This is a genomic window from Sphingomonas sp. JC676 (genome assembly GCF_014489075.1).
In the GTDB taxonomy this organism is placed as follows: Bacteria; Pseudomonadota; Alphaproteobacteria; order Sphingomonadales; family Sphingomonadaceae; genus Sphingomonas.
Genome location: NZ_JACTGR010000001.1, coordinates 1 through 56354, shown reverse-complemented (window position 1 = coordinate 56354; position 56354 = coordinate 1). Strand labels below are relative to the sequence as shown.

The window sequence follows — 56354 nt, the reverse complement described above, 5'->3', positions numbered from 1 at the left end:
CCGTTCAATTTGCCGATGCCGATATGAAGGCCCACGCCGCCCGGCGAGATCCCTACATCGATGCCCGTACCGTTGCCGATATCGACGCCAATGCTCACGCCCGTTGAGCTTCCGCCAGGATGGCCGTTGCCGTTCGAACCGCTGTTACCGTTGCTGCCGGAATTGCCGTCGCCATTGTCGGCACCGTTGGCGTTCCCGTTCCCGCTCGAGCCGCCGTTCCCGTTGCCCGAGCCGTTACCGTTGCTGCCGGAATTGCCGTTGCCATCATCGACACCGTTGGCGTTGCCGTTCCCGCCCGATCCGCCGTTCCCGTTGCCCGAGCCGTTACCGTTCCCGGAATTGCCGTTGCCATTGTCGGCACCGTTGGCGTTCCCGTTCCCGCTCGAGCCGCCGTTCCCGTTGCCCGAGCCGTTACCGTTGCCGGAATTGCCGTTGCCATTGTCAGCGCCGTTGGCGTTGCCGTTCCCGCTCGAGCCGCCGTTCCCGTTGCCCGAGCCGTTACCGTTGCCGGAATTGCCGTTGCCATTGTCAGCGCCGTTGGCGTTGCCGTTCCCGCCCGATCCGCCGTTCCCGTTGCCCGAGCCGTTACCGTTGCTGCCGGAATTGCCGTTGCCATTGTCGGCGCCGTTGGCGTTGCCGTTCCCGTCCGATCCGCCGTTCCCGTTGCCCGAGCCGTTACCGTTGCCGGAATTGCCGTTGCCATTGTCGGCACCGTTGGCGTTGCCGTTCCCGCCCGATCCGCCGTTCCCGTTGCCCGAGCCGTTACCGTTCCCGGAATTGCCGTTGCCATTGTCAGCACCGTTGGCGTTGCCGTTCCCGCCCGATCCGCCGTTACCGTTGCCCGAGCCGTTACCGTTGCCATTGTCGGCGCCGTTGGCGGTGCCATTCCCGTTGGAGCCGCCGTTACCGGTGCTCGCGCCGTTCCCATTACCGTTGCTGCCGGAGTTACCGCTGCCATTGTCGGCACCGTTGGCGTTGCCGTTCCCGCCCGATCCGCCGTTACCATTGCCCGAGCCGTTCTCATTGCCGCCGGAGTTGCCGGTGTCAGCACCGTTGGCGTTGCCCGCCCCGTTCGAGCCACCGCTACTTGCACCGCTTCCGCTGTCGCTGGTGCCGGAGTTGCCATTCCCGTTGCCATTGCCATGCCCCCTCGAGCTGCCGCTGCCAGTATCGACCCCGCTGCCACTGCTACCGGCATTGTTGCTCGACGTGCCACTTCCGCTAGCGGAGCCCCCATTGCCGGATCCGGAAGAATTGTCGCCTGGAACGCCATTCGAATTCGCGACCTCGGCGCGCACCGCCGCAATATCAACACTTGCGAGTTGCGCGCCGCTATTGCCGCCCACCAGCCCATCGGTCGCTCGCCCAAGATCGATGGGCTTCGCCGAGATCGTCTCGGCGATCATTTGAGCACCCAAAGCGGCGTCGTCTGCTGCTTCGGATGCCGATGGTGTTGGCTGCGCGTCGGCGTCCGGCACGGGCGTAGCCGGCGCCTGGATTGCCGGCGGTGCAGCCGGTGAAGATGGCCGCTCCGGAGAGTCGATGTTGCGCGTGTCCTGGCCCTGAACGGTCAAGCGATAGCGATCGGCCGCCGTGACGGTCGCGACGATGCCGGGACGAATGATCTCGGCAGCACCGCCGTCGAACGTCGAAGTTTGAACCGCGCCTTCCACGACCTGCAGCGAAGCGCCCTCGGTCGTAACGGTGATGGAGAAGGTCGTCCCTTTCACCACGGCCGCGAGATACGGGGTCCGCACCCCGAAATGCGGGATGGGCTTCTTTTCGATCTGGAAGACGGCATTTCCCCATTCCTGGAGGACGTCGAACTTCCCTTGCTTCTGATCCGGTGTCGGAATTCGAATGCGGCTCGAGGCAGCAACCGTGACAAAGTCCTTGCCCCGAACCACCACAGCTCGCGAACCGGGACCGGTGGAGAGTGTGGCGCCGGCCGGGACCACCGTACCGCGCCGCGCAGGATGCGGCCCGCTTGTATCCTGGACAATGACCTTGCCTGCGGCTTCACTTACCGACCAGTTCGCCGTCTGCGCGACAGCAGCGTTCGCGAACAATAACAGCAGCGCCGCGACGGCCAGTTCGTAGACACGATTCATGCGGATTTCCCCGAATTGAATGGCCGGCGATAAGCTTCAGTCATTTCGGCAGTGTTCGTGGAACTGGTTAATTCCTTGAAGAACTTACGATTTCGTAATGGCTTGGTCGCAAGAAGCGGGTTCCTTGTTCAGGTGCCACTATGCGTCCAGCCGTGTTCCTCGTTACTCGAATCCTCCTTGTCGCGGTACTGCTGGCAGGGCAGCCCGCTGTGGCGCAGAACGTGCTGGACAGGGTGGAACCCAGCGCAGCATCTCGCGATCGAGTTCCCGATGAAACGAAAGACACCGAGCCGGCTGCACGCATCGAGGTCGACGCGCCGAGCGGTGCATCGGAATCCAGGGCCACGGTTCTGGCGGGCGCTATTGCCCTCGACGGGTTAAAGAGTCTGGGGCCGGCCGATTTCGCAGACATCGTCGCGGAGCGAGTTGGGGAGAGATTGGGGCCCGCGGATCTTGCGACGCTAGCGACGGCAATAGCGGATCGCATGCGCGCGCGCGGATTTGTCTTCGGGTCGGCCTGGATCCCGGTGCAGCGCATTCAAAATGGAGTCCTTCACGTCAGCATCGATGAAGGCCGAATTGACGAAATTCGGTTCGACGGGGAAAGCAACGCCGCAGTTCGAGCTGCGCTCGATCCGTTGGTCAACGGCAAGGCCGCGCGCCTTGACGATGTCGAACGCAGGCTGTTGATCGCCGGGGACATTGACGGAGTAGTGGTGCGCAGCACGCGATACGTGCGCGAACGCGAACGCGGCATCCTAGTCGTTCGTGTCACCACCGACCAGATTGCCGCGACGGCCACGTTTTCGAACGAGGGCACCAGGCCAATCGGCCCCGAACAGATTCGCTTCGACGTAGACCTGAACAGAGTCCTCTTCTCGAACGATGCCCTAATCCTCACCTATTCCGGGACCCCTGTGGAACCGCGCGAGCTCCAGTTTGGTCGGGCCCGCTACGGCAAGCGTATCGCTGACGATGGTACGGAATTGGCCCTTACCGCCTCCGGCTCGATCGCGCGGCCAGGCGCCTATCTCGACCGGCTTAACCTGGAAAGCCGAAGCTGGTTTGTCGGAGCGAGCGTGCTGCGACCACTCTGGCGCCGCCGCACCGCTAGCCTTTGGCTCGAAAGCGAGCTCGGACTGCGCAATCTCGACCAGTGGCGGGATCAGACTAGGGTCCGCCACGACAGAATCGCAACCGCGCGCGCGACGCTCTACGGCTATGGTAATATTGGCGGCGGCAGGCTTCGCGTCAGCACCACTCTCTCTCAGGGCCTCGGCATCCTGGGCGCGACCCGGGCAAGGGATCCGATGGCGTCGCGCTTCGATGCGGACGGGTCTTTCACCTCTTTCAACGCCTGGGCAGACTGGACGAAGGGTCTAGGGCGCGACTTCAGTTTCCGCGTCGCGGTGCAGAGCCAGCTGGCTACGCGCCCGCTTCTCATTGCCGAGGAAACAGGCCTGGGGGGCACGAGTTTTCTACGCGGATACGATTGGAGCGAGCGAACGGGGGACCAAGGCGCAATGGGCATGGTCGAGATCCGTTACCTCTGGAAAAACCCTCCCGCGATAATCAAGCGAGCGCAGATCTACGCTTTCGCCGACGCGGGCAGTGTGAGCAATCTGAGATCCGGGTTTGGCGGCGGCAGCTTAAGCTCCGCCGGTGCTGGGCAGCGGGCCGATATAGCCAAAAACCTTGGGGTGACGCTGGAAGTGGCAGTCCCGCTCTCGGGTCCGCGCTACGACACAGGCAACAGGTCGCCCAAGCTGAGTTTCCGATTGGTGCGATCGTTCTGAACGCAGCGCTCACCGTCAATTTGAGGAACCCATGACCAACGATTCTGGTTCTGCAGGTGCAAAAAGTCAGAAACAGGGGTCGATTTCGCTGATGGTTACCTTTGCCCTCGGCGATAACGCGTTGAAACCGCGGGGCGCCCCACGGCGCAAGGCGTTTCAGTGCATCACGATCGGAACCGCCGAAGGGGACACCCGGGCGCACATCTTGGATCTTTCTCGGTCCGGGGCGCGCATGCACGCCAGCGCACGACTGGAAGTGGGCGCCTCCGTGATGCTTTCTTCGGAGGTATTCCTGATAAAAGGCCGCATAGTTTGGACGAAAAAGCATATATTTGGCGTGCATTTTGAGCAGTCAATCTCAGATAGTGATGTAGGTCGACTGGCCGGCTAGATTCTCCGGGGGAACGCTTGCGGTGGCAAGCCGTTCGTCGTCTCATGAAACGCGTCGCGAAAGGCTGGAAAGCCTCCGCATTGACTGCAGGGTTGCTAGGCCTCGCCGTTCTTAGCGGGGTCGGGCTTGCGAACTATGCCGATTCAGGCGCCTTCTCGTTCTACAAGCAGCAGAAACGGCCCGAGCGGTCTGCGGATCTGCATTCCGAGGCGGCGACAACCCCCGTCGCTGTGTACTCGAGCACGAGCGCCTCCGGATATTCGGTTTGGATGGCACCGCCTCCTGCCCCCATTGAGGATGCATCTATCTCCAACGGCGTGATCGAGGGTGTCGATGCCAATTTGCCTGAAGATGGCCTTGATCAAAACCTGGTTATTCAGCCAATCGCGACAGAAGCGCGGACGGAAGCGCTCGAACCCACGCTAAGCCAGACGCGAGTTGAGACCCCATCTTCGCCCAATGCCTTTGACACGGGCCAGGGCCCAACATCCGCGTTGCCAGTTGATGGATCGGAGTTTGTCCCCTCGACCGGGGACGAGCCAACCCGTCCTGGCGAACCACTCAACTAGATCGCGTCGCCCCCCGAAACGGGATCGCCTCGTTGCCCACAATATTCACCAGCGCACGTCTCCGACCTAGATTTGGATTTCGCACGACGCGCGCCGGATCGGTATCGGGTGCGGGCACCCTTTGCCGAACATTTTCAAATTTGGACGGCGGCGCGGTCGCAAGACACGCAAGCGCATCGCCAAGAAACGTCCCGCCAATAATATGACCATTCCGCGAGGGTTCGAAACGCGGCACGCTGCCCCCCTCACGACCCTGCATTCGCGTCTCTGAACGAAGTCGATACGCAGGAACTCCCCGCGTCACAACACGTTGCGCCTACAACCGGGAAGTCACCGGCAACTCGAGGAGAGATTATGGGAAAAGGTGTTCTGCTGTGGCTATTGGGCATTCCGTTGCCCATCATCATCCTTCTCCTCTTGTTCTGGCATTGATCATGGCAATCCATCCCCAAAGTTCCGTTGATCCCGTCCTTTATCCGATCGGCGCTCCCGAAAACGCGGGCGGCTCGGCACTTTCCTGGTCGGCCATTGCGGCGGGCACCGTTGGCGCGATCGCTCTAACCCTGGCTCTGATGGCGCTCGGCTCGGCATTCGGCCTTGCATCGGTTTCTCCCTGGCCCGGCGTAGGTGCGCGCGCGACCACCTTTACCATCGAAGCTGGAATCTGGCTTATCGCCACGCAGTGGTTTTCCGCAGCTCTGGGCGGGTATCTTGCCGGCAGGCTCCGTGTCCGCTGGCACGGTCTATACAGTGACGAGATACTGTTTCGCGATACAGCCCATGGGTTCCTGACCTGGGCAACTGCGACTGTGCTGATGGCGGCGGTCGCCGTCGCAGCGACAGCATTGTCGAGCCTCGCCGCGAACCCGGTCGACGCGACCGTAACCGCGGAAACTGTCGATGCGGCAAGAAAGGCCGCTGCCGCATTCGCCGGCTTCGGCGGTCTCTCGCTGATCATCGGCGCTTTCGTGGGTAGCGTCGGCGGCGCGATTGGCGGAAGGCTGCGAGACCTGCATCCCTAAGGCCTACAGATCCGACAGCCCGAAAGGCGGTGAGAAAACCTCTCACCGCCTTTCGCACTTTGGAATGACGGTAATGCCCTTCGGGCCGAGTTCGCGCGAAATCTTCCGGCCATTCGCGCAGACGATCGAGCAGACGGCAGCTAACGCCCAGTGGCGGACATTACAAACCTCAGCCCGGTCACTCAGACCGAGACACCACTGCACCATTGCCAACCCAGCTACGGCGACCTCCGAGGCAAGGCCTTCGCGACCGTAGCGATTTCGGTTCTGACGGTGCGGTGCCGGACATCCTGCTTGAACTCCCCAGCTATTCTGCCGCCGCCGCGGCATTGGCTGCCAGCCTAGTAAAGTTCGCTAGGGATCGTCCGGACTCGGATCGCTGTCGGCATGTGGATAGCCATTCCGCCACAGCCGAGAGAATTTTGCTAAGCGCTTTGCCCCGCCCGGTTCAAAAGTGCCGAGATCGCTGTGACGATTTGAGCCACCGCAAATGGCTTTTGGATCAGCGTGCTTTTGGGCACGCCCATCGCAGCCCAGTCGGCAGCGCTATCACCTGTCATATAGACAACGGCAATTTCAGCTTTCATTTCCCGCGCGGTCCGCGCGATTTCCCAGCCATCTATGCCTGAACCGAGACGTATGTCAGTGACCAGCCCGACAACCGCGTCTGCGCGCTCGACCAGCATCGCCATCGCCTCGGCGCCGCTGGCCGCCCACTGGACCTCGTAGCCACCCTCCGTGAGTGCGGCTTGCGCCACTTCTGCTACTAGCGGCTCGTCCTCGACGAGCAGCAACAACGATTTCTCCACGATTGTCTCCGACCGAAGTTCGGACGACAGAGACACTCGCTCCCTGACATCACTGTCAGCAACAACTTGGACACAATGCGAGAGTTCCGCAAGGTCGGAATGATTAGCGTGGACTACCTCGCGCCCTGCATCTCCGCTCGCCGCCTGGACCGCCAGGGACGAACAGCCGCTGCGCTTTCCATGGCCGTGCCTTGCTCGGTCACCAGCCGAACCCGATGGCTTTCTGGATTGAGCCTTGCAGCTCGCCTCGAAGAGCGCGTCTCGCACGCCCGCGATGCACCTTGTCTGGGGCAATGATTGTAATGAGCTTGTGCTGGCTCTGCCGCGGCCCCCGGGGCGCCGATCATTGAGAGCGGTATCGAGGCTGGGCTTGGGCCGTAGCGGATAGAAGTGGTGCGCGTCCTTAATCATAGCGAGCGGACGCCCAAGGTTGCCCGGTTCGTTGGTGGCCTTGCTGAAATCTCCGTCCGGCGCGCGCCGGGCCAGCATCTCGGCCTCGTCGGCCGTGCCGCGAGTTTCACCTCGAGCGCCAGGCATTGCGCTCGCGAGGCCCGGAACGGACCCGAGGGACAAGCGAATTCCTTTCAACTGGTGGCGCTGGAAACGAACGTAGACCGCGAGGTGGCGACGCCGGATCTGGCGCTGCGACGTAACCGCAAACCCGACCCAAGCGGGCTAGACGTTCTGGAAGTCCGGCTGAGTTCCAGATTCCCGCCAATAACGCGCGAGCCCGATCTCCTCGATCAGTCTCGCGAAGCGTGGATCCTTTCGCAATTCTGCCATCTGAGGCTCGAACAGGAGCCGCGTCTGACGCTGATCGGGCGACACGCTGCTGCCCGGCTTGGGAAAGTCGGGAACCGCATAGCCCCGGCTGAAATAGTAAGCATTGGCAATCGCGAAAGCATCATCGAGCCGGCCGAGCGCTCCCGCCAGGCGTATGGCATATTGGGCCTGCCTGGCGGACCGTCGTGCTCCCTCGGCCTGCACCGCCATAAGCGCTTTTGCCTCGCGCGGATCGCGGCTCTCGATGGCCCGGGCCTGTGCGGCCAGTTCCGCCAATTCGCCTTGCGACATATCCGGCCTTCCCTCGGGATTCTGCGCCAACTGCAGGGCGGCGCCGGGCCGGCCACCGAAGAGACAGATGTTGAAATGGGCGAACCATAAGGTTGCCTGGGTCGGGTAGAGCGAGGCAGCGTCTTCGAGCGCCCGTTCCGTTTCCTCGATGCGGCCTGCGCACCAAAGAGCCTGGATATAGTTGTTGTATGTGGCGGGCGTGAAGGGATGCCTCTTAATGCGTTCGTAGAGCGGCACCGCAGCGGAGGACCGGCCGACGAATATCGCCTGCACGGCGCGGTAGAGCAGAACCGTGTCGTCGTCGGGAAGGTCCTGCCGGGCACGATCGAAATGCTGGTCGCGGGCCATCCAGTAGCCGACAAAGGGCACGGCGATGCCAAGCGCGAGTTCGCCATAGGCATTGCCGGGATCGAGCGCGAGCGCCCGGCGCCCAGCGGCCTCCGCTCGGCGGCGCATCTCAAGCGCTTCGGGCCGTTCGCGATAGTGGGAGGGAACCGCATAGGCGATTCCCAGTCTTCCCCACCCTTCCGCATAATCGGGTACCGTGGCCACTACTCGACGCAAAAGGCCGATCGCTTGGTACTGGCCTTCGTCCGTATTCTGTTCGGCCAGCTGCTGCGCTTCGCTCATGAGCCGCTCGAGTTCCGGAGGCGCGCGCGCCGGGATGAGCCGGTCGTAGAGCAACTTGCCGCCAATTGCCGCTATCAGGCCACTTGTCGCGGCAAGCGCGAGCCCGCGTCGGCTCATCGCACCGGATGTTCCTTCCAAGGGGCCTGCTGCTCCCGCCAACTGTCGCGCGGGTGACGGCAACGCGGTTGCATCATCCTCACCCCCTTCCGCGACCAGGCGGTAACCAAGCTTTGTGACCGTCTCCAGCCTGAACGAGCCGGTTCCGACGCCTGAGGCGAGTTTACGCAAACGGAACATCACCCGGTTGATCGCGTCTTCGCTGACGCTTCTTCCGTCCCAGCAGGAAAATGCCAACTCGTCGCGCGTGACGATCGTGCCGCGTGCACGCACCAGCACGATGAGCACCTGCATAACGCGGTGCTCGAGCAGCTCGCGGGCGCCGTCATCGCGGACCAATTCGCGTCGCCAGGGTGAGCCGGTGAGCCGCCCCAGAATGAATTCCGGCTCGTGCGCAAGATCGACCTTGCCGTGTTCGAGCATCGCAATCCCCAAGCGGAAATCTTAGTGCTTTTAGTCCTCTCCAATTTTCTTCGCCAAAGCATAGTTGTCACATCGAATGGCAATTGTGGGTGATGCGTAGTGTTAGATCGACGCGCCCTTCCTGTTTGATCTTCCCAGGATCCAAGGCGGGCGGCGCAAATCTCGTCGCCATCGGTGAAAAGTCAGGAATTCCCCGGGCAGAAATCAGGCCGCGATCCTAGAGCGAAAGGCGAATCGCGAAGACAGTCCTGCCTGCCACAGGCAAGGAGATGAGCCATGACGAGACTGCGTTCGGCGGCGGAAGCCGCGCTCGCGCGGAGAAGCTCGACCAGCAAGGGGGTGGCCATGGCCGCGACCTTTGCGGCGGCCCTGATGCTGTCCCAGCAGGTCCACGCGCAATCGATCGACTATACGAGCGACCCGATACTCTATTGGAACGAGCGAGCCACTGCATTGCTCGCCAATGGACCGCCGGCGCAGACCCGGGTTCTGGCGATGATGAACATCGCGATGCACGACGCTGCCAATTCGCTGCTTGGAAATCCCAACCATTCATACCTGACCGGGGTCAGCGGTTCAGGAGGGGACATGCGCGCCGCGGTGTCCGAGGCAGCCTATGAGGTGCTTGCCGCGAGCGATCCGGCACATATTGCCGACTACCAGACCGCTTTGAATCTGAGCATGTCGCTGGTGACCAATCCCGCCGCGCAAAGCCAGGGCATAGCGACGGGGGCCGCCTTTGCGCAGGCGATCATCGCGCAGCGGACCGGCGACGGGTCGGCCGCGGTGGTGCCCTATGTGCCGACCGGCCTGCCGGGTAACTGGAAGCCGACGTCGCCCGCACCGGCTGCCTTCCCACAATGGGGCGGGGTCACGCCGTTCCTCATCGATTCGGCCGACCAGTTCGAACCAGGACCGCCGCCCGGACTCGACACGCCGGAATATGCCGCTGCGCTCGCCGAGGTGCGCGACCTCGGTTCCGCGACCAGCGCGACCCGTACCGCCGACCAGACCGCAAGCGCCTTGTTCTGGGACACGGCCAACGGCTCGACCTGGGTGAGGATCGGGCTGATCATTGCGGCGGACGAAGGCGATTCGACGATCGACTATGCGCGCGACTTCGCACTGCTCAGTACCGGTCTCGCCGATGCGGCCATTGCAGGCTTCTACGCGAAATATGACTATGCCTTCTGGCGGCCGGTCACGGCGATCCGGGAGGGCTCGATCGATCCCGATCCGACCTGGTCACCGTTGTTCACCACCCCAAATCATCCCAGCTACCCTTCCGCACATTCCTTCCTCTCCGGGGCGGGCGCTACCGTGCTGAGCGCGGTTTTCGGGGACGATGAGGGCTTCACCTTCTCGATCGGCGCGGAGACGCGCAGCTTCACCGGGCTACAGCAGGCCGCGCTCGACGGCGCCAACAGCCGCCTATGGGGCGGCATTCATTTCCGCTTCGACAATGAGGCCGGCCTGCAGTTGGGCCAACAAATCGGCCAATATGTGCTGGCCGGCAGCACGTTCAACGCCGCCGTACCCGAACCGGCCAGCTGGACGATACTGCTCTCAGGCTTCGCCGTCGCTGGAATCGCCATTCGACGCAGGAAAGCACGTCTCGCTCTTGCTTGATGGATGGGCTCCGGGGCAGAGGCAAAGCCGCACCCCGGAGCAGCCTCTCTCGCCTGATCGATCCGACGGGCATACCAGGCCTCTATCGAAGATGAAGAAACGGGACTGCATCGCTTCTCGAAACGCTGGTTTTGGGATGCCCCACTGATTTGCCGAACGGCTGGAATTGGTTCGTTAAGTGACCGGCAGCTTGTGTGCCGGAAGCCGTCATACAGTTGGGTCCCAAGGAATGGCCGCTTTGTCCCAACCTCAGCCATCATCTGCCGCATGAACGAATGGCGGCTTTCAGGTTCGGTCGGGCGGGTTCGGAATGGCCGAAATTGGGGCGCATTGCCGACTGGCGGCTTATTTCGAAACCAGTCCGCAGCTTGTGGGCCGATTGCTGACCGGCAGCTTTCCTGCCGACAAGGCCCGCGCCAAGGTTCTCGCTCGGTGCAACCGGATCGCCGGGCGCGCCCGCCCGCCCGGGCCGGCAATGTCCCGGCGGCTCCGGCGCATCGATCGCCAAGAGGCGGATACGCTCGCCGCCACAGCGCAGCGTGTCGCCGGCGACCATCCGGCATCCGTCGAACGTCCCACCAATATCAAACTGCCGCGCAATCGGCGGCGCCGCAGAAAAGACACCGACCGCAGCGCCGATTACCCCACCCCGCCAAGAAGTGCCGCCGCCTTGACCCATCGGCGAATGCGGTCCCTCCGTCGCTTCGTCTCGTGTAGCCGCCAGCTGCGCTTCCACGACGCGAAAGGGATCAGAATCGCGAGAGGGCATGATCGCAATACTCGTGTGCCCGTGCACCTCCGGCATCTGAAATCGGCAGCATGTCACCAAGCTTAGTCCGTGCCCCTTTTGCCGGAGCCGGTCACGGTGAAATCATAAATCTTGGCCGATAGAGCCCCATTCGCGCCGCTGCCGGCAACCGAATAGATGAAGCCATATTCACCCGGCTCAAGCGGGGCACGCGAGACGGCGCGATAGACGCCGGTCCGAACGAGCTCGTAGTCGAACTCGATGCGATCCTTGTCCATCACGCCGGTCTTCATCCCACCGATGTTTCGGCTTCCCACGCGGGCCTCCCGCCTGCCCTTCTTCTTGTCCAGATGGATTAGGGTGAATTCATTCGGCGAGGTCACCACGCTGGCCGAGCCGGCAAGCCAGGTGCTGCCCTGTGCGGTGCCACCGTTCGACTCATCGAAGAAGAAATAGAAGACGGGCTTTCGGTCCACCGTCGGATAGCGCGAGGTTTCGTTGGATACGGAAGCCTTGACGCTCATCGAGGCAATGCCGCCCGTCAGCGCGAACCCCAGGATTCCCCCGGTCTTCGCCTGGTTCGTCGCCGTGGCGTCCATCCGAAGCATTTTCGACGGCGCGACCAAATACACACCCGCCATATGGGGCGTCATCGGATCAAGCGCGTCCACGGAAATCGTCGGTGCGGGAGCATGGGCGCCCAGCATCGCCGCTATAACGGGGCCGGACACACCTTTACCCTTGAGGGCGATCATGTCGTCGGTCGACAACTTGAACTCCGTCGGCGTTCCCTTGATCTTCGCAATGATCGCCTCATCGCCAAGCCCGACGGATGTCAGCTGGACGATTGTGTCGTTGGTCAGTGTCTCCGCCGATTGCGGCGCGCCGACGAGCAACAAGATGGGCAACAGCGATAGCATGATGGTCTCTCCCCCTGGAGCGAGGAAATCGGCCCGAACCTGCGTCCGCTGTCAAGATCGGCCGTGAGTCCGGTTTGCCGGAAGACTTCGCGGTCACAGCCCGAGACAAGACCGGTAGCCAAAATTTCTGATCCAAAACGGGATAGGTTGTGGCAGAACCTTTGGCCCGGACTTTCCTTCAATATGACTTGGAGACCAGCACCGATTCATCGAGCGCATTGGAGACCGTGACCTGCCTGAATTTGGCGCGGATCGCCGATTGGTTCGTATATTTCACAAAGCTCGATCCGACGGGCGCGAAGGTCACCGCCACCACGACCTTGCGCTGCGGGTTGCGCTGCGCGAACGCCGCCGCGGCGTCTCGCGTCATGCTGATCGGGGGAAGCATCTCGCGGCTCTTGTAGTTCGGCAGGCCACCCATGCCCCTGTCGACATCCCCGAACACGACCCACCATTGCGACATGCGCTCGAACTTATAGACCTTCGTCTTGTCTTTCGTGGGGCATTCCGGAACGCCCAGCGCTGCCTGGAAGTGATTGATCGCCTGCCCGCTCCGGTCGGTCCAGAACTCGACGCGCGCACCGTCGAGATAGGGGCCCATGAAGGTGAGATCCTTGGGCTTCAGGGTCGTGGCGATGCCCCATTGCTGAAGTTGGAAGGCGCCGCTGGCGGCGTCCCATGGGCCGAGAGTGGCCGGGAAATAGAGCGTCATTTCCGGAGGCTGGGTCGCCGCCCATGCCCTAAGCGCGGTACGGGCTTGAGTCAGGGCCGCCTTGCCCCGCTCGCGATCCCCGAACTCGCCGGCAAGGTCGTCGCTCATCTGGATCCCGCGGTCGCAGGAGCGGATCGCCGTGTACCAGACCCAGATAGGCTGGAAAGCCTCGGTCACGAGCGTGTCATGTGCGACTGCCCAGAGCGTGAAGGGAATCGTCGCGAGCTGGTTCTGTCGTGCGCGCAACACCCCTGCCGCATCGAGCGGCCCACCGGAACCGGGATAGACATTCCGATCCCAGTCGGCGGGCATCCAGCTCGGCGGCATCACGAGCGCGGGCCCATGGGACGTATCCATTGGCGGAACGGTGGTGGTGCCAGCAGCCGCGGCGCCTTGACTCGTGGCCGCGACGCCTTGGGCCGGGGAGCCACCTTCGTCGGGCGTGCCGCCGCCGCAGGCCGTGATGAGCAGAGCAGCGCAAACCGATCTCGCGCTCAAAAATGTCGATTTCATCTAGCGTCTCCTTCGACAATGAAGTGGAATTCGACCTTCGTCTGGACCGCCTGCGGTGAAGACACCCAGCGCGGCCAGACAAGAAGGTCGCGGATCCGTCAGGCGCGAGCGGCGAGCGGATTCTTGAGGATTCCGAGGCCGGCAAGGACCAGCGCAATCCCGCACAGCCCGATCAGATAGGTCCCGAAGCCGAGTGAAACGACCGCGCCCATCTGGCGCGAGATCATGCCCCCGATCGATCCCGCCGGGCTGCCGCTGCCGACCAGCACCTCGCGATATTCATACAGGATCGCCGCAGTCACGGCCGCTGCCGCTCCGGTGGCGAGCGCCAGCACTCTCGTGCTCTTCTCCATCCACGCGAAGGCCAGCAACGCAATCGCGCCGATCGGCACCAGCCAGCGGATCACCAGGAGACCGCCAATGGTCGAGGCGAACTGCGCGCGCGAGAGCTGGGCCTGAAGATTGACACGTTCCTTGGCGACCATCCGCAATCCGGCACTATTGTCCATGGGCATGCCGCCGAAGCCGGCGGTATTGGTGCGGAGATCGGTCTCGCGGGCATCGAGCTCCTGGAGGGCCTCGCGCACGCCCGCGACATCGTCATTGGCGAGCAAGGGATTGGCGCTGACCATCTGCGCCAGGCTGCCCATCCCCCATAGCGACGCGCTCGATATCGGGCTGCTGATCGCCGGCAGGAAGGTCGCGATCAGCAGCAGCGCGGCAAGGGGCGCCGCGAGTGTGGTCATGAACAAACCGCGTGCTTTCTGCACCGCCGGCGAAGCCGCCAGCTCGCCGACCTGAATCGGTGCCGCGGCCACTACCGGATAGATTTCCGTCGCGACGCCCGCGACGGGTGCGAAATCGACACTCGCGCCAACAGTGATGGCCTTGTCGCTGCGCCACTGCGCGGCGACGAAGCTGAAGCGCTCGCCATCGGCGCCTGCGATGGCGCCGCTGCCGGCCGATGGGGTGAAGCCCAGTATCTTACCCTTCATCTCATGTCTCCCGAATGGAATGCGCCAGGAGCGCCGCAATAAAACTTGCGTCCCTGCGCAATGCGGAAGATGTTCCCGAGCGGGCTCGGCGTCTTGACGCCACGATGAAGAAGTTCTGAAGGCACGAGAATCCGATGGGGGACCCGGAGACCGACAGATCGACAAACGGCAATCGGCGGCGGCGGCGCCGCTGGACGTTCGGCACGGCCATGTTCGACGAGGCGGGATGGTCGCTGCTGGTGGACGGGCAACCGGTGGCGATCGAATCCAAGCCGCTGGAGCTGCTCCACGAGCTGTGCCTGCGCGCCGGCGAGGTCGTGTCGAAGGATGAGCTGCTCGACACGGTATGGAGCGGTGTTAACGTCGTCGAGAATTCGATCCCCACGGCAGTCGCCAAGCTGCGTCGTCGCCTCGGCCCCCGCAATCAGGACATGATCGAGACCGTGGCCGGCATCGGATATCGGCTCGCCCAGCCAGTGACCGTCGAGACGCTCAGCGGTCAGCCGGCACCGCGTTTCGCTTTTGCCACAGGGGATGCGGTTCCCGGGCGCCCGCAATGGCGCCTGGTCGAGCAGCTCGGCGAGAGCGGCGCCGGAGATGTCTGGCGCGGGCGCCACGAGAAGACCGGCGAGACGCGCGTATTCAAGTTCGCCGACGCGCCCGACCGGTTGCGAGCCCTGAAGCGCGAGGCCGCGCTTTCACGGCTGCTGCTCCAGGCGCTCGGGCCCGACGGTGCGTTCGTCCAGCTGCTCGAATGGAATTTCACCCAGGCGCCCTTCTTCCTCGAATACCGCGACGCCGGGCTCAGCCTTCGCGACTGGGCGGATGCGGCCGGAGGACTTGGCGCGATAGCCATCGGGCAGCGGCTCGACATCGCGGTGCGCAGCGCACGAGCGCTTGCCGCGGTCCATGGCGTCGGCGTGCTTCACAAGGACATCAAGCCCGCCAACATCCTGGTCGATACCCATGACGGCCAATCACGCGTGCGCCTTGCCGATTTCGGCAGCGGCCGCGTGCTCGATGACGAAGCCGTCAGCGCCTATGCGATCACCGACCTTGCCGAGGAGGCGATTGTCGAACACGACGGCGACCGGCTGTCGGGCACGCCCTTCTACCGGGCGCCAGAGCTCGCGGCGGGAGCGGTACCGACCGTCAAATCGGATATCTACTCGCTCGGGCTCGTGCTCTTCCAGCTCGCCGTCGGCGATTTCGGCCGCGTTCCCGCGCCCGGATGGGAGCGCGAGATCGCCGACCCGCTGCTGCGCAGCGATATTGCCGATGCCGCTGCCGGCGATCCCGACCAGCGCATCGGTTCGGCCGCCGAACTGGTCGAGCGGCTCGAAAGCCTGGGTGAGCGCCGTGCGCGTGCCGAAGCGAAAGCACAGGCAACGGCGCGGCTGGAGGCACTTGCCCGGCTCGAGGCACGGCGCCGCGCACGCCGGCCCTGGGTATGGACGGCGACCGCCGCGGCCATACTCGGGATCATCGGCACCTCGGCCGCCGCCATCGTGGCGGTCGGGCAACGCGACGAAGCCCGCAAGCACGAAGCCGTCGCCCGCGCCTCCTACGACTTCCTCGCCAATGACCTGCTCGCCCGCGCCGACCCCTATCGCACGGGCACCGCCGACGAGACGATCACCGCCGCATCCCGCCGCGCGAGCGCGGAGATCGACCGCCGTTTCGCGCATGCCCCGCTGATCGCTGCAGGGCTGCACCACAGCCTCGCCCGCGCCTTCGACCGGCGCACCGATCTCGATGCCGCGCGCGACGAGTATCGCAAGGCCGATCGCGATTTCCAGCGCGCGGGCCCTGCCGGCGCACGCGAGCGCGGCCTGATGCTGTCACAATGGGCGCAGCTGGAAGCGCTGAGCGGCGACCCCGCGCGCCTGCCCACGGCGCGCAAGCTGCTCGCGGCGGCCAGCTCGGTCCTGCCTCGGCCGGACGGCGAGGCCAGCGTCTGGTTCTCGTCCGCCGAAGGTTCGCTGGCACTGGCCGGCGAGGATGTCCGTGCTGCTCAGACCGCGTTCCGCAAGGCCTCCGAGCAGGCTGAGCGGCTGCCCGATACGTTCGACGCGCGTCAGCGCCTCAACCTGCGCCAGCGGGTCGGCTTCACCTATATCCGTCTGGGAGACGGCCCGAGCGCGGAGGCTGCATTCAAGCCGCTCCTCGCCGATTTCACGCGCCTCGAGGGTCAGGACCATCCCGACACGCTCAATATCCGCCTGAACCTCGTCCAGGCGCTGCTCATCCAGCGGCGCAATCGCGAGGTGATCGATGCCGCGACCGCGCTCCTGCCGGTGATGGAAAAGGGCTTCGGTCCCGACCACCGGCGGACGCTCCAGCTCGTCGCCGTCCGCCAGCAGGCGCTGGGCAGCGTGGAACGCTATGCGGAAGCGGCAAGAGATGGCGAGCGCGTTTGGCGCGCCACGGTGGCCCATGAGGGGCCGACAGCGTTCCAGGCCGTCGCCGGGCGGGCCGACACGGCAGAATCGCAGTGCCGCGCCGGCCAGTATGGCGAGGGGCTCGACAATGCCCGCGCCGCGCTGGCGCTTGCGCGCCAGGCGCGGGGACCCGAGACCGCGCTGGCGATGGCGATCCGCACGACGGTCGCGGGCTGCCTGATCGGCGCGGGACGCGAAACCGAGGCGATATCTTTGCTGGCCGATATCGACCGCACCAAGGTGGGCGAACTGGTCGGCGACCCGTCATGGGGCGCCAATGTCGATCTCGCCCTCGCACGGGTGAAACTCGCAAGCGGCGACCAGGCAAGCGCGCGCACGCACCTGGCGGCCGCGCGCATTGGGTTCGCCGATCACGCCGATCCGTTCCAACAACGGCAACTCGACAAGCTCGGGCGCGAATTGCCCGACCGCAACTGATCCGTACGGGAGCTGGAATTGGAAGCATCTCCATGCGGCAGGCGAGACGGCCGGAAAACGCGGATACTGCGCCAAGCGCGACAAAAACCGTGGTTACGATGTTCGCCGGCGACGGCGTGATTTGGCCGGGAACCGAATGGCAGCTTTACTCTGCCCACAGTCGGAAGCTGTCATTTTTCGCGACACCTGCCATTTTTGACTGAGCCCGGCAGCTCGCACGGCTGTTTCCGCGAAAGGGATACCCGAAAAGCTGTTGCTGCCCCTCAACTAGAACGGCGGTTCTGCACAACTACGACCTGATCCCCCAAAGGCTGCGGATGCAGCCTTTGGGGGATCAGGCGTTCCGCAATGGTTGAGACAGCCGAGGCCGGCACGCGCCTTCCGGCATTGACCGGCCTTTGGGCCAGGCCCACAACGGAGCCGCAATAACGGCGGCCGGGCCCGCTCGGGTTCCCCGCACGACCTAGGAGGAACGCGATGCGCATGATCCTGCTCACTCTCGCAGCGGCTATGGTGGCCGCGCCGGTGCTCGCCGCCGATCCCGTAACGCTCAAGGCGACGCTGGCTGGCAGCGCCGATACCGATGCCGATGGGACCGGCGCCGCGACCGTGACGGTCGATACGACGAAGAACGAGGTCTGCTACAAGCTCACCGTATCCGGCATCGACCCCGCGACGATGGCGCATATCCACAAAGGCGCGGCAGGCGCCTCCGGCCCGGTGGTCGTGCCGTTCGATCCCCCGACCAACGGCAGCTCCGAGGGCTGCAAGCCGGTGACGGCCGAGGTCTCCGCCGCGATCGCCGCGAACCCGGGCGACTATTATGTCAACGTCCACAACGCGGCTTTCCCCAAGGGCGCGATCCGCGGACAGCTGGGCAAATAGCGCTCCGAACCCGCCTCGCTGTGGTTCTTGGCATAACCTTCGGATTGCTGAGCAGAGCGGAAGCGTAGCAGTATCGCTGGGGTGCTGTACTCGACAGGCCTGATGACGGCCTGGCATTGAGCCAGGCCGTCGCTGACTCAGACGGCCGGCGTCCCCGTGTAACGGTTACGCTCGTCCGCAACTTCAGATTCTGAATATGCTGGCGCATTGGCATCGAATGATGACCAGCCAGACTGACGATAGTCTGCGCCGCGGGTAGCAGCATCAATCGATTTGTTTCGCTCGAGAACCGCTTCAGCTTCTGCCGCCATGGAATCCTCCACCTTGGCGCTTACAAGCGTGCCACCGCGACGGACGCCCTCCGAATAGACGTTGGCTTCGTCATCGCTATGGCCGGCGTCCTTCAGCGCGCCGACGATACCTCCTGTGGCAGCGCCACCGGCGGCACCGATGCCAGCGCCAACGGCAGTCGACGCAAGCCACCCGGCCGCGACGATCGGACCCAGACCAGGGATTGCAAGCAAGCCGAGTCCCGCCAGCAAACCGCCGACGCCCCCGAGCACGGCACCGGTCGAAGCGCCGCGCGTCACGTCGCCGCCGTCGTTGACGCCATCGCCGTCGCGCGCGCCGCCATGGTCGCGGCCATTGGCAACGATGCTGAGGTCGCCGTGCGGAATGCCCAAGCCCTCAAGCTCGCGCACCGCTTTGGTGGCATCCGAATAATTGTCGAAAAGACGCGTTACAGTTTTTGTCATTTTGGAGATCCTTAGAGTCTGAGTTCAGCGAGTAGTGACGTTGCCCTTGTAGTCGAGCCCGACCGCGACCTTCTTGCGGCCGTGCATAGCCCAGCCGCGCCAGACGCCATTCGGGTCCTTTTTGAGCCGCGAGACGTCGGAATATCCAGCCTTGGCGATGCGCCCACGGGCCTGCGCCTCGGTAAACGAATTGCGGCCCTTTGCCGGCGCCTCCACTCGAGTGACGGTACTGTTCTTCATGGCCGGGTTGTTAGAGTCCCGACTGGTTGTCTGCGCGTGTGCGCCGCCAGAGATCAGCGCGGCAGCGGCCGCGCCGAGGAATAGGTGCTTCACGATGATCTCCGATCTTTGAGGAAGTAGTTCGACGGGCCTTTGCCTGGATGTTCAGCGAACGGTTCCGCGGCGCACCAGGTTCAGGATCGCCAAAAGCACCACCGAACCGAGCAGCGAAATCAGAATGGTTTGCACATTGATGCCGCCATTCATGATGGAGGCGCCGCCGATCAGGGGCGTGATGACGAATCCCGCCAGCAGCGCCCCGACGATGCCGACCACAACGTTGAGGATGATCCCCTGCTGTCCGTCGGTGTTCATGATGAGGCTGGCTACCCAGCCGATAACGCCGCCGACGACGAGAAGAATGATGAGGTTCATGGTTATGCGCTCCACGCTATTTCGAGTGGGTGCAGAACCGGCCTGTTAACGCTGATGTTCCGGATGATCTGTCCAGCGTAATCGCTGGTATTGGTGCTACAGCACCAACACGATTAGTAGTGTGCGGGCATGTACGCCGGAACTTGCGGGCCCCGATTGCGCTGTCGCCGGATGAGATCGTCAGCCACACGCTCAATACCGGGACCGACGCTCCATCATCTGGAGCAGCTCATGGAAAGCCTGCTTGCGGGGGTTATCCTGATGGACCCAACTGGTGTGATCCTGGGCGCCAATGCCGCGGCACTGAAAATGCACGGGATCAACAAGGTCGAGGAGTTGGGCGAGACTGCGGATGAATACGTCCAACGTTTTTGCTTGCGCTATCGCGACCACCGTCGGCTGACTGCCCGCGAATATCCCTTGATGCGCTTGTTGGCCGGAGAAAGCTTCCCTGATCTCGTCGTGGAGGTCGCGCCTCTTGGCAGCAATGAGCCGCGCTGGGTTCATCAGGTTCGCGACGTCGCGATGGACGATGATGGCGGTGAGCCGGACTCCCTTGCCTTGATTATGCATGACGTCTCGGAGCGCTTCGATGCGGAGGATCGCTTCGAAGCGATGTTCCAGGCGAACCCGGCGCCGGCACTGATCGTTCGGGTCGCCGATCAGCGATATGTGCGCGCCAATCAGGGGTTTCTCGATCTGAGCGGCTACAACCGCGGTCAGCTGATCGGCAAGCGACTGTTCGACATCGACATCCTGGCCGATGTCGAACGCCGCGAATTTGTGAAGGAGCAAGTCGCAGCGGGAAAGGTGGTGCCGCAACTGGAAGCCGAACTCCCGCTGGCTAATGGGCAAAGCAAGCTGGTCATTCTTGCCGCGCAGCCGATCGAGGTCGAAAACGACCCTTGCTTGCTCTTCACGTTCGCTGACCTCGAGCCGCGGCGAAGTGCCGAGCGTGCGTTGGAGAACAGCGAGCGCCACTTCGCCGCGGTTTTCGATATGGCGCCCGTAGCGATGGTGGTGACGGCCGGCACCGAGCATCGCATCATCGACGCCAATGACGCCTTCCGGCGAATGACCGGTTATGCCGGCCAGGATGCCATTGGTCGGGTCGCCGACGACCTGCAGCTCTGGAACGACGCCGGCCAACGCGCCGGGCTGGAGGAGCAGATCGAACGACGCGGCGGCTTTCGCGGGCACGATGTTCGCATCCTCGCCAAGGACGGCAGGGAGATCGACTGCATCGTGTCCGCCGAACAGATTAGCCTCCACAGCGACGACTGTGTGCTCTGGCTCTACCAGGACATTACCGAGCGACGGCGCAGCGAGCTCGAACTCGTCGAGGCAATTGAAGCCGTCATGAAGGACGCGAGCTGGCTCAGCAGTTCGATAATGGACAAGCTGGCCACGCTCAGAAATCCGCGCGGAAGGTCTGCGGCGACGAAGCCGCTGGTCGATATTAGTCCGCGCGAACGCGAAGTCCTTGAATTGATCTGCGATGACATCGACGACGCCGGCATCGCTGCGAAGCTCGGTCTCTCGCGCAATACCGTCCGTAATCATGTCGCCCGGCTCTACGCAAAGATCGGCGTCAATCGCCGTAGCGCTGCGGTGGTCTGGGCGCGCGAGCGCGGCGTTGGCGTCAGGCCACCATTTCCCGAAGTTTAACCCCGCGTACGCTGCGAGAGCAATTTTCTGAGTAGCGCTTGAGGAGATATCGAGTGGAGAAGTTCTTTACGAGCATTGCTACGCGCAGTGCTACCGCGATGGGCCAGCCGTCAGCATTCCTCATAGCGACGGGATGCTGTGTCATCTGGGCAATCACAGGCCCGATCTTCCACTATTCCGATACATGGCAACTAGTGATCAACACCGGCACAACAGTGCTCACGTTTCTGGCGGTGTTTCTGATTCAGAACAGTCAGAATCGTGACGGCGCCGCGATCCAGGCAAAGCTCGACGAGTTGATGCGCGCGGTGCCGAAAGCGCGGCCTGAATTTATCGGCATCGAACATCTGACCGATGCGGAGATCTGCGCCATTCGCGGCGCGTTGGAAAAAGAAGCAGGTCGCGGTGACACGGGTGCGGCGTCCGCGGACGCGTCGGTCGATGAACTTCTCGCCCGCCGTTGATGGTTTCGAAAGCGCCTGACGAACTCTATCCACCCAGCGGTGAATGGCAGCTTCCGACGAGCGTTTCCCCATCGCTGAAACGACCGTTATTGGGGCGCATAGCTGTCGCACGGGTCCGAACGCTCTGAACAAGATGGAAGGGGAAATTGCGGCGCCAACATCTCGGGATCATCCGCCGCTTAATGGAAATCATGGCTCCGAACCTTGATGATTCCCTCGGGATCCGCCCCATTCGGGAACGGCGGCGAGTAAAGGTCGCGCGGACCCGGACGCCATCCTGCCTCGCCGCGGTCCGGGCTTCCGGCATGGGTGGCGCCGTCGCCCCGGCCATGGGCAATGGACAAATCCATGTTGCCGATCGACCGCAGCATCTCGTCGCGGTCGACCACGCGATCGACGATGACGTGGATCACCTGCCCTTCCTTCTGCAGCCGCCCGCGCAACGATACCATCGACGCCGACATCACCACGCGCCGCTGCTTCTCGAACCGGTCGGGCCAGAGAATGCCGTTGGCGACGCCGGTCTCGTCCTCGATGGTGATGAAGAGCACGCCCCGCGCCGAACCGGGACGCTGGCGGACCAGGATCACGCCCGCCACCTCCACATGCCGCCCGTCGTGGATGCCGGCGAGATCGCCGCAGCGCACGACGCGTTCTGCGGCAAGCTGCTCGCGCAGGAACGATAATGGGTGCGCCCGCAGCGAAAGCTGCAGCGCGCGATAATCCTCGACCACCTCGCGTCCGTCGGTCAACGGCCTGAGAGTGACCTCGGGCTCGATGCCTTCCGGGCTGAACCCACCTTCCCGCGCATCCGCCGCCTCGAACAGGGGCAAGGGTGCAGCCCCCAGACCGCGGGCGAACCAGAGCCCCTTGCGGCGATCCATTGCGAGCGCACGGAACGCATCGGCCTCGGCCAGACGCTCGATCGCCACGCGCGGCACGCCCGAACGGCGCCACACGGCCTCGACGCTGTCATAGGCAGGCGCCCCCTCGGACACTTCGCCGCGCGCCGCAACGATCGCAGCGCCATGGACATTGGCGAGCCCGCGCACCTGCCGGAACCCGAGCCGCACCGCCAGATAGCGCCCACCTGTCTCCTCGAGCGTGCAGTCCCAGCGGCTCGCATTGATATCGACGGGACGTATCTCGACCCCGTGCGCCTGCGCGTCGCGGACGATCTGGGCAGGTGCGTAGAACCCCATGGGCTGTGCATTGAGCAAAGCGGCACAGAACACGTCCGGATGGTGATGCTTCACCCAACAGGAGGCATAGGCAATCTTGGCGAAGGAGGCGGCATGGCTCTCCGGAAAGCCATAGGAGCCGAACCCCTCGATCTGCTTGAAGGTCCGCTCGGCAAAGTCCTGTGGATAGCCGCGCGCCACCATGCCGCCAACCAGCTTGTCGTAGAAATGGCTGACCCCGCCGGTTAGCTTGAATGTCGCCATGGCACGGCGCAGCTGGTCGGCTTCGGCGGGCGTAAACCCCGCGCCGACGATCGCGACCTTCATCGCCTGCTCCTGGAACAGCGGCACGCCCAAAGTCTTCTCGAGCACCGCGCGCAGCTCAGGCTTGGGATATTCGGGCTTCTCCTTGCCCTCCCGCCGGCGAAGATACGGATGGACCATGTCGCCCTGGATGGGTCCTGGCCGGACGATCGCAACCTCGATGACGAGATCGTAGAAGCGCGCCGGTTTCATGCGCGGCAGCATCGACATCTGCGCGCGGCTCTCGATCTGAAAGACGCCCAGTGTGTCAGCCTTCTGGATCATCGCATAAACGGCCGGATCGTCGTCCTGCAGGTCGGCCATGCCGACCTTCACGCCCTTATGCGCCTCGAGCAGGTTGAAGGCGCGGTTCATGCAGCCGAGCATGCCCAAGCCCAGCACATCGACCTTCATGAAGTGGAGGGCGTCGATATCGTCCTTGTCCCATTCGATGATCTGACGGTCCTCCATCCGCGCCGGCTCGATCGGCACGAGGTCGTCCAATCGGTCCTGGGTCAGCACGAACCCGCCGGGATGCTGGGAGAGATGCCGCGGCGTGCCGATCAGCTGGCGCGCAAGGCGCAGGGTCAGCTTGAGCCGGTGATCGTCGGCATTGAGGTTGAGGCTCTCGATCTGCGCGTCCGAGATACCGTCCATCGACCAGCCCCAGACCAGGCCGGTCAGCATCTTGGTCAGGTCGCGCGGCAGCCCAAGCGCCTTGCCCACTTCGGCAACCGCGCCGCGCGTGCGGTAGCGGGTCACGACCGCGGTCAGCGCTGAATGCCTGCGGCCATAGGTCTCGTAGATCCACTGGATGATTTCCTCGCGGCGCTCATGCTCGAAATCGACATCGATATCGGGCGGCTCCTTGCGCTCACCCGAGACGAAGCGCTCGAAGAGCAGCTCGTGCTGGATGGGATCGATCGAGGTGATGCCGAGCAGGAAGCAGACGCAGCTGTTCGCGGCCGAACCCCGCCCCTGGCAGAGGATGCCGCGCCGCACGCTTTCGGCGACGATGGCGCGGACGGTCAGGAAATAGGGCGCGTAGCCGAGCTGGTCGATCAGCCGCAGCTCATGCGCGATCTGGTCGGCATAGGGCTTGGGCACGCCGTCGGGGAATTTCGCGGCCGCCGCCTCCTCGGTCAGCATCGCCAAAGCCTGCTGGGCTGTCTTGCCCGCCATCACCTGCTCGTACGGATATTGGTAGCGGATCTCGCCAAGATCGAAGGTGCATGTCCGAGCGATATCCGCGCTGGCCGCGATCGCATCCGGAAAGCCCGAGAAGCGCCGCTCCATCTCAGCGGACGACTTGAGATGCCGGTCCATGAAGCGCTCGCGCCGGTAGCCGAGCGCATCGACCACGGTCTTCTCGCGAATGGCGGTCACCACGTCCTGCAACGGCCGCGCCTCGGGCGAATGATACAGGACGTCCCCAGTCGCGACCGCGCGAACCCCCGCGTCACGCGCAAGCCGGTCCAGGCCATGCAGCCGCGCCAGATCGTCGGGCCGCCGCCGGAAGGACAGCGCGCAATAGGCCCGAGCCCCGAAGGCCTCGGCCAATGCCCGCAAATGCTCCCTCGTCTCCTCGCCCGGCATATCCGGCACGAGGATCGCGACGAGCCCTTCGGCATGGAACACGACATCGGCCCAGTCGAGGATGCAGCAGCCCTTGCCGCCCCGCGCCTTGCCGATCGACAGCAGCCGGGTGAGGCGCGACCAGGCAGCTCGATCCTTCGGATAGAGCAACAGCGCCCGGCCATCGGTGAGGTCGACCCGCGCGCCCGCGATCATGCGGACACCTGTCGCCTTCTGCCCTTCCCAGCCCCGCACGACACCGGCGACGCTGCTCCAGTCGGCAAGCCCCAAAGCCGCGTGCCCGAGCAGGCCGGCAGCCGCGAACAGCTCTTCGGGCGCCGACGCGCCGCGCAGGAACGAGAAATGGCTGGTGACCTGAAGCTCGACATAGGTCGTCATCAGCCGAACACCCCGTGGAGATACCAGCTGAGATCGCCGGTCTCGGGCGCCACGCCGTCACCGCGCCGGAAAATCCAGAAGCGTTCCCCGCCCTCCACCTCGACCCGGAAATAGTCCCGCACCGCCCAATGCTCATGGTCCGAGCGCCACCATTCGCCGTGGATCCGCTCGGGACCGTCGCCCGCCACCACGCGGTACGGCTTGCCCCGCCAGGTAAACCGCCGGGGCGGATGGTCGGGCAGCAGCGCCACGACACCCGTCAGGAATTCCGGTCGGCGCAGCATCCGCGCCGGACGCTTCCATGCCGGCCAGCCCCGCACCGGCGCCAGCGGTCCGATGCGCCGGACCGCACGCTCGGGCACGTCGCTTTCCTCGAGCGTCATGCGGAATACCGCCCCTTCCCCGGCCCGCCCGACAAGCTGGTCGATCGCCGGCGCCAGGTCTTGCGGCGCTGCCTCGTCCAGCAGACTGCCCCATGCCACGGCACCCAGAGGGTCGCTGCGCGGCACGGTGAGCCGCATCGCCTCGATGCCGAGGCCCGGCTCGAGCCGATCGACCTTGAGCCCGAACATCCGCACCAGATGCCGCGCATCGCGCGTGGCACGCGATGCGCCGATCGCGATATGCTGCGCGGCGCCGTCGACGCGCTCTGCGGTCAGCACCGCGGTGCGCACGCCGAGACCTTGCTCGCGCAGCAGCTCCACCAGGTCGGCCACGAGATCGGCGATCACCTGTGTGATCGCCTCGGGCGTGGCGATCGGCTCCAGCAGACGACGCACCACCTCGGGCTGCTCGACCAGCACTACCGGCACGATCGGCTCGGCCGCGCGTCCCAGCGCCTGGTCGAGCCGGGTGACGGTCGCCAGGCCGAGGCGGCGGGCCAGCGGTCCGCGCGGCATGGGATACAGATCGCCGACCCGCTCCAGGCCAAAGCGCGCAGCGGCGTCGAGCGCGGTCTCCTCCAACCGAAGCGCGGCGATCGGCAGTGCGGCCAATGCCTGCGCCTCCCGCCCCGGCTCGAGCAGAACGATCTGCCGGCCGCCATAGCGCGCCAGCGCATGCGCGGCGCCCGCCGTGCCGGCGATGGCGATACGCGCGGTCAGCCCCAGCCGCGCGAAGAACCCGGCTACCCGCCGGCAAAAACGCGCCTCCCCGCCGTACAGATGGCTGGTCCCGGTCATGTCGAGCCAAAGCCCGTCCTGTCCCGAGACGGTGGCGATCGGCGTCCAGTGGATCACCGCATGCTGCGCCAACCGCTCGAGCAGCGCTTCATCCGCCGCGATATCCGCGTCCCGCACATCGAGATCACCGACCAGCGCCCGCGCATGCGCCGCCGCCATTCCCGGCCTCAGCCGCAGCGACAGCGCGACCGGACACGCGGCGCTCACTATCTCGCGCTGACCGCTGCGCAGCACCAGCACGGTCGGTCGCCCCCTCGCGGCCTGCACCGACACGAGCGCCGATCCGCGGCCGCCTTCGTCGGGCCGCATCGCCTTGAACGGATGCTGGGCGGACTCGGAACGCCGGCCAAGCTCGCGCATCGGCGGGCGCTGATGCGCGGGCAGTGCCGCGATCCGCTCGGCGTCCGACGGGCTTCCCCGCGCCCAGCGCGCACCCGGCCGCCAGCCACCGCCGCGCGGCACCGAGCAGGCGCCGGGATCGTCGTCGATCGCCAGGGGAAGCGGCGCGGCCGCGCGCTCAGGCGGCGCGAGCTGCCGCTCCGACCGCCACAGCCGCTCGATCGGGAGCTGCGGCAGGTAGAGCGAGGCGACCCGTGTCATCGCAAGCCTCAAGCGTCAGAGAGAATGGATTGCCGCCGCGCTGGCGGGCGATTTCGACCGACCAGCAACCACGCCCGACACCGGGATGCTGAAGCGGTACCGACGGCGCGCAGCCGATCCGCCAGCGCGTGCAGGCCGCCGAGGGCAGCTCGAGCGGATCGCGGCCCATGCGCTTCCAGCGCCGGAGCAACAGCATCGGCGTGTCACCGTCGGCGGCAGCGAGCTGGAGACGGCGCGTCGCGGTCTGGTCGGCCGCCTTCACCTCGGCGACGACCGCCGCAAAAGCACCTTCGCGCAGGCAATCTTCGGCAAGCGCGAGCGCCATCACGTCATCCTTGCCCTGGAGGTAGAGCAACTTGGCCGGCGGCAGCCCGGCCTGTTCGAGGCCGGGCGCATAGAGATCGAACCGGGTCAGCGCCCAGGCAAGCTGCGCGCCCGACGCTACCGCGAACCGCGCCGCCACCCCGGCCACGAACAAGGTGGCCGCGGCATCGTCGCCCAAGGTCGACGAAGCGGCGGCCACCTCGTGCAGGCCGGCGCCCTCGATCCCGCCCTGGGCCAGCCTGCTATCGAGCGCATCGATCCCGAACGGCAGCACGGCCGACACCGTTTCCTTCCGCGAGACGATGCGCGCGCGCAGCTCGTCGAGCAGGCGCGCGCGATCGGACAGAGGAAGGACCTGGCTGGACATACGGGAACATCGACTCACTTGTTCCCTTAATGTTCCGCCCCGATCGGACTTTCGTCAAGCTACTGAAATCAACTCCACCTTCACAGCAATGCAGGCTGACCGGCGGACGGCGGCGCGCCATAGACCTGCTGCGGGATCAGGCTTCCAGCCGGCAAGGTCTGCAGCACGTCACCAGCCGGCACCGTGGGATCGAGCCAATCCGCCCATTGGTCCCGGGTGAGTGGAACGATCTGCCGGCGATGGAAGGGCGCGATATCGGGGCCGGGGTCGAGCGTCAGCATCGTGAACGCCTCCCCCACCTTCTCATGCGCGCGCCAGATGCCCGCGATCGCGAACCAGCGATGGTCGCGCAGCGTGAACAGCCATTTGTTGAGCCGCTTCTGCTTGGGGTCCTCGGGATCGGTGAACTCGTAGAAGCCGTCGGCCAGGATCAGGCAGCGATGCGAGGCGAACGCCCGACCCTCGGCCCGGTAGTTGTAGACCGGCTTGCCGCTCGGCCCCGGCCAGCTCCACCGCCGGTTGACCAGGGCGCCTGCCCCACGCACGCCCTCCACGCTCTTCACGATCGGCGCCACGTCGGTGATCTTGATATCCTCGCGCGCGGCAACGTTGGGCGTGCCCTCGGGCAGGTCGATCTTGATCTTCAGATCGTCGAAATCCTCCATGATCGAGGCGATGTCGACCTCGAGCCGATAGTCATTGCACATGCCGTCCTCCCGATTTGCATGACGCGTTCGTTCGCATTATGTTCTCCTCATGCAAGCGAGTCCCTTCGAGTCGGGAGCACCCTTTGGAAGCCGCCGGGCGATCATCCGGCGGAACCCTAAGGATATGCAAGAGATCGAGATGATCGAAGCGGCCTGGGGCCTGGAGGCATGGGAGAAAGGCGGCAAGCCGTTCCGGTTCGTCCGATCGGAAGGAAAGACCTTCCCCAGGAACCGTTGCCTCGTGCCGGCCAGCGAATTCCAGGTCACCAATGGCGACCGCAAGTTCCGCGTGACGCTCGACGACGGCAATTTCTTCTACCTCGCCGGCGTCTGGCACCCGGCGACCGAAGACCGTGGTGTGAGCTATGCGATCCTGACGATCGAGGCCAATCCCGACATCTTCTTCTACCAGGAACGGCAAGGCGCCGTGCTGCTGCGCCGACAGAATATGGCCTGGCTCGACCGCAAACTTCCGGAAGACGAGATCCTGCAGCCCCTGCCGGCCCGCAGCTTCCTCGTCGAGGAGATCGCGCCGCGCGTCGCCCAGGCCGTGCAACACGAACTGGCATTGTAAGCGAGGCAGCCGATGTTTTTCCAAGCTTCTCCCAAGCCCGCCCGGCGGACCAGCACGAGCACGGCGATCGAGGCGCTCAACGCGCCGCTATTCACCGGCGCCCAGATCGCGGCCGCGTTGGAAGTGCTGGCGATGCTGCCCGAAGCCCACCGCGACAATCCGCACGCCCAGGCGGCGGTGCTCCAGGCCTATGCCAGGGATGCGGGGCTTCGCGACGAGACGATCTCTGCCGTAGCGCTGCATGCCCGCGTCACCGCGCTGGCCAAATGGACCGCTGCGCATGATCCCCAACGGCAATCCGATCCCGAGGCAGTGCTCGAGGCAGCGGCGCGGCATTCGCTCAGCGAGTCGGGCAGCGGCGTCGCATTCGAGCCGACGGGGTTTCAGGAACTGATCCTATTCATCGAAGAGCTGCCTTGGTGAGCCCCATTGTCCGACGACCGATGCTGGGCCGAAAGCAGACCATCGGCTTTCAGCGGCCTGACCGATTGCGAACGTAAAAGAACCCTCTTTGCGGACCGGCGCTTCGCCGCGATCACAATGCCGGATTGCTGCCAAGCGGCAGTGGCCGTTCGTTGTAGAATTCGACCCGCATTCGCATTGCGCCCAAAGGCGTAACCCAGTGAGGCTGGTCGGGCAGCAAAAGCCCCGGTGCAGAGGAAGAAAGCAATTGCTCCGTCCCATCGGGGAAGCTCAGCATCAGCTGTCCTTCGAGCACCCGCACCAGCCCCCACACGCCCGGCTTGGTGCGATGCTCCTTGCGAAGCGCGATCGGGAGGGTTTCGGCATCGAAAATCGAGGTCGAGCGATAAGGGAGAATGGCTTGCATTTTACCTCTCCGATGCCGGGCATGGCGCGCGCGAGCCCGTCTTGTCCCGATAGAAGGCGATCGCGTGTGACAGGCTCTCGGCAATCCTGCCGGCTTTATCCTGCATTGCGGCCGCGGCCGGTGGCGGAAGCAGTGCATCGGTCGTCTCGCGCCAGAGCGACAGCCAGCGCGCAAAGCCTTCGGGAGTGATCCGAGCTTCGTGACGCACATGCGCCGGGACCGGCTGACCCTTGTAACGCCCGCTGGTGAGCATGACGGAGGACCAGAACGCCTCGAGCTTCTCGAGATGCACGGGCCAGTCGTGGATCGCGCCGTTGAAGACCGGGCCGATCATCGGGTCTTCGCGCACGCGGGCGTAGAAGGCATGCACCACCGTGTGGATCTCGTCCTCGGTAATCGCTGCAATGGTCATCTCAGGCCGCCTCCGCCCTACCGAGGATGGCGCGAAGCGCCTGGCTGAGGGCATTGCCGAGCAACGGCTTCTCGACCAGCACCGCTCCCGCGGCCAGTGCGCGTTCACGAAGCCTGCGGGTCGGATTGGTCGCCAGGAGGATCGCCGGGGTGGCGCATCCCGAGCTCCGCAGGTCCGCCAGGAATGCCAGCCCATCGCCTTCGCGAAACCGCTGATCGATGACCAAGCAAGCCGCAACAGCCGGATCGCCATCGCCATTCTCGGCCAGTACGACGTTGAAGGCTTCCAGCTCGAGCGAGAATTTGAGCGACGCGCGGACGGCCGAATCGGGTTCAAACAACAGGATCGGGGCGTTGATGGACATCTGGTGTCTCCAGCGCGGCCGGCGGTAGAGTCCACCGGCCGGCGATCGGTCAGGCTGCCCGCTTCCAGGTCGGCTCGAGCGGGATGTGCGGCGGGCAGGCCGCGACCTCACCCATGGGCAGGCCGGCCAGCTCGTTGGCATAGCCGTGATTGACGTCGCGGTGGTGTGCTTCGTCTGCACGCACCACAAGGACGACGTCGCGCAGGGTCGAGCCCTCGGGCAGACCCCAGTACCGGAGCGCAATCGCCGGCGCGGGCACATTCTCCGAACGACCCTCGTCGATCTCGGCGAGATAGTGGGTGTAGCTGATCACCGCCTCTTCCTCGAAATAGCCGACCACCCGGTGCGCGGTCTTCGAGCTGACGAGATAGAGTGCGAAGAAGAACAGGTAGAAGACCCACTGCACGCCGATGATCACCGCGCGCTCGAACCAGGTCGGCTTCGAGATCTCGATGAAGGTCATCAGGTGCATGCGCTCGTTCTCGGCCTCGTCCATCAGCGTCTTGATCCAGCCCTTGTCGTCGCACATGCGGCGCAGGCAGGTCAGGTGGTTGATTGTGGCGCCGACCATGCCGGGCACCGCCGCCACGGTCTCGAGGACGACGGCGCGGTGGCCGTAGCGCTCGGCAAAGAAAGTGTCGGCGGTCCAGCGAAGCACCTTTGTGAAGCCCAGCGCGATGCGGTCGGACGCGCCCTTGGGCTTGTGATGGATGCTGAGATCGATGCGCGGTGCAGTCATGGAACTTCCTCCGGTAGCTGGCGCGATCTTGTCGACCATCGCCATTGCCCATCTCTACGCACGGTGCGCGACCGCCGGAATTTGGATGATCGCCCTACCGTGACCACCCTAAGGGCTGACGCGGAGGTGCGCCAGGATCGCAGGAACACGCTATGACGGCCGGATGACGCAGGAAGGCGCCTGGAAAATGGGGAGCGGAAGACATCGCCGGCTGGCGCCGCTTGCGGCGGTCGGGCTGGCCGCGCTCGTCCTTGCCGCCGGGGCGGGTCTGCGCATGGGGCTGGCCGGATATCTGGGGGAGCGCGCGACCTTCATCTTCTTCGTGCCGGGGGTGGTCGCCGCGGGCGCGCTTTCGGGGCTTCGGGCCGGGGTCGTGGCCAGCCTCCTCGGGGCGGGCATCGGGTTATGGTGTGACCGGCTCGCCGGTCCGCTGACCACCGGCAGCATCATCGCCGCGAGCATGTTCGTCCTTATCGGCATTGCGGTCGCGATCGGGGGCGAATGGTTCCAGCGCGCGCGTACCGAGACCGAAACCGCCAACGCGGACCTCGCCCGGCGCGAGGCGCATCTGCGATCGATCCTCGAGACGGTGCCCGATGCGATGATCGTGATCGACGAGCATGGCCTGATCCGCGACTTCAGCCCGGCGGCCGAACGGCTGTTCGGCTGGACGCCGGCGCAGGTCTCGGGCCGCAACGTGAGCATGCTGATGCCTGCACCCTATCGCGACTCGCATGACGGCTATCTCGAGCGCTATTACCGAACCGGAGAGCGGCGGATAATCGGCATCGGCCGCGTGGTGGTCGGCGAGCGAAGCGACGGTTCGACCTTTCCTATGGAGCTGTCGGTCGGCGAGATGCGGATGGACGGCGCGCGCTTCTTCACCGGCTTCGTTCGCGACCTCACCGAGCGGCAGCAGACCGAGACGCGATTGCAGGAGCTCCAAAGCGAGCTCGTGCACGTCTCCCGGCTCACCGCTCTCGGCGAGATGGCGTCGGCGCTGGCCCATGAACTCAACCAGCCACTTTCCGCGATCGCCAATTACCTGAAGGGCAGCCGCATGCTGCTCGCGCGCGCGGACGTGCCGCATGACAAAGTGGCCGATGCGGTCGAGCGCGCATCAAACGAAGCGCTGCGTGCAGGCGAGATCATCCGCCGTCTCCGCGACTTCGTCGCGCGCGGCGAGACCGAGCGTAGCGTCGAGAGCCTCCCCAAGCTCATCGAGGAAGCCAGCGCGCTCGCTTTGGTGGGCGCAAAGGAGCACAGCATCCGGGTGCGCTATGCGTTCAGTCCGGAAGTCGATCTCGTGCTGGCCGACAGGGTCCAGGTCCAGCAGGTTGTGCTCAATCTGGTGCGCAACGCCGTCGATTCGATGGCGGCGTCCGCCGCGCCGCGCCGCGAACTCGATATCCGGGTCGAGCCAGAAGGCGACGACATGGCGATGGTCAGCGTCGCCGACACGGGTCCCGGAATCAGCGCCGACATTGCCGGCCAGCTGTTTCAGCCGTTCATCACCACCAAGCGAACCGGGATGGGGGTCGGGCTTTCGATCTCGCGGACGATCATCGAAGCCCATGGCGGCCGAATCTGGGCCGAGGAAAATGAGGGTGGCGGCGCATTGTTCCACTTCACGCTGCAACGGCTCGGCAAGGAGGAGCTATCCGATGGCGACTGACGGTCTCGTCTATGTGATCGATGACGACGAAGGCGCGCGCCATTCGCTCGAGTTCCTCATCGACTGCGCCGGATTCAAGGTGCGCACCTATCCCTCGGCGGACGTTTTTCTCCAGGCTGGCCCGCCGCTCGACCATGCCTGCGTCGTCACCGACGTCCGCATGCCGGGGATGAGCGGGGTGGAACTGGTCGCCGCGCTCAAGCGGCGCGGCGCCGCGGTGCCGGTGATCATGATTACCGGCCATGCCGACGTGCCGCTCGCGATCCAGGCGATGAAGGCTGGGGTCGCAGACTTCATCGAAAAGCCGTTCAACGACGACGCCATCCTGGATGCGATCCGAAGCGCGTTCGCGCAACAGGAAGGCCGGGACGAAGTATCGGCGGAGCGCGACCAAATCGTCGAGCGAATGGCGCTGTTGTCACCACGCGAGCGCGAGGTCGTGGAAGGCCTGGTCGCCGGGCACGCGAACAAGGTGATCGCGTTCGATCTCGATATCAGCGCCCGCACCGTCGAAGTCTACCGGGCCAACGCCATGATGAAGATGCAGGCAAGAAGCCTGTCGGAACTTGTCCGGATGGTGACCATCGCCCGATTGAGCTGAGTGGAATCTGTTTTCTACGATCGATTTTTCGAGCGCGGCTGAACGTCAGCGCGGTAATCAGCAGCTGGTGGAATGGCAGCTTCCGGGCAGACGAAGCTCTACGCTGATCGACTGTTCGTGGGCGCAAAGCCGACAGCTGCATTCGCGAAAATCCGCTCGTCCGCTTCTGGGCCGCTACCGGACTGTCAGCTTTCAAGCGACAAAATGGGCAAAGCTGACAATCGCGCAGGAATCATATCCAGCGGCTAAGCTCCATTATCGTCGGTATCGACCGTGATGCGAAAGGGCGCACAATCGAAGTTCCCCGTATAGTCCCCGGCCATCCCCTCCGGGTCGACCCAGTCCAATATCCTTGGCGGTAAGGTCTTGCATCGTTTGCGGCGAATTTTCGGTATCGACACGTCTATTGGCGGTGGCGATTTGCAAAGGACCGCAAGCGTGCCGCGATTTCCCTCTTCCGGCGCGCCACTCCCGCGGGCGGCAAACTTATCCGTCCGCCCGCAGACGTGACGGCTGTCTCACCTCGTAGATCTCGACGTCGTAGCCATCAGGGTCGATGCACCGGAAGTGACGGCGATCGCCGCGCGTCTGGATCGGCGTTACGATCTCAACCTCGGCGTCCTCGAGACGCTCGAAACAGGCCGCAAGATCGGAGCGCTCGATGTAGAGACGAAAGTTCGACGTGTCGCTTTCCGCCGGTTTGCCGGCCTTAAGCGCGAGCCGCCCGAAACTGATCGAGTCTCGCCCCTCGCGGCTCGCCGCAAGACCGACCAGACCCTGGTAGAATCGTCGCGACCGCGCCAGATCGGCGACCGCGATCCGCAAGCCGACGTTGAAATCGCTCGACGGCTGCTGACGCGCGAAAAGGTCGCGATCGGGGGTCGGCGTGCGACTCGGCTCGCGTGCCGCCGCGCCGGCACGGGAGAAGACCTTGAGGAAATAGGTCTGGCCGTCGTCCGCCCGCAGCCTCCAGCCGGCAGCTTGCGTGCTACTGACTTTCGAGACGATCCCGTCCCACGGTTCGACCGAGGCCGCGACGCCAATCGGCAGCCACGCCCGCCCGCCGTGCGGGACATCTGTGAGACTGCGTGTGAATGCACCGAGCGTTTTACGGTTGACACGGTAAAGTTCGGCGTCCTCACCCTCCCCGCGCAGCAGCGCATGAGCGGAAAGCCTGATCGCCCCCACGTCCTGCAGTGGATCGACATAGCGCTCGATCCAACTCCCCCCGACCGCCGCGCCGAGCAACCCGCAGGTCATCGACGCAAGCGTATCGGTGTCGGCGCCGCGCGCGAGTGCCGCCGCGCGCAACCCTTCGTGCGGATCGGCGGCGTGGCGTGACGCGAGATAGATCGCCCCTGCGGCTGTCACGGTGCCAGCACCGTTGACGCGCGGATCGAAGCAACCGAGTTCGGTAAGCGTCTCCTCGTCGAAGCTTGCAGCCCCCGCGTTGATCGCGCCCGCCGCCTGCTCGAGCAGCCGAACCTGCTCGAGAACGGTCTCGTCCCAAACGCGTTCGACATCGAAACTGCCGTGCGCAACTTCGGCCCAGTCGCGCCACTGCTCGTCTATCGACGGCAACTTGCCCCATTCTTGGCTCGACGAGAGCGCTTCGTGGATCAGCTGTCCGAACTCGAGCGTACCGCGGTGGCGCAGCGCGCTCCACATGGCGAAAGCATAGACGAGCGCGCCAATGAGCGCGCGCGGATGACCGTGGGTGCAGACGCCGTCTGCCATCACGTCGCGCGCAAGAGGCGCGAAACTGTGCTCCCCGGCGCGCCGCACCGCATGCGGCAGGATACGCATCGCCACCCCATTTCCGCCAGCCTCGAAGTAACGGCGAGTCTCCGCGAGTTTGCCGTGCCACGGCTGGGTTCCCTGCGCCCAGCTAGACGCCGCGCGCTTCGTAGCGCCACCGCCGCCTCGCTCGTAGATCGTCCAGAACGGCAGCTCCTGATGCGCCAGCACCTCCCACCACGCCTTGCGGTTCCGGCGCAGCGCACGCGCCACGGCAAGGATTAGCTGCGTATCGTCGCTATAGCTGCCGGCAGCGATCTGCTCCTCATAGCCCTGGAAGCGCCCGCCGCCGCGCTTGATCCAATCCTCGTAGCGCAGCCCCCCGTCGCTCGCCCGCGTCTTGGACCGTCGCGCGCGCATCTCGTGCGGCCAGCCAAGCGCATCGCCGATCGCCGCGCCCAAGAACGCCGCTTCACTGCGCCGCTCGAGCTGCACTGCATTGCGGCGAGATTCGGTGGCATCGATCACAGCGCGAGCACCGTCTCTACCGGCCGCTCGCCGCGGCGGATCGCTGCGCTCTGCGCATATTTGTCGAAAAGGGTCGGGGCGACGACGAAGGTAAGACCCGCGGGGTCGATGCCGCAATATTCGAGACTCAGACGTTCCTCCGCACCTTGCTCGGCATTTTTGACGCCGATCCCGATGATATCCTCGACCGGGATTCGGCCCGGCACAAGAACTTCGGCCTGATCGTCGGTCGGCGAGCAGGCAAGATGATTCGCGCCTCGCTGAAAAACCTTACCGTATGCGCCGCGGCTCGAGGCAGGAAACATCGCGTCGAACCCAACCGGCCCCGGCCGCAGCGCTACCGCACTGGCGGCCGCGTTGCGCGGCGCGAACAGCGCGCCCGGAATCGAAAGCACCGCCGGATTGAGGAACAGCACGACCCAGCGCGGAAACAGAAGCTCTGCCGTGCGGGCGCGGTCCATATACCAGCCGTTGGGATATTCGATCGAACAGCAGACATGGTCGGTGTGCCCGTCGAGCCGGAGCAGGTCGGTCGGATTGTAGAGCCGGCGCTCGTCCTCGCTGAGTTCGCGCGTCGGTCGAATTCCGGACCTTTCCGCCAGAATGTGCGCAAGACTGCGCGACGGTGTGAAGTGGCAGACGCGACTGATGCCTCGCGCTGCGACCCGGTCGGCGAGCACTCCCGTCATCGCGTCACCTTGGTGTAGAGCGATGGTTCGGGCGGAAGCAGCCGCGTGGGCTCACCGGTGTGGGTTAGGATGAGTTCCGAGCGTGCGCGTGTGACGCCAACATAGAGCAGCCGGCCATCGCCCGCCGATGCTTCTTCCAGCCCGTCGGCTTCGACTGCTATCGGGTTGGGGAAGCGGGCATCGGACAGGAACGGCATGATCACTGCGTCGAACTCGAGCCCTTTCCCGCTGTGCAGCGTCCCCGTCGAAACGCCCGGGTTGCTCGACCATGCCCCGAGATCGCGCGTCAGCCGCTGGACCGGGCCCGGTAGCCGCGACGCAATTCGAGTCGCCAGTTCCTTCGTCCGGGCGAGAACCGCGACGCTGCGCCCTTGGCCGAGCGCGGCGGCGCGGCGGACAACGAAGTCGGTTTCCGCGTCCTCGTCCTGGAAGCAGATCAACGTCGGCTTTGGTCCGGCGGCCGTCGGCTGCCGCGGCGAGACGAGATCAGCCGCTTCGGCGTAATAGGGCATGCGCGAAATCGCGAGTGCAAGGTCGGCGATTTCCTTCGTGTTGCGGTAATTCTCCTCGAAGTTCCAGATCTTTGCCGGCCGCAGCCCGGCCGAGCGCCATGACATGCGATGGCCATAGATCTGCTGCGCGATGTCGCCGAAGAAGGTGAGCGAACCGCCCGCCGGTACAGCTTTCGCCAGCGCGCGCAGCATGATCGGGCTGAGGTCCTGGCCCTCGTCAACGATGACATGTTTGTAAAGTCTGGTGTTCGTGTCGACGTCGAATGCTGCGGCGACCGCACCTGCGATATCGTCGAGATCGTACTGAAATCCCTGCGCTGCGCGTAGCGCGAGATACGCCTCATAGACCTGCCACATGACCGGTCGCTGGCTCTTGAGCATGCGCGCTTCGGCGCGTCCGGTGCGCGGCGTGGCATCATACTCAGCCAGGGTAGATATCCCATGTCGCGCAATCCATTCGATCTCGTCTTCGAAGAACCCGACCGGTCGGCTGAGCAGCGCGTCGCCACTCCCGAGCGCCTTTACTTGCGCCATCGCCGCGAGAACGAAGGTCTGTCGGCGATGCGGCTGCAGCAGCCAGCCGTCCGGGAGCAGGCCGCGTGACGCGAGGTAGCCGCGCGCGAAGAGATGGAAATTCTCTACCTTGACGCGGTCGAGCACGTCTTTCGCGATGTGGCGGATATAGGTGCCGAGCGTCTTGTTGAACGTGATGAGCAAAGTTCGCCCATGATCGGGTCGGCGCGGATCGGAAAGATAAGCAGCCCGCAGTATCGCCATCGAGGTCTTGCCGCTCCCGGCAGTGCCGAGCACGACATTATGACCTACCCCGCCGAGGTAGACGACTTCGCGCTGTCTATCGACCGGTGTTGCGAGCGCCACGCTCTTCGTCTCTCCTGCTCAACGTGATTCTTGGTCCGAGCTTAGGTCGCTTTGGTGTGGAAGTAGAGTCGGCTGCAGGACCGGCGTGATGAGCTACTTCGCGGCCGCAATCCCGCGCGAGCAACACCAGCCCGCGCAGCTTACCGGCGAGACGCGAGCTGACTACCTAGCGCGAATCGAACGCGGCCTCCGTCGCCTACCAGGCCCTCTACTCCCCAGCCTGAGGGCCGCCGCGCCCGTCCCCGCTCGCATGAGGCAGAGAGGATCCCCTGAACCGATCCCACGACAGTCGCGGCGCATCAGGCGCCGCCCAAGCGGGAAACGCGGATATAGCGGAGACGAGGGAATGTCCGGTCCTCCGGCATGGAGGGCCAGAGAACCGCGTCATGACACGTGACACAGAAATCATTAAATACCGAAAACATTATTTCTGGATAAACGGAATAACGGCTTTCCCTCTTTCAGTGTAACGTCGCGGATGCTACGGAGACGCTAGGACGCGGGAGGGGCCAGCGTCCGCCGGGGACCGCTAGATGCCAAAGAAGGAAGTCGGCGAACCCCACGCGACAGAGCTGCAGACGCTCAACTTCAAGGTACCCGACGCCTTCAAGCGCTCCTACAAGGTCTATGCCGCGCAACGCGGCATGACTATGCTCGACCTCCTCAAAGAGGGCTTCGAACTCAGCCGCAAGGCGGACCGCAAGTGACCGGCAAGCTTCGCAAGGGCGCGGAACGGGCCGCGTCTACGCCGGTCGATGCAGGCTGGCTGACCCAGTATCCCGCCGGCGACGTGCGTCCCGAGGGGCTGGTCCAGGTCGAGGGTTACGATCCGACCGACCGCCCGCCGCACGAAGTGTCTGCGCTCGAGAAAGCGGCCGGCTACGGCGCCCACGCGGTGTTCTTCGAGGCTGGCACCGACGGCGGCAACGGTGCGCCCCAGGCCTTCGTCTTCGTCGCGAAGGACGCAGATGGCTCTGACGAGCGGTTCGCCGAGATCCATCAGCGTCTCTGGAGCTGGGGAGGCGTGCCCCTCGTCTACCGCCACGTTGCGGGCGCCGTTCAGCTCTTCCGATGCGCGCACCGACCCGACTTTGCCGAGAAGGGCCGTCTCGTCTGTAGACCGTTCGACATCCTCCGTGTCGGTGCCGACGTCGCCAACGCGGAGGCCTGGTGGGACGCCCGACGGCTCAGAACCGGAACGCTCTGGGACGATCCCGCTATCGCTGATGAGCTGCTCTCGTCCGACGACTCCGCGCCCCGCCGGCTCGTCGCTGCCGTCAGGAACCTCCGGGCGAAGCTTCTCGCCGACAGTGCGCTCGAACATGGGCTCCAGCGCCGCCTCCTGATCCTGTCGCTCTTGGTCGCCTATCTCGATCAGCGCGACGCCCTGCCGGACAACTTCTTCCCGAGCTTCCTCGAGGGAGCCAAGACGTTCGCGGCCGTCCTCGCCGACGGTCCGGCCCTGCTGAAAATGCTCGACGCTCTAAAGATCCTGTTCAACGGCGACGTCTTTTCGCTCGACGAGCAGGAACTGGCGACGATCGGCACGACGACGGAGCTCGCCGAGTTCAGCCGTCTGGTGGAGGCGCGTGAGGAGCGGTCCGGCCAGATGAGCCTATGGGCGCTCTACTCGTTCCAGGACCTTCCGGTCGAGGTCATTAGCAACATCTACGAGCTGTTCGTGTCGGATCCCACCGACAGCGTCTACACGCCGCCGGCGCTCGTGCGCCTCATCCTCGACGAGGTGCTCGACGATGCGCGGATCGACCGCATCCTGGATGATGGCGACGTCGCCCTCGACCCGGCCTGCGGATCGGGTATCTTCCTGGTCGAGACCTTCAAGCGAATCGTTATGCGCTGGCGCGCCCGCAACGGCTGGGCGCGACCTAGCGTCGAGACGTTGCGCGACATCCTCAGCCGGGTGCACGGCGTCGACAATGACCCGGGCGCGATCGAACTCGCGACGTTCAGCCTCTGCCTAGCGATGTGCGATAGCCTAACGCCCGAGGAGATCCGGGCCACGCCGGAGTTGTTCCCGAAGTTGCTCGGTTCGAGCCTCACCCACTCCTGCTTCTTCACCGCGAAACACGAGGGGCTCCTCTCGGAGGACGTGGCGGTGCTCGTCGGCAATCCGCCCTTCAAGTCGGGACTCAAGACGAAGGGAGCCAAGACCGCCTACGCGCGATACGTCGAGGACACGGCAGGCTCCCCGACCTTCAGGTCGCCTACCTCTTCCTGCACGAGTCCATGAAGCTGCTCCGGCCCGGCGGCATCCTTGGCATGCTCCAGCAATACAACCTGCTCTACAACGAGAAACCCGACTTTCGCAGACTGTTCTTGGCCAGCTGGAACGTGCGCGAGGTGCTCGACTTCGTGTCCGTTCGCGGGCTCTTCTCCAAGGACACGAAGGTCGTGACCGTCATCGCGGTCGCCGAGCCGCCGTCCCCCGAAGGAAACATCCTGCACGCCGTCTTCCGCAGGACCGCGCGCGCGAACGCCAGCCAGCGCTTCGACATCGACAGCTACGACCTCCACCGCATTCCCAGGATCGCGGCTGCGACCGACCACAGCCCGGACCTGTGGCGGTCGAACCTGCTCGGCGGCGCGCGTACCTACGCGTTCGTCAAGCGGCTGCGGGAGATGCCGTCGCTCGCCGCCTACGCCGAGGCGATGGGTTGGGACTACGGAGAAGGGTTCATCGAAGGCGCACTCGAGCGGGCGACCGAGGCCGAACACCTCCGTGGACAGCGGGTCCTGCCGTCGGAGGCCCTGACGCTGGACGGCGTCGACCGCTCGCGCATCGGCACGGTCGACGACAAGCCCATTGAGCGGCCGCGCAGCCCCTCGCGCTTCACGCCGCCTATGCTGCTTGTGCGCGAGCATGCCGACCTACCCAGCGTGCTGTGGACGGAGAGCTACCTCACCTACCGGACGCAGATCGTCGGCTTTCCCGCCCGTCGCGCGGAGGAACTGGAGCCGGTAGCGAAATGGCTGAGGTCGCAGGCCATCGGCCTGCGGGCCTACGTCGCCGCCATCAGCGTAAAGATGCTATCGCAAAAGGCGACCTCGCTATCCGCCCGCGACGTCTACGACCTACCCTTCGATCCGAATGCGGTCGGCCTCGACCTCAGCGAAAACGAGTTCCGCATCGCGCACGACATCGTCGACTACTATCTCGACTACGTCCGCCTCGGGAACTCCTCGCCGCTCGCGCGCCGGAGGGCGGCGGACGGCATCGAGCAGTTCGCCGCCGCCTTCGCGCAACAGGTCAACGCCCTCTATCCGAAGAATCCGCTCCGACCATCGGGCTTCCTCGACCTCGGCGGCACGGTCATCCAGGCGTTCGCGTTTGGGGACGCCGAACTGGACTGGTCGCAGACAGAGCAGCTCACAGGCCGTCTCGACGCGCTCCTCTATGCCTCGCGAGGATCGTCGCTCACCATGACCCGCGTGGCGAGGGTCTACGACACATCCTTCGTGTTCCTGCTGAAGCCGGACCGCCTGCGCTACTGGCTGCCCTCGGTGGCGCTCAGGGACGCGGACGACGTCTTGGCCGATCTTCGCGAGCAGGGCTTCTAGTGCTCGCCGACGAAACGACCGCCGGACCGGTTGGCAGCCTGTCGCCGACCCTCCACCGTCCGTCGGCCTGGCTCGAGGCGGTCATAGATTTTATATACGGCCAGCTCGCCAGCTGGCGCGACGATTACGGCCGGCCGCCGGCCACCGCAGAGACGCGGCTCACGGCCCAGCTCTGCCAGTTCCTCAACAGCGCGACCCGGACGGCCGGGTTCGACATGATCGTGTTCCAGGGAGAGGTGCCCGACCCCGTCGCCGGGGGGCGCACGCTAGATCTGGTCCCCGGTCCGTGCGGGTGCGTGATATGGATCGATGGCCGCCGACACTCGCTCTACGACCCCATCCTACCAATCGAATGCAAGCGTCTCCCGACACCCGTGGCCAAGGATCGCGAGCGGCGGGAATACCTGCACACGCAGAAGCGGACCACCGGTGGCATGCAGCGCTTCAAGAGCGGCGCCCACGGATCGGCGCACAGCGTCGGCGTCATGATTGGCTACGTCCAGACCGGAAAGCTCGAGGAGTGGCTGGTGCGCATCAACAGGTGGATACTCGTGCTTACCAAGGCAGGGATCGGCGGCTGGTCGCACCGAGACGGTCTGCGGCGCATTGCCGGCGACGCCACGCTGCGCATAGTCCGGCATCGGTCGAAAAACGCGCGGGCTAGCGGCGTGCCGATTGCGCTGCATCATCTCTGGATCGACATGCGGGGAACGTCCGCTCCGGCCGCCGCGACCAGCCGTGCGACCAACAGCACCGAGCGCCATTCCCCGCTCAGCCCATAGGTCCCGCGAGAACCCGATTCACTGCGATCCCGCCGGTTCCGCTAGCCGGAAAATGGACGCGTTCACGCATCCGGCGCGCACGGAGATGATCGCGCACTCGCAGACGAGGGAGACGAGGGAGACGAGGGAGACGAGGGAGACGAGGGAGACGAGGGAGACGAGGGAGACGAGGGAGACGAGGGAGACGAGGGTTAGCGAATGACCGCTCCCGCTGCTGCGATCAAGGTAATGAACGACCGACTTTGGGCGCTAAGCTGACCTTCTCAGATGTTCGTTTGCCGCGACGACGATCGTACCCAAGAGGAAGGCCACCGAGCTATCAAAGTCGCGGCTTGCTTCCGCCGAAGGCGGCAGACCGCTCATGAAGACCGAAAGCTTTTGCTCGATCTCGTGCTCGGGCGCGTTATGCGCCACCGAGTTTCGCAACTCATTGACCCGAGAAAGTGCCTTCACGAGCGGATCAACAATAGCGTCGACTAGAACCAGACTAGCTGCGAACAAGCTTGCTTTCTGCACAAAGCCCATACCACGAAGTCGATCTGCCCGCGGCAGCGCTGCTTGAGCAAACGCATCAAGCTCGCCCTCGATCGTAGCGTGGGCATCAAGGATTTTCGTCGTCAGCGGATGACGTGGACTGATGCTGATCTCAAATCGCTCATGGAATGCACGCTCCCAATCCTTCATCGCCTTGCCCCCTTTCTGCCGAGCTCATTGGATTATTGCTACAAGCTAACTTCAGAGCGCGGTCCGGCTTGTCCTGTTTAAACGACCGACCGCTTTGGGTTGCGCGGGCACTGCGTCGAATGTCTTAGATTGGGGCGAAAAGTCGCCATCGCTTCCTGGCCAAGTTCGGACTCCTAACAGTTCGACAAACATTGCGATTGATAGGTAGGCCCACCGCGAACTTGGTCACGCTCAGATCTGTTACTGCCGGTCGTCGTCCGCAATGCATTCGTCGCAGGCAGCTCGAATGAGATCTTGTAGAACCGTCACCCGCTCGATGAGCCACCCAAGCTCTTCTGCCGTGATCTTGTAGTGGGGGGAGTAGCGCGCATCGACATAGGCGCGGCGGAGCAGCTCGAAGCATCGCTGGGTGAACTTGGTGTCGCGCGGCCATGCAACGATGAGGCGTGGTTCCAGCTCTTCACATAGATCGCGGAGGAAATTCAGCTTGTGCGACTTCGGGCTGTACAGCGTTCGAACGAGCAGCAAGCAATGATAGAGGCGCTCTGCCGATTGATGGAGGAGAAATGCCGCCTCCTTCGGGCGCCCTTCTCCTTTCATGAATTCCGCGCTTCGAAGAAAGGCTTTTCCGCTCGGAAACCACTCTTCGAAATACCCTCGCGCTTCCGCCAGCGCAGTTTCCTCGGAGAGCGGCTCGGGATGCGCGAACGGATGGTCCGGCGCCTCGTACAGCGCGATCCCGTCGCGCACGATGTCGGTGAAGAAGTACCGGCCGTGCTTCAGCTGCCGGTTCACGTCGGTCAGGCTGTGGACGATGAAGCCGACCTGGGTCTTGAGCCGTTTCGTCACGACATAATCGCGGACGAGGTGGTCCTCGGCCGCGGTCCAATATTCCGCGACGTCCGCCAGCTCGTCATGGTTCACGACGACCAGCAGGTCATAATCCGAGAAATAACCGCCGACCGGGTCCTCGACCCAGTCGCCCCGCGCATGGGATCCGAACAGAATTATCTTGAGGATGCGCCCAGCCTTGCGATGCGGCGCATTGCGGCCAGCGAGCGCGTCCTCGAATTCCTCGAACAGGATCTTCACGACCTGCTCCAGCTCACGCCGCTTGCGTTCGGGAAGATGGTCGAGGTCGGTTTTCATAGGCCTAGGTTCGCGTGTTCGCACGCCGATGCAACCCCAAATGGATTCAGATCGGCAGTGCCAGCTGATCCTCAGTCATTGTGTCCGGGATATGCCTAAGCCCATCGACGATCGCGCGCGCCAACGCCTCCGCCGCCTGCTCGCGCATCCGGCTGTCCGGCATGGTGATGCCGACACGCGCCCAGCCGGGCGCGGCGAGGATCGCCGTGGAGATCGCATCGAAGGGCGGTTCGGGCATGAGTCGGTCCATGCCGGAAAACTGGCACAAACCAGGAACATTGCCAAGTCACGAGATCGACTGTCCGCGCCCGCGCCCGATGGTCCAGGAGATGCCGTGCTCGCGCATCACGCCGGCGACCGGTTTGCCGAGCTGACGCTCCAGCACCGGACGCCACGGCACCAGGGTGAATTCCTTGCTCTTCTCGACCACGCCGCAGCGGCCGCTCGCGAGATCGACATGCCGCCGCAGGACACCTTCGACAGGGTCGCCCGGCTTCGCCTCGACGAAGCACAATCCGAGCTCACCTGAAAGCTGCCCGGCGACACGTAACAATTCGCGGCGGCGCAGGACCTCGACGAGGTTGGCCCGGAAAACCGGCGCTCCATCGCCCTGCTCAGCCAATCCTCGGGCCATCAACCAGCGGATGCGCTGGCGCTGCGCATCGCGCGCCGCCGCTCCGAACCCCGCGTCGCCGAGCGGCACCGGATCGGCCGCGGTCAGCTGCCGGTCCAGCCAGGTCGCGCCATCGGTCCCGACCTGCTGCTCGAGCGGCAGCCGGGACAGGATCTCGACGGTGACCGGCCGATCGCGCAGCTGACGCTGCTCGAACGCCTCGGCGCGCTCGAGATGGTCGGGGGCGATGCGCCAGCTCCCGTCCGGGTCGCGATCGACGCTGCCTGTCAGGCGGCGCATCGCTTCCAGCCGCCGGACATGCGTTTCGGCAAAGGCCTGGGTCGCGGAAGCATCGTGGCGCAAGTGGAGGTCGATGCTGTAGCGGCCGCCATGGGCGGCAGCGACCTCGGCGACAACGCGGTCGGCGGCGCGAACCTGTGCCGCGCGTCGTTCGACACGGACGATCGCACCGTCCGGAAGCGGCTCCAGCGTGTCCCCTCGGCCGAGATCGACATAGTGGGTGCGCCCGTCGGTCGCGTCGAGCATGACATAGTGATGGTCGCGCAGTTCGTCGGAGAGGCCGCGCGCGACCAGGCGGCCGACGAGGGGCTGCGGCGCCGCCACCGGCATGAAGATCGACAGATCTTCGTCGGGGGCAACCAACCCGGCCGAACGCTGGGCCAGCTCCCGGTGCATCGTCTTGATGATGTCGCCGCGCTCGCCCATCGCGCGCAGCACGGCCTCGACATGGCGATCGAGCCGCCAGCGCCCGGGTGCAACCTGCTCCGCCAGTCCCATGCGTTCGAGCTTTGCAAGCCGACCGGTCAGCGCCGCCTGCAGGACCGGCGCGTTTCGTGCCGGACTTACCCAGCCGCGCTCGTCGATCGATACCACCAGTTGGCGGTCGAGGCTTGTCCAGCGTTCCTGGTCGACTTCGCGCAGCAGCCGCCGCTGGATTTCGCGATCGGTCCTGGGGCCGAGATCAAGATCGACGATCTCGGCGGCGCGCTCCCGCATACCGGTCGACAGATACTCGCGCGCAAGGATCAGATCCTGGCCGCGATCGTCGCACCCGCGCAGCATGATGTGGGTGTGCGGATGGCCGGTGTTGAAATGGTCCACCGCCACCCAGTCGAGGCGGGTGCCGAGATCCTCCTCCATCTGCGCCATCAGCTGGCGGGTCAGCGGCTTCAGATCCACATATTCCGCGCCGTCCTCGGCGGAGACGATGAACCGGAACTGGTGGCGGTCGTCGGTCGCGCGATCGAGGAACGCCTTGCCGTCCTCGGCATCGCGCTCGGCGCCGTAGAGCCTGCCGGGCTCACCTTCGCGCGTGACTCCGTCCCGCTGGATGTAGCGCAGATGGGCGCGGGCATTCTGCATGCCCCTTCCCGCCAGGCGCACCACGCGGGACTTGATGATCACCCGGCGCTGGCGGAAGCGGCCCAGCGCGTCGCGACTGGCGAGCACGCGGCCCGCCCCCGCCCCGCGTCCGATCCGGCTGCCGTAAAAGGCCCGGCGCGCACCCTTGCCGGTCGCCGCCAGCGCGGCAGCCTGAAGGACCTGGTGCAGATATTTCCGGCCGCGCTTCGAGCCCTTGGCCCGCATCCTGCCCAGACGGGGCTCGAATTCGTCGTCGTCGGTCACCGGCTGCGCGCTCCGAGGACAGAGCCGAACAGGGAAGGCCCCGGCGTCCCGCGGCCCATGACGCCATGGAAAGGACGGATTTCCGCGACTTCCAAGGGGGATGGCGCCACCGCCATCCGGCATGGCGCCATCCCAGCTTTTCCAAAATCGATGTGCAGACAAGCACTTGCCGCCACCATCGGGGCGGCATGGTGCCATTGCTTTATCTTGCTTTCGCTCTCCTCCCGTCTCTTGCCCTTCCGGCTCGCGAAAACCTGGGCTCCCCATGCCACGGTCTGCCGATCGCCCAAGCTCTGCGCATGCCGCGACCGGGACGCCAAGCGCTGGCCCGGCCGGACACGGATCAACCGCCAAACCCGCCTCATTTCGGGTCGGAATCCCGGGCATGCAGCGGCACGAAAATGCCCGATCCTTGCTCCTTGTCCGTTGCCGCGTCCGCGCCGTCCGACTGGCCGGAGCGCGCAAAAAACACCGTGACCCGAGGCGGCGCGGGCGGCTCGCCGGCCATCTGAGAGGGAGCTTCCGGAGCCCGCGGCAATCTTCGCGAGGTGATCCTAGCCAGATAGGATCGCGTCTCCGCAGGCAGCCCCTGGCGGCCCTGCAGATAGGCCTCGTAGCGCTCGGGACCGCAATTATATGCCGCGAACATCCCCGGAAACCCGAACCGATCGTACATGAGCCGAAGGTAAGCGGTGCCCGCCAGGATGTTGTCGCGGGGCAAATAGGGATCGCCGCCGAGGCCGTGGCGTGAGGCCATGTCGGCATAGGTGGCGGGCATCAGCTGCATCAGGCCCATGGCCCCTTTGGGGCTCGTGATCGGCCGTCCCCGAACCATGGTCCTGCCACCGCTTTCGGCCTGTATGACGCGGTAGATCCAGGCCTCCGGTACGCCGAAACGCTGGGACGCCTCGATCACCATCGCCTCCCAGGGGCTGGCGAAATCGGCGGCTTGCGCCGCGGCGCTTGCCCCTGGCGCAAGGGCCAGCAGAGCGATCAGCGGACCCATAGGGGCATCGCCTTGCCGATGATGGCGGACGCCCGGACCGGCCCGAAATAGCGGCCATCGAACGACGCCGGCGCGGGCATCAGCAGAAAATATTCTCCTGGGCGGAGGACCCTGCACCCGTTCCACCAAGGCATCGGCCGGCCCGCCGCGTCGCGCGGCAGCCGCAGCGCGGCGACCCGCGCGTTGATGCGGATTTCGGGTCCCTTCGCGCAGACGAAGTCGCCCGCCACCGCCGCCACCCGCTTCAACAGCGGGACGTTCGCAGGGACATAGCGGCGCTCGGCGGCGAGCGCTCGGACGGCAAGCGGCGTGCGCACCGCAACGCCGTCGCCGCGCACGAGCGGCGCGGCGGGATGGATCGCATAGAGGCCGATCGGCGCACTTGCCGACGCGTTCCAGAGCAAGCGCGGCAGCGGCGGCGCCACGATCGTCGCGCCGAGCGCGGCGATACCGGCAAGGCCAAGGGCGAGCCGGATCCCGACCTTGCGGCGGGCGCGGCGGGCGCGAAGTTCCGCGCGAAGCCGGAACGGCGGCGTGTCCCGATCGTCGCTCATTTGCGGGTCTTCTCGCTGGCGACGGACATCGACCAGCTATCGAGATCCTCGATATGGTAGCGCACGAACCGGCCATGCTTCCGGAAGCGAGGGCCGTCGCCCCGCGTGCGCATTCTCTGCAGGGTTTGCCGGGTCAACCCGAGGTAGAGCGCCGTCTGGGCGTCGGTCAGGAAGGGGCTCCCCTTCCTCGCCTGGATGGCGCGCAGATGTTCATCTTCCATGTTTGCAGCCCCCGTTTTCATGCCCGCGATGAAGCCAGGCTCATCGTCCCGGGCGGCGTTTGGGCGATCACCGGAAGCGTTCGGAGGCTCGAAATTCGGCCCCCTCGATATTCGATCCTCCTCGCGAGCGGCGCCGGATCGAGCGTTTCTCCATGCCGTTCCGGGTCCAAAACCTCGCCGGCGGAGGCGCATTCCGGGCCGTGTCGAGGGCCCGAGACCCGGCTTGAAGAACCGGGAAAAAGCCCCGCCGCGGTGTTTCCGGGCGGGGCCGTGACGGTTTCAGCGGGACCAGATCAGATTGAATTCGCTGCCCTCGCCCGCGACCAAGGTCGCGTAGATCGGAGCCGGCAGGCTGGGGTCGTCGACCTTGACCGAGAGATAGTCGCGGTCCTCCTTGGAGGTCTTCTGCCAGGCCGCGCCGATCTCGACCTGGCCGACATGGACCCGATAGTCGGGAGCGCGTTCGTGATCCTTGGTCGAGGGTCGGATGCTTGCCTTCACGTTCAGCGAAAGCGTCTTGATGGTGCCCGCGAAATTGCCGTTTTCGTCGCGGGTAAAGGTGCCGATCTGTGCCATGATAGTCTCCTGTCTTGCTGTCGAAGCCGCCCGTTGCGGCCTCGATGGCGTCGACCAGGCGAGGCGGCGGCCGGTCTGCACCCGAAGGGCCGAAGCAAAGCGGAGGACGGCGAAAGCCGGGTTTCTTGCCTCGCGAGGAAGCCGCTTCAGCGGCGGGGAAGAAAGTCGGTGAAGCCGTTGTGGGCATCAGGCCGGGGCACGGCGCAGCCGGGCCCGGACCGCTTTGCCAGACAGCCCAATCGAGAGGCACGGCGGGCCCTGCAGCAGGTCGGCAAACGCGTGGTTCGAACGGCGTGGCGCGGGGAATTCGCGTCAGATCACGGCGCCAGCGATTCAGATTGTATTGGTCCCTCCAGCGTAAGCTGTTGCAATTCCCAGATCGAGCCGATGTCCAGCTACCCAGGCGAATCCTCGGTCATGCGCCCGCAGCGCAATCCGCGCTTGAAATGTAGGAACATAAAGTGAACATGAGCCGACTCCAGAGGACGGAGTCTGTCATGATCATTCTAAACGAAGCGATGCTTCTGGGACTGGCTGCGCTCGTATCGAGCCTGGCCAGCCTGATATGGGCCCTGCGGCGCAAGCGGTGACGAGGAGTCATCAGGCGTTGGGTCGCATCACGACTACCCGATCGCGCGGATTCGTGATTCAGCCCATGAGCGGCACCGTGGCGCCGCATATGCGTTGGACGGTTTGAACGGGCGCAGTTCCGCGGCCGGACGGAGAATTTCGATGAGCGATGCTGGCGCGACCGAAACACCGACCAAGAAGACCGCGCTGACCGACGCGTTCCGCACCCATTTCTCAGGCGACGCTCCGCTGACCGAGAAGGCGAAGAGCTTCGCCAAGGCGCGGCCCTGGACCAGCGCTGCGTTCCTCGGCATCGCCGCGATCGCGCTTGTGAACACGCTGCGCGGGAAGCGCGGCTGATCGCCGAACGCGGTCGGAAACCCGCGGGGCAAAAAATTTTCTCCATGTCGCATACGTACAATCCCCTAGGCGCGCCTTCGGCTAGGGGAACCGGGCGACCCGAGGGGTTCCTTTTTTAACGGGGGGAACTCTTTCACTTTAGTGGCCCGGCAGGTTCGCCTGCCGGGCCATTTTTTGTGCCGTGATCGGCCCTGGCAGAGCAGCGACCGAAGTCATCGCCCTGCCCGGCTCTAGGCGGCAAGCCGCTCGGCAACCGTCTCGATCTGGCTTTCAACCTGAGGCGCTTCTGCGTCTCCCCCGCCATCGCTCCGCATTCCCGGCACATCGGTGCTGGCTGCCTCGAACAGCGTATCGCCATCGCTGCCGAGTGCGGTGGCAAGCCATGTCGCCGGGCCCAGCGGATTGAACAGCTTGAGCAACGGCGCCGGGTCGTCGGGCGGCTCGGCGCCATTGGTGAGCAGCGCTGCCCGCAGCGCATCGGGAAGGAGCGTCATGCCGCCATCTCCGCAAGGCTGGAGGCCCGGATGGCAACGGCGGCAGGCTCGGCAAGGAAGCCGAGCAGATAGTCGGCGGACCTGGCGGCGAGGCTCGCCGCCTTGAAGATCGCGCGATCATCGGCGCGCAGGACCGCCAGCCACGATGCCAGATAGTCGGCATGGCGCACGCTGGGTTCGATCCCGAGGGTCGCGCAGACAAAGGCCGCGCTCAGTTCGGCGACGAGCTCTTCCCGCGCATAGGCCGCCGATCCGAAGGCACCGCTCTGGTCGCGGCCGAGGCGCTTGGCGTTCCCGGTCCAATGGCCCAGCTCGTGCGTGGCGGTGCGGTAATAGTCGACCTGATGGGTGAAGGCCGGTTGCGGTGGCACCTGCACATAATCGAATGCGGGCGAATAATAGGCTTGCGAGCCCCCGATCCGGAAGTCCGCACCGGTCGCGGCAATCAACGCTTCGCCGATGGGCACGATCTCGCGCTCGGGCAAAGGCGGCGGCTCGACCGCGAAGGCGGGAGGTGAATTGTCGCCCCAGTCGATCTGGTCGGTATTGAAGACGGTGAAGCGCTTGAGAAAGGAGACCGAGCCCGGCGCGCTGCCCTCGGCCTCGGCTCGCTCGCGCTCCTTTTCGGGGGTGAACCGGTCGGCATAGCAGATGGTCACCCCGCGCTCGCCCTTGCGCACCCCGCCCCCGCAGCTGAGTGCCTGCCGGAAGGTCAGCCAGCCCTGCCCGGAATAGCCGCGCGCGATCGCCTCGCCCCACAGGATGAGGACATTGATCCCCGAATAGGGTCGCCCGGATGCCGCGTTACGCGGCAGGCAAGGCCGCGTGGCAACCTTGCTCCACGGCTGTACCCATGGGAAACGCCCGGCCTCCAACTCGGCAATGATCCGTGCGGTGACCTCCTCATAGAGACTCCCGCGCATCGGCCCCGACGCCCGGCCCTCGCCGGGCCCCGCAGCCCCGTCTCCCCCGCTCGCCCTTGACCCCAGCCTGTCCCGGGCACGGCTCCGCCTGGCCTGAACCGCCATCCTTCTTCTCCTGATCCTAAAACCACACCGCACCCCGGAATCGGGGTGGGCGGCGAGAGCGACCAGAGAGGCCCGCATCGAGCGGGTGGAGGCACCTGAAAGGCCGGAACGCGAGTGGAGGACCGGCGCGAAGCGCCGGTTGCCGCCGCCCGCGGCGGGCCTAGACGGGAGCGCCGACCATCCCGGTTCCGGGAGCGGCCACGAACAACGCCGCCGCGCCCGCGGCGACCACATCGAAGCCGCGGCGGCAACGCCGCCGTCCACAAGGGCAGGCACCCGGCAGAGCGATCGGATCAGCGGTGTCGAACCGGGCTTCGAGCGACGGGAGGCAGATGTCGTCCGCGCCGAAACCGGGCGCGCCGCCCGATCGAGTCGCCGGAATGCCGAGGGGCCGCAACCAGGCGCTGCACCCTGTCCGCCGACAGGCGGCAGTGTGCGTCCTCAGCCCCTCACCGCTTCAGGGGCGTTGCGGGGCCCGGCCCTGCTGAAGGGGTATGGCGAAACCGCAAGGGTTCGTTCTCCGTCCGATGTATGGGCCCGGCTGCCAGTCGTGAGCCCGCACCTTCATCTACCGGGGAACAGCCACCGTCCTCCATGCCATCGATGGTCAAGGTAGTGCGCTCCCGCGATTACCCCATGTTCATTGATCAGGGCAACGGCAGCTTCCGCCCCAGTTGCGGACATTCCTCGCAGGCGGCTAGCTAGTGCGATGTATCGAACGGCTTTCAAGGTTTTACCCTGGCCATTGATCGGCGCGTTGTTGGCTTGTGCGGTTCAATTCTATTCCAGCTTCCAGAAGAATGCGCACGACAAGGGTTTCAACGCAGACGTACTTCAGCCGCTTCGTGGGCAGGAAAACCTGCCAATCGGCACGATCGTCCCGCAAAATAACCGCTGGAAGTCCAATGCCTTCGTCGCGGAACGGAGTGGCGCAGACAACGCCGTGTTGATTCTCGACGATCACTATCGCGGCAGCGACCCTGCCTACCGTTCCGACAGTGGCGTGATCGGTGACGAGATCAGCCGCACCCTGCTGTGCTCGTTGCCGACGCACGCGAAGATGAAAGCGGTCATCATCGATCCGGTTGTTGCGCACATGATCAGCTCCAAGTGCCCCAATGTCCGCTAACTACCACTTCTCGCCGTTCAGAGGCGGCCAAGCCGACGATCGCCCGCGAATGTCTAAGAATGGTGGTTTGCCGATCGTCTGCTTTTGGCAGGCATAACCTCGAAGCGGACATCCATCGAGAAGAAAGCTTGGCGGCGAGATTGCAAATACCGGCCTAGGCTGATCGGCGAGAACGCCGGGCTCCCAACCAGAGCGCGAGCGCTACAGCGTAGGGAATTCCTAAAAACAGCAGGTAAAAATCCCAGTGCTTGATCAACAAGGAGGGCTGATTGAGCGCTCCCCATATCGGGATGCAGAGTAGAATGGTCGGTGACATGATCAAAGCAACCGCGAGACGCTCACGGATAGTGGCCCCTGCCATTCCGGATCTCTCTGCCAGCTTTGGCTTGATCACTTCACCCATAAACCAAGGCTGGCAGGGAACCCTATTGTCCGCAAGTGGGAAGGCTCGGCTAGACCCTCAACGGCAGGACGTGGGCGCAAGCGGCCGTGAGCGCAAAACGGGCCTGCGTGGTTGCAAACGCCCCACTTGCGGTCGTTCAGTGCCGTCGCGGGGAAGTCTAAAAGCGGTCATTGGCGCGATACTGCTCACACTTCAGCTTCTCGATCTGCAGCTTGAGATGGGCGATCAGTGCCACGGTAGCACTCTCGCGAGCAAGCGCGTTGGCGAGCCTAACACAAAAGATCGGTTGTCAGGGTAAAAATAGTGAAGGCCATCTTCATCTTGAAGCGGTCTGTCCGGTTGATATCGTGTCTGAAATTATCGAGATACTACGCAGTCGAGGGAACTTTAGATGTTTTTCCTCAGGGAATTTGCGATTTTACCGGCGGCACTGGGTTTGCCCGTGTTCGGAACTGCCAACAGCGCGGTTGCGCATCACCAGGACAAGCCGAAAAATCAGGCAACACCGCATCAGAACGATGTATCGGTTTCCGTCCTTTTAAGGTCCGACTTTCACCCTGCAGGCGATGCCGAACTAAAAAACCTCCTACCTCTCGTAGCTGTGAGACCGAAAAGCGACGCTCCATTCCACGAAACAAACTTCGTTATAATATTTAGGCGTGATGGTACCACAATAAGGACCGATATGGAGATTGTACCAACGACAACCTACGGCAAATGGAAAGTATCGGGTGGAAAGCTGTGCATATCTCAATCTCAGGCTACTCTTTGCAGAGTCGCATACCTTTCCAATTCGGGCAGAGCGATTGCACTTGCGAGCGATGAAAATACATCCGGAACGGCGAGAATATACGACCTTATCGCCGCAAAATAATTAGGAATGTAACCGCGGCTTTGATCGATTTATACGCCGCAAATGACCGGAAGTGGGTGGTTTGCAGACCGGCAGCTTATGGGAGCCGAAGGCCTGATACCTGCCGTTCCGGGGCGGACTTACGGGAACGTCCGCTTACGATCCACTAGCGAACATTGGACTTTGAGACGGCAACGGTCAGACAGTCGCCGGGAAACGGCTGGCGTCCGACCTCGACTAGCGCCGAGATCTGCCGACGTCCGGAGAGCCCATCAACAACAAGCCGCTTACCACCGTGGATGAGAACGCAACAAAGATCATAAGATAAGCCAACGGCCATAATAGTCGAAGGATCATCTCAGACCTCTCATCGGGATACCAGAAGATATCGACCGTAAATGTCAAAACGAGGCAGGCCGCGATCGACAGGACGAATGTCGCCAGCGATAAAAATGCAGTCCCGATAACTCTATGTCTGCTGGAATTTGCGCACGTCAACCACAAGATAAAACAAACCAGTGGTCCCAATACCGACGCAACGATGTTCAAAGATGGCGTATACCATTCAGGGATAAGCGACGCGTCGATAAGCTTGCCGTACCATGGCGCAAGCGCGGAAGCGAAGGCGGGAAGCCCGAATATCTGCCATTTGGCAAATGGGCCACTTTTGCTTCCGTCGTGTTGATCCATGATTTATTCCGGCTGTAGGTAATTGATCGGGATGGATCCGATCCTGGTTGTTCCGTCCCCAAGGAATATATCGATCCGAGTAGCCACCAGGCGTATTGCGCGCCCGACCGGAATTTCTATTTTCGCTTCGAATTCCGGATTGGTAATCTCCCAATTACCGACCCCGACCGTGTCGCTGGTACCGAACATCAACCGGTGAAAACCCGGATCTACGATACGCATTCGAAACGGCGGATCGCCCTCCATCCCTTCCTGGTTCGCGGTTCGATAGACGCAGTCATAGGTCAGATTCACCTGGCCATTGCCCGATATGGACTGTGTGCTCGTGAACGCCATGACGAGTTCGGTCAGGCGTTCTGGATGATCTTCGATCTCCTTGATGAGCGTGCGTCGGTCCATGGTTTTTGCCGCAAGGGTCAATGCGGCGGCGTTCATTGGCACGAAGATCTGGATCGCGCTGCGCTGCTCAGCAGAAGGCGACATGTCCGCTGTTGCCGCGACCGGAAGGAACCCGCGCGAAATGTCCCAAAGCATCGCCGGGACCATGGATGATCGCACCGGTCTCGCCGCGGGCACCATGGTCTCGACGTCGATGCGCGTCGGGCGAGCCCCATAGAAGAACGGCGATAGCTCCGCGACGCTGGCAGATTGCTCGCTCGGCAGGATGCTAAACACCGTCTTTCCGGGCGCGACAAAGCCCGAGAGATTCGCCTTGCGCCAGTCGATGAAAAGGCCGCGACGGCCGGAATTCCGAACGCAATTGCCTACCCTGTTCTGATTGCCCACGCGCCAGGTGCGAGACATGTAGCGGAACTCGTAAGCCGGAGGCCTGGAAATCGCGCCCGACAGTTGCGCGGGGCACGGATTATCTTGCGGCGCGCCCGACGAAACTCGATCCGTCGCGAATAAAGCGCAGGCGCCAAATAGAAGCGACAGCAACACCCAGCGGGTTCCTGAGCCAATCCGTCCTGCCGACCGCTGGATCATTCTGTCCCCAATCGCTTGCGCCATTTGACGCTATCATAAGCCTCTATCGAACTCCAACTTGAGGCGATCTGCCGGGTGGCTGTTCTGTTGGTTGCGCCCAAAAGATGTTAGATCGCCGATTGCTGCGCGGGCGCCTTGCGACCCGGCCCATGTTGGAATGGAAATTCCGATGCTTCTCGATCGTCGAACCGCGCTCAGCGCTTTGATTTCGGCAGGTGCCGCGGCCTGGGGTCACTCGGCAAAGTCCAGCCCTGCAGAGGCCGTCTTCACGTCACCGGGCGAAGCCGAAATCGACTATCATATCCTCGAGAGCGGCCAGCGCAGGCTTGGACCGCATTCCATAGCGATTGTTCGCAGCAGATATCTGGCTCGCCATGAAGAAGCGCTGGCCAATTTGGCCGGATCGGCCGGCTACGCCCGCATGCTGTCCTACCGATCCAGCGACAGGAGCAAATTGCGATTTTCAAGAATGGCGATGCGCTATGTCATGCGACAGCCTGATATTTATTTTTCCATGATGTTCGTGCCGCATGCTGCGCATCTGGCGAAGGGCCAATCCTGGCTGGCGCTGATTGACAAAGAGTATGCGGATTTCCTCAAAGCCGTTCCTCAGCGGGCCGGCAACGGGATACTGGCCTGGAAATGCGGCACGCCGAGCCGTGTGCCTTATATAGCCGTCGCTGAGAAGTTGCTCGGGCCGGAATGGAGAGAACGCGTCCACTATGATGTGACCGCTCAAAGTCGCTTCATGCAGGTTTCCTCCTTGATCCTGGGCGCCCTGACCGCAAGCCTGGCTGGTCTTGAAGTGCGCGGGACGAAGGCCATCGTCAGAGCAGCTCTGAAGCAGAGCAGCGGGACGCAGGATCTGAGCAGAGCGGCGCTACATCGCACCGGCAAGTTCCGCATCCACATCGCGGAATTGGGTGCAGCGGCGGCGGGTAGCGAAGCTACAGGATCCGCCGCTGCGCATCGATCATAGCACTTCCGGGTTTGCGGTGCAGCCGTCTCTCGGGTGGCTCGACCCGGTCGGGCGAAAGTCGGCTGAACTGCCAGAACCCCAATCCCGTCACGGCCACGCGAACGCGACAG

At 64.4% G+C, this 56354-nt stretch carries 54 protein-coding genes (1 of these 54 running past the window's edge); 21 read left to right on the top strand and 33 right to left on the bottom strand.

Translation table 11 applies throughout. The annotated features are described in order from the left end of the window. Positions 1 to 2111, bottom strand: partial view of a FecR family protein gene (locus IAG41_RS00270; RefSeq protein ID WP_187726603.1) — the 5' portion only. 28 nt of this gene lie to the left of the window's left edge; 2111 of the gene's 2139 nt are visible here — the first part of the coding sequence; the start codon lies at positions 2109 to 2111; its stop codon lies off the left edge, out of view. Positions 2112 to 2263: 152 nt separating this feature from the next. Here IAG41_RS00270 and IAG41_RS00265 point away from each other — a divergent pair, with 152 nt between their 5' ends. The 4 genes from IAG41_RS00265 (at position 2264) to IAG41_RS00250 (ending at position 5889) form a co-directional block, all read left to right on the top strand. Then, positions 2264 to 3907, top strand: coding sequence for a ShlB/FhaC/HecB family hemolysin secretion/activation protein (locus tag IAG41_RS00265; RefSeq protein WP_187726602.1), 1644 nt, complete (start codon positions 2264 to 2266; stop codon positions 3905 to 3907). A 31-nt stretch (positions 3908 to 3938) separates the two neighbouring features. After that, entirely contained in the window at positions 3939 to 4298 is a 360-nt protein-coding gene (locus tag IAG41_RS00260; protein WP_187726601.1) for a PilZ domain-containing protein, read from the top strand. Between the two features lie 44 nt (positions 4299 to 4342). After that, positions 4343 to 4867 (top strand): hypothetical protein, encoded by a 525-nt coding sequence (locus IAG41_RS00255; protein ID WP_187726600.1) that lies wholly within the window; start codon positions 4343 to 4345, stop codon positions 4865 to 4867. A gap of 434 nt (positions 4868 to 5301) precedes the next feature. After that, positions 5302 to 5889 (top strand): hypothetical protein, encoded by a 588-nt coding sequence (locus IAG41_RS00250; protein ID WP_222950447.1) that lies wholly within the window; start codon positions 5302 to 5304, stop codon positions 5887 to 5889. Between the two features lie 425 nt (positions 5890 to 6314). On the opposite strand, the gene IAG41_RS23045 is transcribed toward IAG41_RS00250, so the two are convergent. Both IAG41_RS23045 and IAG41_RS00240 read right to left on the bottom strand, forming a co-directional pair. Continuing rightward, positions 6315 to 6686 carry a response regulator gene (locus tag IAG41_RS23045; RefSeq protein WP_262408401.1) on the bottom strand — a complete coding sequence of 124 codons (372 nt, stop codon included), beginning with the start codon at positions 6684 to 6686 and terminating at the stop codon, positions 6315 to 6317. A 687-nt stretch (positions 6687 to 7373) separates the two neighbouring features. Next, entirely contained in the window at positions 7374 to 8942 is a 1569-nt protein-coding gene (locus IAG41_RS00240) for a winged helix-turn-helix domain-containing protein (RefSeq protein WP_187726599.1), read from the bottom strand. 276 nt (positions 8943 to 9218) lie between these two features. Between IAG41_RS00240 and IAG41_RS00235 the strand changes: the two genes are divergently transcribed. After that, the gene (locus tag IAG41_RS00235; RefSeq protein ID WP_187726598.1) at positions 9219 to 10571 is read left to right on the top strand and encodes a PEPxxWA-CTERM sorting domain-containing protein; all 1353 of its coding nucleotides are present in this window, start codon (positions 9219 to 9221) and stop codon (positions 10569 to 10571) included. Between the two features lie 256 nt (positions 10572 to 10827). Here the strand turns inward: IAG41_RS00235 and IAG41_RS23040 are convergent, their stop codons facing one another. The 4 genes from IAG41_RS23040 to IAG41_RS00215 all read right to left on the bottom strand — a co-directional run bounded on the left by IAG41_RS23040 (position 10828) and on the right by IAG41_RS00215 (position 14459). Continuing rightward, positions 10828 to 11376, bottom strand: coding sequence for a hypothetical protein (locus IAG41_RS23040; protein ID WP_262408400.1), 549 nt, complete (start codon positions 11374 to 11376; stop codon positions 10828 to 10830). Between the two features lie 26 nt (positions 11377 to 11402). Next, the gene (locus tag IAG41_RS00225) at positions 11403 to 12239 is read right to left on the bottom strand and encodes a hypothetical protein (RefSeq protein ID WP_187726597.1); all 837 of its coding nucleotides are present in this window, start codon (positions 12237 to 12239) and stop codon (positions 11403 to 11405) included. A gap of 178 nt (positions 12240 to 12417) precedes the next feature. Next, positions 12418 to 13464 carry a hypothetical protein gene (locus IAG41_RS00220; RefSeq protein ID WP_187726596.1) on the bottom strand — a complete coding sequence of 349 codons (1047 nt, stop codon included), beginning with the start codon at positions 13462 to 13464 and terminating at the stop codon, positions 12418 to 12420. Between the two features lie 98 nt (positions 13465 to 13562). Next, entirely contained in the window at positions 13563 to 14459 is an 897-nt protein-coding gene (locus IAG41_RS00215) for a hypothetical protein (RefSeq protein WP_187726595.1), read from the bottom strand. 134 nt (positions 14460 to 14593) lie between these two features. Between IAG41_RS00215 and IAG41_RS00210 the strand changes: the two genes are divergently transcribed. Then, positions 14594 to 17338 carry a protein kinase domain-containing protein gene (locus tag IAG41_RS00210; protein ID WP_187726594.1) on the top strand — a complete coding sequence of 915 codons (2745 nt, stop codon included), beginning with the start codon at positions 14594 to 14596 and terminating at the stop codon, positions 17336 to 17338. Positions 17339 to 17815: 477 nt separating this feature from the next. Next, complete coding sequence (locus IAG41_RS00205; protein WP_187726593.1) at positions 17816 to 18223, top strand: CHRD domain-containing protein; 408 nt, start codon at positions 17816 to 17818, stop codon at positions 18221 to 18223. Between the two features lie 137 nt (positions 18224 to 18360). Here IAG41_RS00205 and IAG41_RS00200 read toward each other — a convergent pair whose 3' ends face one another. The 3 genes from IAG41_RS00200 to IAG41_RS00190 are packed head-to-tail and all read right to left on the bottom strand — an operon-like array spanning position 18361 to position 19632. Next, entirely contained in the window at positions 18361 to 18978 is a 618-nt protein-coding gene (locus IAG41_RS00200; protein ID WP_187726592.1) for a hypothetical protein, read from the bottom strand. A 24-nt stretch (positions 18979 to 19002) separates the two neighbouring features. After that, the gene (locus IAG41_RS00195; protein ID WP_187726591.1) at positions 19003 to 19311 is read right to left on the bottom strand and encodes a hypothetical protein; all 309 of its coding nucleotides are present in this window, start codon (positions 19309 to 19311) and stop codon (positions 19003 to 19005) included. Positions 19312 to 19362: 51 nt separating this feature from the next. Further along, positions 19363 to 19632, bottom strand: a complete 270-nt coding sequence (locus IAG41_RS00190) for a GlsB/YeaQ/YmgE family stress response membrane protein (protein ID WP_187726590.1) — start codon at positions 19630 to 19632, stop codon at positions 19363 to 19365. Between the two features lie 231 nt (positions 19633 to 19863). Here IAG41_RS00190 and IAG41_RS00185 point away from each other — a divergent pair, with 231 nt between their 5' ends. Both IAG41_RS00185 and IAG41_RS00180 read left to right on the top strand, forming a co-directional pair. Next, positions 19864 to 21300, top strand: coding sequence for a helix-turn-helix transcriptional regulator (locus IAG41_RS00185; protein ID WP_262408399.1), 1437 nt, complete (start codon positions 19864 to 19866; stop codon positions 21298 to 21300). A gap of 53 nt (positions 21301 to 21353) precedes the next feature. After that, positions 21354 to 21764 (top strand): low affinity iron permease family protein, encoded by a 411-nt coding sequence (locus tag IAG41_RS00180; RefSeq protein ID WP_187726589.1) that lies wholly within the window; start codon positions 21354 to 21356, stop codon positions 21762 to 21764. A 179-nt stretch (positions 21765 to 21943) separates the two neighbouring features. Here the strand turns inward: IAG41_RS00180 and IAG41_RS00175 are convergent, their stop codons facing one another. The 4 genes from IAG41_RS00175 to IAG41_RS00160 all read right to left on the bottom strand — a co-directional run bounded on the left by IAG41_RS00175 (position 21944) and on the right by IAG41_RS00160 (position 28401). Further along, entirely contained in the window at positions 21944 to 25222 is a 3279-nt protein-coding gene (locus tag IAG41_RS00175) for an error-prone DNA polymerase (RefSeq protein ID WP_187726588.1), read from the bottom strand. After that, on the bottom strand, positions 25222 to 27003 hold the full coding sequence (locus tag IAG41_RS00170; protein ID WP_187726587.1) for a Y-family DNA polymerase: 1782 nt from the start codon (positions 27001 to 27003) through the stop codon (positions 25222 to 25224). Before IAG41_RS00170 ends, IAG41_RS00175 begins: the two co-directional genes overlap by 1 nt. Next, the gene (locus IAG41_RS00165; RefSeq protein ID WP_262408398.1) at positions 26921 to 27694 is read right to left on the bottom strand and encodes an ImuA family protein; all 774 of its coding nucleotides are present in this window, start codon (positions 27692 to 27694) and stop codon (positions 26921 to 26923) included. The genes IAG41_RS00170 and IAG41_RS00165 overlap by 83 nt, the downstream gene beginning before the upstream one ends. A gap of 80 nt (positions 27695 to 27774) precedes the next feature. Further along, complete coding sequence (locus tag IAG41_RS00160) at positions 27775 to 28401, bottom strand: SOS response-associated peptidase family protein (RefSeq protein WP_187726586.1); 627 nt, start codon at positions 28399 to 28401, stop codon at positions 27775 to 27777. 139 nt (positions 28402 to 28540) lie between these two features. On the opposite strand from IAG41_RS00160, the gene IAG41_RS00155 reads away from it, so the two are divergent. Both IAG41_RS00155 and IAG41_RS00150 read left to right on the top strand, forming a co-directional pair. After that, the gene (locus IAG41_RS00155) at positions 28541 to 28975 is read left to right on the top strand and encodes an SOS response-associated peptidase family protein (RefSeq protein ID WP_222950446.1); all 435 of its coding nucleotides are present in this window, start codon (positions 28541 to 28543) and stop codon (positions 28973 to 28975) included. Positions 28976 to 28987: 12 nt separating this feature from the next. Then, a complete protein-coding gene (locus IAG41_RS00150; RefSeq protein WP_187726584.1) occupies positions 28988 to 29398 on the top strand; it encodes a hypothetical protein in 411 nt (136 codons plus the stop codon). A 112-nt stretch (positions 29399 to 29510) separates the two neighbouring features. Here IAG41_RS00150 and IAG41_RS00145 read toward each other — a convergent pair whose 3' ends face one another. The 4 genes from IAG41_RS00145 to IAG41_RS00130 are packed head-to-tail and all read right to left on the bottom strand — an operon-like array spanning position 29511 to position 31319. Beyond that, positions 29511 to 29804, bottom strand: a complete 294-nt coding sequence (locus IAG41_RS00145) for a DUF1971 domain-containing protein (protein WP_187726583.1) — start codon at positions 29802 to 29804, stop codon at positions 29511 to 29513. 1 nt (position 29805) lies between these two features. Then, positions 29806 to 30216: a group III truncated hemoglobin gene (locus tag IAG41_RS00140; RefSeq protein ID WP_187726582.1), complete on the bottom strand. Its 411-nt coding sequence runs from the start codon at positions 30214 to 30216 to the stop codon at positions 29806 to 29808. A 1-nt stretch (position 30217) separates the two neighbouring features. Next, positions 30218 to 30580 carry a histidine kinase gene (locus IAG41_RS00135; RefSeq protein WP_187726581.1) on the bottom strand — a complete coding sequence of 121 codons (363 nt, stop codon included), beginning with the start codon at positions 30578 to 30580 and terminating at the stop codon, positions 30218 to 30220. Positions 30581 to 30629: 49 nt separating this feature from the next. After that, positions 30630 to 31319, bottom strand: a complete 690-nt coding sequence (locus IAG41_RS00130) for an alternative oxidase (RefSeq protein WP_187726580.1) — start codon at positions 31317 to 31319, stop codon at positions 30630 to 30632. A 187-nt stretch (positions 31320 to 31506) separates the two neighbouring features. Between IAG41_RS00130 and IAG41_RS00125 the strand changes: the two genes are divergently transcribed. Together IAG41_RS00125 and fixJ are read left to right on the top strand one after the other, a co-directional pair. Continuing rightward, positions 31507 to 32994, top strand: a complete 1488-nt coding sequence (locus IAG41_RS00125) for a PAS domain S-box protein (protein WP_222950445.1) — start codon at positions 31507 to 31509, stop codon at positions 32992 to 32994. Further along, positions 32984 to 33595: a response regulator FixJ gene (gene fixJ / locus IAG41_RS00120; RefSeq protein WP_187726578.1), complete on the top strand. Its 612-nt coding sequence runs from the start codon at positions 32984 to 32986 to the stop codon at positions 33593 to 33595. The genes IAG41_RS00125 and fixJ overlap by 11 nt, the downstream gene beginning before the upstream one ends. 486 nt (positions 33596 to 34081) lie before the next feature. Here the strand turns inward: fixJ and IAG41_RS00115 are convergent, their stop codons facing one another. Genes IAG41_RS00115 through IAG41_RS23410 form a run of 3 tightly spaced genes read right to left on the bottom strand, consistent with a single transcriptional unit; the run spans position 34082 to position 37940 of the window. Next, positions 34082 to 35860 (bottom strand): ADP-ribosylglycohydrolase family protein, encoded by a 1779-nt coding sequence (locus IAG41_RS00115; protein WP_187726577.1) that lies wholly within the window; start codon positions 35858 to 35860, stop codon positions 34082 to 34084. After that, the gene (locus IAG41_RS00110) at positions 35857 to 36549 is read right to left on the bottom strand and encodes a DarT ssDNA thymidine ADP-ribosyltransferase family protein (RefSeq protein WP_187726576.1); all 693 of its coding nucleotides are present in this window, start codon (positions 36547 to 36549) and stop codon (positions 35857 to 35859) included. The genes IAG41_RS00115 and IAG41_RS00110 overlap by 4 nt, the downstream gene beginning before the upstream one ends. Further along, a complete protein-coding gene (locus IAG41_RS23410; protein ID WP_187726575.1) occupies positions 36546 to 37940 on the bottom strand; it encodes a 3'-5' exonuclease in 1395 nt (464 codons plus the stop codon). The genes IAG41_RS00110 and IAG41_RS23410 overlap by 4 nt, the downstream gene beginning before the upstream one ends. Before the next feature lie 533 nt (positions 37941 to 38473). On the opposite strand from IAG41_RS23410, the gene IAG41_RS00100 reads away from it, so the two are divergent. Genes IAG41_RS00100 through IAG41_RS00085 form a run of 4 tightly spaced genes read left to right on the top strand, consistent with a single transcriptional unit; the run spans position 38474 to position 42301 of the window. Then, positions 38474 to 38647, top strand: coding sequence for a hypothetical protein (locus IAG41_RS00100; RefSeq protein ID WP_187726574.1), 174 nt, complete (start codon positions 38474 to 38476; stop codon positions 38645 to 38647). Further along, positions 38644 to 40191, top strand: a complete 1548-nt coding sequence (locus IAG41_RS23405) for an N-6 DNA methylase (protein WP_187726573.1) — start codon at positions 38644 to 38646, stop codon at positions 40189 to 40191. Before IAG41_RS00100 ends, IAG41_RS23405 begins: the two co-directional genes overlap by 4 nt. Continuing rightward, complete coding sequence (locus IAG41_RS00090) at positions 40188 to 41519, top strand: hypothetical protein (protein WP_187726572.1); 1332 nt, start codon at positions 40188 to 40190, stop codon at positions 41517 to 41519. The genes IAG41_RS23405 and IAG41_RS00090 overlap by 4 nt, the downstream gene beginning before the upstream one ends. Next, the gene (locus tag IAG41_RS00085) at positions 41519 to 42301 is read left to right on the top strand and encodes a hypothetical protein (protein ID WP_187726571.1); all 783 of its coding nucleotides are present in this window, start codon (positions 41519 to 41521) and stop codon (positions 42299 to 42301) included. The genes IAG41_RS00090 and IAG41_RS00085 overlap by 1 nt, the downstream gene beginning before the upstream one ends. A gap of 249 nt (positions 42302 to 42550) precedes the next feature. On the opposite strand, the gene IAG41_RS00080 is transcribed toward IAG41_RS00085, so the two are convergent. The 8 genes from IAG41_RS00080 to IAG41_RS00045 all read right to left on the bottom strand — a co-directional run bounded on the left by IAG41_RS00080 (position 42551) and on the right by IAG41_RS00045 (position 48751). Further along, positions 42551 to 42985, bottom strand: a complete 435-nt coding sequence (locus IAG41_RS00080; RefSeq protein ID WP_187726570.1) for a hypothetical protein — start codon at positions 42983 to 42985, stop codon at positions 42551 to 42553. Between the two features lie 240 nt (positions 42986 to 43225). Then, positions 43226 to 44134 (bottom strand): HEPN domain-containing protein, encoded by a 909-nt coding sequence (locus IAG41_RS00075; RefSeq protein WP_187726569.1) that lies wholly within the window; start codon positions 44132 to 44134, stop codon positions 43226 to 43228. Positions 44135 to 44180: 46 nt separating this feature from the next. Continuing rightward, a complete protein-coding gene (locus IAG41_RS00070; RefSeq protein ID WP_262408397.1) occupies positions 44181 to 44372 on the bottom strand; it encodes a DUF6771 family protein in 192 nt (63 codons plus the stop codon). Positions 44373 to 44420: 48 nt separating this feature from the next. Then, positions 44421 to 46394 carry a relaxase/mobilization nuclease RlxS gene (rlxS, locus tag IAG41_RS00065; protein ID WP_316251056.1) on the bottom strand — a complete coding sequence of 658 codons (1974 nt, stop codon included), beginning with the start codon at positions 46392 to 46394 and terminating at the stop codon, positions 44421 to 44423. A 361-nt stretch (positions 46395 to 46755) separates the two neighbouring features. Continuing rightward, positions 46756 to 47400, bottom strand: coding sequence for a lytic transglycosylase domain-containing protein (locus IAG41_RS00060; RefSeq protein ID WP_187726567.1), 645 nt, complete (start codon positions 47398 to 47400; stop codon positions 46756 to 46758). Further along, the gene (locus IAG41_RS00055; protein WP_187726566.1) at positions 47388 to 47954 is read right to left on the bottom strand and encodes a S26 family signal peptidase; all 567 of its coding nucleotides are present in this window, start codon (positions 47952 to 47954) and stop codon (positions 47388 to 47390) included. Before IAG41_RS00055 ends, IAG41_RS00060 begins: the two co-directional genes overlap by 13 nt. Continuing rightward, positions 47951 to 48175: a helix-turn-helix domain-containing protein gene (locus IAG41_RS00050; protein ID WP_187726565.1), complete on the bottom strand. Its 225-nt coding sequence runs from the start codon at positions 48173 to 48175 to the stop codon at positions 47951 to 47953. The genes IAG41_RS00055 and IAG41_RS00050 overlap by 4 nt, the downstream gene beginning before the upstream one ends. 279 nt (positions 48176 to 48454) lie before the next feature. Next, positions 48455 to 48751, bottom strand: coding sequence for a DUF736 domain-containing protein (locus IAG41_RS00045; RefSeq protein ID WP_187726564.1), 297 nt, complete (start codon positions 48749 to 48751; stop codon positions 48455 to 48457). A gap of 732 nt (positions 48752 to 49483) precedes the next feature. Between IAG41_RS00045 and IAG41_RS00040 the strand changes: the two genes are divergently transcribed. Beyond that, complete coding sequence (locus IAG41_RS00040) at positions 49484 to 49681, top strand: hypothetical protein (protein WP_187726563.1); 198 nt, start codon at positions 49484 to 49486, stop codon at positions 49679 to 49681. 230 nt (positions 49682 to 49911) lie between these two features. Here IAG41_RS00040 and IAG41_RS00035 read toward each other — a convergent pair whose 3' ends face one another. Beyond that, on the bottom strand, positions 49912 to 50175 hold the full coding sequence (locus IAG41_RS00035; protein WP_187726562.1) for a DUF2958 domain-containing protein: 264 nt from the start codon (positions 50173 to 50175) through the stop codon (positions 49912 to 49914). Next, positions 50172 to 51098, bottom strand: coding sequence for an ArdC family protein (locus IAG41_RS00030; RefSeq protein WP_187726561.1), 927 nt, complete (start codon positions 51096 to 51098; stop codon positions 50172 to 50174). The genes IAG41_RS00035 and IAG41_RS00030 overlap by 4 nt, the downstream gene beginning before the upstream one ends. An 814-nt stretch (positions 51099 to 51912) precedes the next feature. On the opposite strand from IAG41_RS00030, the gene IAG41_RS00025 reads away from it, so the two are divergent. Further along, positions 51913 to 52332: a hypothetical protein gene (locus IAG41_RS00025; protein WP_187726560.1), complete on the top strand. Its 420-nt coding sequence runs from the start codon at positions 51913 to 51915 to the stop codon at positions 52330 to 52332. A 794-nt stretch (positions 52333 to 53126) separates the two neighbouring features. Continuing rightward, complete coding sequence (locus tag IAG41_RS00020; protein ID WP_187726559.1) at positions 53127 to 53609, top strand: hypothetical protein; 483 nt, start codon at positions 53127 to 53129, stop codon at positions 53607 to 53609. Positions 53610 to 53825: 216 nt separating this feature from the next. Here IAG41_RS00020 and IAG41_RS00015 read toward each other — a convergent pair whose 3' ends face one another. Together IAG41_RS00015 and IAG41_RS00010 are read right to left on the bottom strand one after the other, a co-directional pair. Continuing rightward, the gene (locus IAG41_RS00015; RefSeq protein WP_187726558.1) at positions 53826 to 54278 is read right to left on the bottom strand and encodes a hypothetical protein; all 453 of its coding nucleotides are present in this window, start codon (positions 54276 to 54278) and stop codon (positions 53826 to 53828) included. Positions 54279 to 54281: 3 nt separating this feature from the next. Continuing rightward, entirely contained in the window at positions 54282 to 55265 is a 984-nt protein-coding gene (locus tag IAG41_RS00010; RefSeq protein ID WP_187726557.1) for a hypothetical protein, read from the bottom strand. Between the two features lie 169 nt (positions 55266 to 55434). Here IAG41_RS00010 and IAG41_RS00005 point away from each other — a divergent pair, with 169 nt between their 5' ends. Next, positions 55435 to 56244, top strand: a complete 810-nt coding sequence (locus IAG41_RS00005) for a hypothetical protein (RefSeq protein WP_187726556.1) — start codon at positions 55435 to 55437, stop codon at positions 56242 to 56244. Positions 56245 to 56354 lie beyond the last annotated feature (110 nt).

Bases quoted from the DNA above. Each gene is read 5' to 3' on its own strand.
- IAG41_RS00260 (WP_187726601.1), top strand. From the start codon at position 3,939: ATGACCAACGATTCTGGTTCTGCAGGTGCAAAAAGTCAGAAACAGGGG.
- IAG41_RS00255 (WP_187726600.1), top strand. From the start codon at position 4,343: ATGAAACGCGTCGCGAAAGGCTGGAAAGCCTCCGCATTGACTGCAGGG.
- IAG41_RS00250 (WP_222950447.1), top strand. From the start codon at position 5,302: ATGGCAATCCATCCCCAAAGTTCCGTTGATCCCGTCCTTTATCCGATC.
- IAG41_RS00240 (WP_187726599.1), bottom strand. From the start codon at position 8,942: ATGCTCGAACACGGCAAGGTCGATCTTGCGCACGAGCCGGAATTCATT.
- IAG41_RS00235 (WP_187726598.1), top strand. From the start codon at position 9,219: ATGACGAGACTGCGTTCGGCGGCGGAAGCCGCGCTCGCGCGGAGAAGC.
- IAG41_RS23040 (WP_262408400.1), bottom strand. From the start codon at position 11,376: ATGCCGGAGGTGCACGGGCACACGAGTATTGCGATCATGCCCTCTCGC.
- IAG41_RS00225 (WP_187726597.1), bottom strand. From the start codon at position 12,239: ATGCTATCGCTGTTGCCCATCTTGTTGCTCGTCGGCGCGCCGCAATCG.
- IAG41_RS00220 (WP_187726596.1), bottom strand. From the start codon at position 13,464: ATGAAATCGACATTTTTGAGCGCGAGATCGGTTTGCGCTGCTCTGCTC.
- IAG41_RS00215 (WP_187726595.1), bottom strand. From the start codon at position 14,459: ATGAAGGGTAAGATACTGGGCTTCACCCCATCGGCCGGCAGCGGCGCC.
- IAG41_RS00210 (WP_187726594.1), top strand. From the start codon at position 14,594: ATGGGGGACCCGGAGACCGACAGATCGACAAACGGCAATCGGCGGCGG.
- IAG41_RS00205 (WP_187726593.1), top strand. From the start codon at position 17,816: ATGCGCATGATCCTGCTCACTCTCGCAGCGGCTATGGTGGCCGCGCCG.
- IAG41_RS00200 (WP_187726592.1), bottom strand. From the start codon at position 18,978: ATGACAAAAACTGTAACGCGTCTTTTCGACAATTATTCGGATGCCACC.
- IAG41_RS00190 (WP_187726590.1), bottom strand. From the start codon at position 19,632: ATGAACCTCATCATTCTTCTCGTCGTCGGCGGCGTTATCGGCTGGGTA.
- IAG41_RS00185 (WP_262408399.1), top strand. From the start codon at position 19,864: ATGGAAAGCCTGCTTGCGGGGGTTATCCTGATGGACCCAACTGGTGTG.
- IAG41_RS00175 (WP_187726588.1), bottom strand. From the start codon at position 25,222: ATGACGACCTATGTCGAGCTTCAGGTCACCAGCCATTTCTCGTTCCTG.
- IAG41_RS00170 (WP_187726587.1), bottom strand. From the start codon at position 27,003: ATGACACGGGTCGCCTCGCTCTACCTGCCGCAGCTCCCGATCGAGCGG.
- IAG41_RS00165 (WP_262408398.1), bottom strand. From the start codon at position 27,694: ATGTCCAGCCAGGTCCTTCCTCTGTCCGATCGCGCGCGCCTGCTCGAC.
- IAG41_RS00160 (WP_187726586.1), bottom strand. From the start codon at position 28,401: ATGTGCAATGACTATCGGCTCGAGGTCGACATCGCCTCGATCATGGAG.
- IAG41_RS00155 (WP_222950446.1), top strand. From the start codon at position 28,541: ATGATCGAAGCGGCCTGGGGCCTGGAGGCATGGGAGAAAGGCGGCAAG.
- IAG41_RS00150 (WP_187726584.1), top strand. From the start codon at position 28,988: ATGTTTTTCCAAGCTTCTCCCAAGCCCGCCCGGCGGACCAGCACGAGC.
- IAG41_RS00145 (WP_187726583.1), bottom strand. From the start codon at position 29,804: ATGCAAGCCATTCTCCCTTATCGCTCGACCTCGATTTTCGATGCCGAA.
- IAG41_RS00140 (WP_187726582.1), bottom strand. From the start codon at position 30,216: ATGACCATTGCAGCGATTACCGAGGACGAGATCCACACGGTGGTGCAT.
- IAG41_RS00135 (WP_187726581.1), bottom strand. From the start codon at position 30,580: ATGTCCATCAACGCCCCGATCCTGTTGTTTGAACCCGATTCGGCCGTC.
- IAG41_RS00130 (WP_187726580.1), bottom strand. From the start codon at position 31,319: ATGACTGCACCGCGCATCGATCTCAGCATCCATCACAAGCCCAAGGGC.
- IAG41_RS00125 (WP_222950445.1), top strand. From the start codon at position 31,507: ATGGGGAGCGGAAGACATCGCCGGCTGGCGCCGCTTGCGGCGGTCGGG.
- fixJ (WP_187726578.1), top strand. From the start codon at position 32,984: ATGGCGACTGACGGTCTCGTCTATGTGATCGATGACGACGAAGGCGCG.
- IAG41_RS00110 (WP_187726576.1), bottom strand. From the start codon at position 36,549: ATGACGGGAGTGCTCGCCGACCGGGTCGCAGCGCGAGGCATCAGTCGC.
- IAG41_RS00100 (WP_187726574.1), top strand. From the start codon at position 38,474: ATGCCAAAGAAGGAAGTCGGCGAACCCCACGCGACAGAGCTGCAGACG.
- IAG41_RS00090 (WP_187726572.1), top strand. From the start codon at position 40,188: ATGAAGCTGCTCCGGCCCGGCGGCATCCTTGGCATGCTCCAGCAATAC.
- IAG41_RS00080 (WP_187726570.1), bottom strand. From the start codon at position 42,985: ATGAAGGATTGGGAGCGTGCATTCCATGAGCGATTTGAGATCAGCATC.
- IAG41_RS00075 (WP_187726569.1), bottom strand. From the start codon at position 44,134: ATGAAAACCGACCTCGACCATCTTCCCGAACGCAAGCGGCGTGAGCTG.
- IAG41_RS00070 (WP_262408397.1), bottom strand. From the start codon at position 44,372: ATGCCCGAACCGCCCTTCGATGCGATCTCCACGGCGATCCTCGCCGCG.
- IAG41_RS00060 (WP_187726567.1), bottom strand. From the start codon at position 47,400: ATGGGTCCGCTGATCGCTCTGCTGGCCCTTGCGCCAGGGGCAAGCGCC.
- IAG41_RS00055 (WP_187726566.1), bottom strand. From the start codon at position 47,954: ATGAGCGACGATCGGGACACGCCGCCGTTCCGGCTTCGCGCGGAACTT.
- IAG41_RS00050 (WP_187726565.1), bottom strand. From the start codon at position 48,175: ATGGAAGATGAACATCTGCGCGCCATCCAGGCGAGGAAGGGGAGCCCC.
- IAG41_RS00045 (WP_187726564.1), bottom strand. From the start codon at position 48,751: ATGGCACAGATCGGCACCTTTACCCGCGACGAAAACGGCAATTTCGCG.
- IAG41_RS00040 (WP_187726563.1), top strand. From the start codon at position 49,484: ATGAGCGATGCTGGCGCGACCGAAACACCGACCAAGAAGACCGCGCTG.
- IAG41_RS00035 (WP_187726562.1), bottom strand. From the start codon at position 50,175: ATGACGCTCCTTCCCGATGCGCTGCGGGCAGCGCTGCTCACCAATGGC.
- IAG41_RS00030 (WP_187726561.1), bottom strand. From the start codon at position 51,098: ATGCGCGGGAGTCTCTATGAGGAGGTCACCGCACGGATCATTGCCGAG.
- IAG41_RS00025 (WP_187726560.1), top strand. From the start codon at position 51,913: ATGTATCGAACGGCTTTCAAGGTTTTACCCTGGCCATTGATCGGCGCG.
- IAG41_RS00020 (WP_187726559.1), top strand. From the start codon at position 53,127: ATGTTTTTCCTCAGGGAATTTGCGATTTTACCGGCGGCACTGGGTTTG.
- IAG41_RS00015 (WP_187726558.1), bottom strand. From the start codon at position 54,278: ATGGATCAACACGACGGAAGCAAAAGTGGCCCATTTGCCAAATGGCAG.
- IAG41_RS00010 (WP_187726557.1), bottom strand. From the start codon at position 55,265: ATGATCCAGCGGTCGGCAGGACGGATTGGCTCAGGAACCCGCTGGGTG.
- IAG41_RS00005 (WP_187726556.1), top strand. From the start codon at position 55,435: ATGCTTCTCGATCGTCGAACCGCGCTCAGCGCTTTGATTTCGGCAGGT.